Origin of the sequence: Nonomuraea sp. NPDC050691 (assembly GCF_040654455.1) — a bacterium.
Taxonomy (GTDB): domain Bacteria; phylum Actinomycetota; class Actinomycetes; order Streptosporangiales; family Streptosporangiaceae; genus Nonomuraea.
In genome coordinates this window covers 54662-105542 of sequence record NZ_JBFAIA010000014.1, presented here as the reverse complement: position 1 = coordinate 105542, position 50881 = coordinate 54662, and the positions used below count along the sequence as shown (strand labels likewise).

Annotated in this window: 57 protein-coding genes, 1 tRNA gene and 1 pseudogene (1 of these 59 only partly in view); 24 read left to right on the top strand and 35 right to left on the bottom strand. The window is 70.0% G+C overall.

Features of this window, described 5'->3' with window-relative positions; translation table 11 throughout:
• A pseudogene (locus tag AB0H81_RS09150) lies at positions 1–827 on the bottom strand (ATP-binding protein); the annotation flags it as partial.
• A gap of 70 nt (positions 828–897) precedes the next feature.
• Complete coding sequence (locus tag AB0H81_RS09145; protein WP_358371390.1) at positions 898–2874, bottom strand: hypothetical protein; 1977 nt, start codon at positions 2872–2874, stop codon at positions 898–900.
• A 178-nt stretch (positions 2875–3052) separates the two neighbouring features.
• Between AB0H81_RS09145 and AB0H81_RS09140 the strand changes: the two genes are divergently transcribed.
• The 3 genes from AB0H81_RS09140 to AB0H81_RS09130 all read left to right on the top strand — a co-directional run bounded on the left by AB0H81_RS09140 (position 3053) and on the right by AB0H81_RS09130 (position 5365).
• Positions 3053–3709, top strand: a complete 657-nt coding sequence (locus AB0H81_RS09140; protein ID WP_358371388.1) for a hypothetical protein — start codon at positions 3053–3055, stop codon at positions 3707–3709.
• Positions 3706–4353 carry a hypothetical protein gene (locus AB0H81_RS09135; protein WP_358371385.1) on the top strand — a complete coding sequence of 216 codons (648 nt, stop codon included), beginning with the start codon at positions 3706–3708 and terminating at the stop codon, positions 4351–4353. The genes AB0H81_RS09140 and AB0H81_RS09135 overlap by 4 nt, the downstream gene beginning before the upstream one ends.
• 202 nt (positions 4354–4555) lie before the next feature.
• The gene (locus AB0H81_RS09130) at positions 4556–5365 is read left to right on the top strand and encodes a hypothetical protein (protein ID WP_358371382.1); all 810 of its coding nucleotides are present in this window, start codon (positions 4556–4558) and stop codon (positions 5363–5365) included.
• Between the two features lie 49 nt (positions 5366–5414).
• Here the strand turns inward: AB0H81_RS09130 and AB0H81_RS09125 are convergent, their stop codons facing one another.
• The 12 genes from AB0H81_RS09125 to AB0H81_RS09070 all read right to left on the bottom strand — a co-directional run bounded on the left by AB0H81_RS09125 (position 5415) and on the right by AB0H81_RS09070 (position 13119).
• The gene (locus AB0H81_RS09125; RefSeq protein ID WP_358371379.1) at positions 5415–6716 is read right to left on the bottom strand and encodes a hypothetical protein; all 1302 of its coding nucleotides are present in this window, start codon (positions 6714–6716) and stop codon (positions 5415–5417) included.
• An 84-nt stretch (positions 6717–6800) separates the two neighbouring features.
• Entirely contained in the window at positions 6801–7544 is a 744-nt protein-coding gene (locus tag AB0H81_RS09120; RefSeq protein WP_358371376.1) for a methylated-DNA--[protein]-cysteine S-methyltransferase, read from the bottom strand.
• Positions 7541–8092, bottom strand: a complete 552-nt coding sequence (locus tag AB0H81_RS09115; protein WP_358371397.1) for a sigma-70 family RNA polymerase sigma factor — start codon at positions 8090–8092, stop codon at positions 7541–7543. The genes AB0H81_RS09120 and AB0H81_RS09115 overlap by 4 nt, the downstream gene beginning before the upstream one ends.
• A gap of 150 nt (positions 8093–8242) precedes the next feature.
• The gene (locus tag AB0H81_RS09110) at positions 8243–8545 is read right to left on the bottom strand and encodes a DUF1416 domain-containing protein (RefSeq protein ID WP_358371373.1); all 303 of its coding nucleotides are present in this window, start codon (positions 8543–8545) and stop codon (positions 8243–8245) included.
• On the bottom strand, positions 8542–9381 hold the full coding sequence (locus AB0H81_RS09105; protein ID WP_358371371.1) for a sulfurtransferase: 840 nt from the start codon (positions 9379–9381) through the stop codon (positions 8542–8544). Before AB0H81_RS09105 ends, AB0H81_RS09110 begins: the two co-directional genes overlap by 4 nt.
• On the bottom strand, positions 9378–9791 hold the full coding sequence (locus tag AB0H81_RS09100) for a DUF4395 domain-containing protein (RefSeq protein WP_358371368.1): 414 nt from the start codon (positions 9789–9791) through the stop codon (positions 9378–9380). The genes AB0H81_RS09105 and AB0H81_RS09100 overlap by 4 nt, the downstream gene beginning before the upstream one ends.
• Before the next feature lie 61 nt (positions 9792–9852).
• Positions 9853–9936, bottom strand: a complete 84-nt coding sequence (locus tag AB0H81_RS09095) for a putative leader peptide (RefSeq protein ID WP_358371395.1) — start codon at positions 9934–9936, stop codon at positions 9853–9855.
• A 32-nt stretch (positions 9937–9968) separates the two neighbouring features.
• Complete coding sequence (locus AB0H81_RS09090; protein WP_358371366.1) at positions 9969–10520, bottom strand: thioredoxin family protein; 552 nt, start codon at positions 10518–10520, stop codon at positions 9969–9971.
• A gap of 90 nt (positions 10521–10610) precedes the next feature.
• A complete protein-coding gene (locus tag AB0H81_RS09085; protein WP_358371363.1) occupies positions 10611–11465 on the bottom strand; it encodes a zf-HC2 domain-containing protein in 855 nt (284 codons plus the stop codon).
• A complete protein-coding gene (locus AB0H81_RS09080; RefSeq protein WP_358371361.1) occupies positions 11462–11974 on the bottom strand; it encodes a sigma-70 family RNA polymerase sigma factor in 513 nt (170 codons plus the stop codon). Before AB0H81_RS09080 ends, AB0H81_RS09085 begins: the two co-directional genes overlap by 4 nt.
• Positions 11975–12090: 116 nt before the next feature.
• Positions 12091–12765 carry a DUF2993 domain-containing protein gene (locus AB0H81_RS09075; RefSeq protein WP_358371358.1) on the bottom strand — a complete coding sequence of 225 codons (675 nt, stop codon included), beginning with the start codon at positions 12763–12765 and terminating at the stop codon, positions 12091–12093.
• 102 nt (positions 12766–12867) lie between these two features.
• Positions 12868–13119 (bottom strand): MoaD/ThiS family protein, encoded by a 252-nt coding sequence (locus AB0H81_RS09070; RefSeq protein ID WP_358371356.1) that lies wholly within the window; start codon positions 13117–13119, stop codon positions 12868–12870.
• A 175-nt stretch (positions 13120–13294) separates the two neighbouring features.
• Between AB0H81_RS09070 and AB0H81_RS09065 the strand changes: the two genes are divergently transcribed.
• A complete protein-coding gene (locus tag AB0H81_RS09065; RefSeq protein ID WP_358371353.1) occupies positions 13295–13987 on the top strand; it encodes a response regulator transcription factor in 693 nt (230 codons plus the stop codon).
• Positions 13988–14050: 63 nt separating this feature from the next.
• Here the strand turns inward: AB0H81_RS09065 and AB0H81_RS09060 are convergent, their stop codons facing one another.
• Complete coding sequence (locus tag AB0H81_RS09060; protein WP_358371350.1) at positions 14051–15832, bottom strand: bifunctional metallophosphatase/5'-nucleotidase; 1782 nt, start codon at positions 15830–15832, stop codon at positions 14051–14053.
• A gap of 108 nt (positions 15833–15940) precedes the next feature.
• On the opposite strand from AB0H81_RS09060, the gene mshD reads away from it, so the two are divergent.
• Positions 15941–16852 carry a mycothiol synthase gene (gene mshD, locus AB0H81_RS09055; protein WP_358371347.1) on the top strand — a complete coding sequence of 304 codons (912 nt, stop codon included), beginning with the start codon at positions 15941–15943 and terminating at the stop codon, positions 16850–16852.
• A 9-nt stretch (positions 16853–16861) separates the two neighbouring features.
• Here the strand turns inward: mshD and AB0H81_RS09050 are convergent, their stop codons facing one another.
• From AB0H81_RS09050 to dcd, 3 genes are all read right to left on the bottom strand, one after another.
• Positions 16862–17866 carry an inorganic phosphate transporter gene (locus AB0H81_RS09050; RefSeq protein ID WP_358371344.1) on the bottom strand — a complete coding sequence of 335 codons (1005 nt, stop codon included), beginning with the start codon at positions 17864–17866 and terminating at the stop codon, positions 16862–16864.
• Between the two features lie 5 nt (positions 17867–17871).
• Positions 17872–18489, bottom strand: a complete 618-nt coding sequence (locus tag AB0H81_RS09045; RefSeq protein WP_175595614.1) for a DUF47 family protein — start codon at positions 18487–18489, stop codon at positions 17872–17874.
• A 416-nt stretch (positions 18490–18905) separates the two neighbouring features.
• Positions 18906–19481 carry a dCTP deaminase gene (gene dcd / locus AB0H81_RS09040; protein WP_358371341.1) on the bottom strand — a complete coding sequence of 192 codons (576 nt, stop codon included), beginning with the start codon at positions 19479–19481 and terminating at the stop codon, positions 18906–18908.
• Between the two features lie 77 nt (positions 19482–19558).
• Here dcd and AB0H81_RS09035 point away from each other — a divergent pair.
• The 3 genes from AB0H81_RS09035 (at position 19559) to AB0H81_RS09025 (ending at position 22335) form a co-directional block, all read left to right on the top strand.
• Positions 19559–19632, top strand: a tRNA-Gly gene (locus AB0H81_RS09035).
• Positions 19633–20458: 826 nt separating this feature from the next.
• Complete coding sequence (locus AB0H81_RS09030) at positions 20459–20848, top strand: hypothetical protein (protein WP_358371338.1); 390 nt, start codon at positions 20459–20461, stop codon at positions 20846–20848.
• A gap of 650 nt (positions 20849–21498) precedes the next feature.
• Positions 21499–22335, top strand: a complete 837-nt coding sequence (locus tag AB0H81_RS09025) for a hypothetical protein (protein ID WP_358371335.1) — start codon at positions 21499–21501, stop codon at positions 22333–22335.
• A 7-nt stretch (positions 22336–22342) separates the two neighbouring features.
• On the opposite strand, the gene AB0H81_RS09020 is transcribed toward AB0H81_RS09025, so the two are convergent.
• Together AB0H81_RS09020 and AB0H81_RS09015 are read right to left on the bottom strand one after the other, a co-directional pair.
• Entirely contained in the window at positions 22343–23455 is a 1113-nt protein-coding gene (locus AB0H81_RS09020; protein WP_358371332.1) for an ABC transporter substrate-binding protein, read from the bottom strand.
• 190 nt (positions 23456–23645) lie between these two features.
• Complete coding sequence (locus AB0H81_RS09015; protein ID WP_358371330.1) at positions 23646–24860, bottom strand: MFS transporter; 1215 nt, start codon at positions 24858–24860, stop codon at positions 23646–23648.
• 86 nt (positions 24861–24946) lie between these two features.
• Between AB0H81_RS09015 and AB0H81_RS09010 the strand changes: the two genes are divergently transcribed.
• From AB0H81_RS09010 to AB0H81_RS08985, 6 genes are all read left to right on the top strand, one after another.
• Positions 24947–25399 (top strand): helix-turn-helix domain-containing protein, encoded by a 453-nt coding sequence (locus tag AB0H81_RS09010; RefSeq protein ID WP_358371327.1) that lies wholly within the window; start codon positions 24947–24949, stop codon positions 25397–25399.
• A gap of 85 nt (positions 25400–25484) precedes the next feature.
• Entirely contained in the window at positions 25485–26054 is a 570-nt protein-coding gene (locus AB0H81_RS09005; RefSeq protein ID WP_358371324.1) for a GNAT family N-acetyltransferase, read from the top strand.
• A 107-nt stretch (positions 26055–26161) separates the two neighbouring features.
• A complete protein-coding gene (locus AB0H81_RS09000) occupies positions 26162–26746 on the top strand; it encodes a hypothetical protein (protein WP_358371321.1) in 585 nt (194 codons plus the stop codon).
• Between the two features lie 59 nt (positions 26747–26805).
• A complete protein-coding gene (locus AB0H81_RS08995; RefSeq protein WP_358371318.1) occupies positions 26806–27552 on the top strand; it encodes a class I SAM-dependent methyltransferase in 747 nt (248 codons plus the stop codon).
• Positions 27553–27755: 203 nt separating this feature from the next.
• Positions 27756–28682 (top strand): zinc-binding dehydrogenase, encoded by a 927-nt coding sequence (locus AB0H81_RS08990; protein WP_358371316.1) that lies wholly within the window; start codon positions 27756–27758, stop codon positions 28680–28682.
• The gene (locus AB0H81_RS08985; protein ID WP_358371314.1) at positions 28679–29740 is read left to right on the top strand and encodes an alpha/beta hydrolase; all 1062 of its coding nucleotides are present in this window, start codon (positions 28679–28681) and stop codon (positions 29738–29740) included. The genes AB0H81_RS08990 and AB0H81_RS08985 overlap by 4 nt, the downstream gene beginning before the upstream one ends.
• 32 nt (positions 29741–29772) lie before the next feature.
• On the opposite strand, the gene nadE is transcribed toward AB0H81_RS08985, so the two are convergent.
• The 5 genes from nadE to AB0H81_RS08960 all read right to left on the bottom strand — a co-directional run bounded on the left by nadE (position 29773) and on the right by AB0H81_RS08960 (position 33805).
• Positions 29773–30615 carry an ammonia-dependent NAD(+) synthetase gene (gene nadE, locus AB0H81_RS08980; protein ID WP_358371311.1) on the bottom strand — a complete coding sequence of 281 codons (843 nt, stop codon included), beginning with the start codon at positions 30613–30615 and terminating at the stop codon, positions 29773–29775.
• Positions 30616–31050: 435 nt separating this feature from the next.
• A complete protein-coding gene (locus AB0H81_RS08975) occupies positions 31051–31608 on the bottom strand; it encodes an NAD(P)H-binding protein (protein WP_358371308.1) in 558 nt (185 codons plus the stop codon).
• Between the two features lie 172 nt (positions 31609–31780).
• Entirely contained in the window at positions 31781–32326 is a 546-nt protein-coding gene (locus tag AB0H81_RS08970) for a dihydrofolate reductase family protein (protein WP_358371306.1), read from the bottom strand.
• Between the two features lie 55 nt (positions 32327–32381).
• A complete protein-coding gene (locus tag AB0H81_RS08965; protein WP_358371303.1) occupies positions 32382–33083 on the bottom strand; it encodes a helix-turn-helix domain-containing protein in 702 nt (233 codons plus the stop codon).
• Positions 33084–33175: 92 nt separating this feature from the next.
• On the bottom strand, positions 33176–33805 hold the full coding sequence (locus AB0H81_RS08960) for an alpha/beta hydrolase (protein WP_358371300.1): 630 nt from the start codon (positions 33803–33805) through the stop codon (positions 33176–33178).
• 557 nt (positions 33806–34362) lie between these two features.
• Between AB0H81_RS08960 and AB0H81_RS08955 the strand changes: the two genes are divergently transcribed.
• A complete protein-coding gene (locus AB0H81_RS08955) occupies positions 34363–35745 on the top strand; it encodes an alpha/beta fold hydrolase (protein WP_358371297.1) in 1383 nt (460 codons plus the stop codon).
• Here AB0H81_RS08955 and AB0H81_RS08950 read toward each other — a convergent pair.
• Both AB0H81_RS08950 and AB0H81_RS08945 read right to left on the bottom strand, forming a co-directional pair.
• On the bottom strand, positions 35652–36092 hold the full coding sequence (locus AB0H81_RS08950) for a hypothetical protein (RefSeq protein ID WP_358371294.1): 441 nt from the start codon (positions 36090–36092) through the stop codon (positions 35652–35654). The two genes, AB0H81_RS08955 and AB0H81_RS08950, sit on opposite strands and share 94 nt — an antisense overlap.
• A gap of 108 nt (positions 36093–36200) precedes the next feature.
• On the bottom strand, positions 36201–37817 hold the full coding sequence (locus AB0H81_RS08945) for an ADP-ribosyltransferase domain-containing protein (protein ID WP_358371292.1): 1617 nt from the start codon (positions 37815–37817) through the stop codon (positions 36201–36203).
• Positions 37818–38355: 538 nt separating this feature from the next.
• Between AB0H81_RS08945 and AB0H81_RS08940 the strand changes: the two genes are divergently transcribed.
• The 3 genes from AB0H81_RS08940 to AB0H81_RS08930 all read left to right on the top strand — a co-directional run bounded on the left by AB0H81_RS08940 (position 38356) and on the right by AB0H81_RS08930 (position 41217).
• Complete coding sequence (locus tag AB0H81_RS08940) at positions 38356–39033, top strand: macro domain-containing protein (protein ID WP_358371289.1); 678 nt, start codon at positions 38356–38358, stop codon at positions 39031–39033.
• Positions 39034–39228: 195 nt separating this feature from the next.
• Entirely contained in the window at positions 39229–39741 is a 513-nt protein-coding gene (locus tag AB0H81_RS08935; protein WP_358371287.1) for a hypothetical protein, read from the top strand.
• Between the two features lie 1074 nt (positions 39742–40815).
• Positions 40816–41217, top strand: a complete 402-nt coding sequence (locus tag AB0H81_RS08930) for a hypothetical protein (protein WP_358371284.1) — start codon at positions 40816–40818, stop codon at positions 41215–41217.
• Positions 41218–41250: 33 nt separating this feature from the next.
• On the opposite strand, the gene AB0H81_RS08925 is transcribed toward AB0H81_RS08930, so the two are convergent.
• The 4 genes from AB0H81_RS08925 to AB0H81_RS08910 form a co-directional block, all read right to left on the bottom strand.
• Positions 41251–41874 (bottom strand): hypothetical protein, encoded by a 624-nt coding sequence (locus AB0H81_RS08925; RefSeq protein ID WP_358371281.1) that lies wholly within the window; start codon positions 41872–41874, stop codon positions 41251–41253.
• Between the two features lie 95 nt (positions 41875–41969).
• Positions 41970–42437, bottom strand: coding sequence for a hypothetical protein (locus AB0H81_RS08920; protein WP_358371278.1), 468 nt, complete (start codon positions 42435–42437; stop codon positions 41970–41972).
• Positions 42438–42557: 120 nt separating this feature from the next.
• A complete protein-coding gene (locus AB0H81_RS08915) occupies positions 42558–43001 on the bottom strand; it encodes a VOC family protein (RefSeq protein WP_358371275.1) in 444 nt (147 codons plus the stop codon).
• 15 nt (positions 43002–43016) lie between these two features.
• A complete protein-coding gene (locus AB0H81_RS08910) occupies positions 43017–43490 on the bottom strand; it encodes a GNAT family N-acetyltransferase (protein WP_358371272.1) in 474 nt (157 codons plus the stop codon).
• A 146-nt stretch (positions 43491–43636) separates the two neighbouring features.
• Between AB0H81_RS08910 and AB0H81_RS08905 the strand changes: the two genes are divergently transcribed.
• On the top strand, positions 43637–44341 hold the full coding sequence (locus AB0H81_RS08905) for a hypothetical protein (RefSeq protein ID WP_358371269.1): 705 nt from the start codon (positions 43637–43639) through the stop codon (positions 44339–44341).
• Between the two features lie 143 nt (positions 44342–44484).
• Here AB0H81_RS08905 and AB0H81_RS08900 read toward each other — a convergent pair whose 3' ends face one another.
• Both AB0H81_RS08900 and AB0H81_RS08895 read right to left on the bottom strand, forming a co-directional pair.
• Positions 44485–45036, bottom strand: a complete 552-nt coding sequence (locus tag AB0H81_RS08900; RefSeq protein WP_358371266.1) for a GNAT family protein — start codon at positions 45034–45036, stop codon at positions 44485–44487.
• 27 nt (positions 45037–45063) lie between these two features.
• Complete coding sequence (locus tag AB0H81_RS08895; RefSeq protein WP_358371263.1) at positions 45064–45603, bottom strand: DinB family protein; 540 nt, start codon at positions 45601–45603, stop codon at positions 45064–45066.
• Positions 45604–45741: 138 nt separating this feature from the next.
• On the opposite strand from AB0H81_RS08895, the gene AB0H81_RS08890 reads away from it, so the two are divergent.
• From AB0H81_RS08890 to AB0H81_RS08870, 5 genes are all read left to right on the top strand, one after another.
• Positions 45742–46263 (top strand): GNAT family N-acetyltransferase, encoded by a 522-nt coding sequence (locus AB0H81_RS08890; RefSeq protein ID WP_358371260.1) that lies wholly within the window; start codon positions 45742–45744, stop codon positions 46261–46263.
• Positions 46264–46471: 208 nt separating this feature from the next.
• Positions 46472–47854 (top strand): APC family permease, encoded by a 1383-nt coding sequence (locus tag AB0H81_RS08885; protein ID WP_358371257.1) that lies wholly within the window; start codon positions 46472–46474, stop codon positions 47852–47854.
• On the top strand, positions 47851–48489 hold the full coding sequence (locus AB0H81_RS08880) for a GPP34 family phosphoprotein (RefSeq protein ID WP_358371254.1): 639 nt from the start codon (positions 47851–47853) through the stop codon (positions 48487–48489). The genes AB0H81_RS08885 and AB0H81_RS08880 overlap by 4 nt, the downstream gene beginning before the upstream one ends.
• Before the next feature lie 276 nt (positions 48490–48765).
• A complete protein-coding gene (locus AB0H81_RS08875) occupies positions 48766–49044 on the top strand; it encodes a hypothetical protein (protein WP_358371251.1) in 279 nt (92 codons plus the stop codon).
• 89 nt (positions 49045–49133) lie between these two features.
• Positions 49134–50126, top strand: a complete 993-nt coding sequence (locus tag AB0H81_RS08870; RefSeq protein WP_358371247.1) for a MerR family transcriptional regulator — start codon at positions 49134–49136, stop codon at positions 50124–50126.
• Positions 50127–50153: 27 nt separating this feature from the next.
• Here the strand turns inward: AB0H81_RS08870 and AB0H81_RS08865 are convergent, their stop codons facing one another.
• Together AB0H81_RS08865 and AB0H81_RS08860 are read right to left on the bottom strand one after the other, a co-directional pair.
• Positions 50154–50648 carry a DUF3592 domain-containing protein gene (locus AB0H81_RS08865; protein WP_358371244.1) on the bottom strand — a complete coding sequence of 165 codons (495 nt, stop codon included), beginning with the start codon at positions 50646–50648 and terminating at the stop codon, positions 50154–50156.
• 80 nt (positions 50649–50728) lie between these two features.
• Positions 50729–50881, bottom strand: partial view of an MFS transporter gene (locus AB0H81_RS08860; protein WP_358371241.1) — the final stretch only. The gene runs 1056 nt beyond the window's last position; the window shows 153 of its 1209 coding nt (coding positions 1057–1209); the start codon falls outside the window, past its right edge; it ends in the stop codon at positions 50729–50731.

The following is a 50881-nucleotide window of genomic DNA, read 5'->3' as shown; positions in this document are numbered from 1 at the left end:
GGCGCGGCGGCCCCGTCGGCGGGGTCCTGGAGCGTGGCGGCCAGCGCTTCGGCCAGCGGATAGACGGCGCCCTGGGCGCTGCGCAGCCGGTAGGGGTGGTGGCTCATCTCGACCGAGCCGACGAGGACGGGCGCGATCTGGCGGAGCTCCTCGGCCGTCGCGCCACCGGCCAGCACCCGGACGTTCCACAGCCCGGCCTCGCGGAACGCGTCGAGCTCCTGCATGCGCCGCTCGGCCCGCTCGGCGTCGAAGCGGGAGCGCTCGGAGGCGTCGCCGTACTGGCGCAGCACGTTGAGCTGGGTGCGCAGGTGGGCCACCTCGGCGTCGAGCAGGCCGGTCGGCTCGGCCACGACGAGCCAGGCGAACGGCCGCGACATGAGGGTGATCAGCGTCGACTCGAACAGCGTGGGCCGCTTCAGCTCGTCGGGGTCGAACTCGCGGCGGTTGCCGAGCGGCGGTGCCTGCCGGCCGGGGCACGGCGTCCACACCAGGTCGGCGAGGTCGTCCAGGTACTCCTCGCCGAGCTGCACCCCGCGGGCCCCGCCGGGGAACAGCAGCGGCTGCGGCCCCGTGGGCGCTCCGGGGGCGCCGGTGGCGCGGCGCGGCTGCCGGGGCGGTGACAGCGGACCGGCGTTCGTGATGAGCTCCAGGGGGGCGCCCGAGCCGCGCGAGAGCCAGCCGATGGCGAACGGCCGGTCGCGCTGGGCGGCGGACAGCACGGCGGGCAGCACGGTGACGAAGTCCCACTCGGCCGACGAGCTTCGCGAGGGTGCGGCGATGGACTGGATCCGGTACCACGGCCCGCTCAGCGAGACACTCGGCTGCATTTCATCCCCCCACAGACGGCTCTAAGTAAAATCCGCCGACCGTCAGCCCGTCACCTTGACATTGACCATCTCATTGCCTTCCCTTGCGCCAGTCGAGGCGTGGCGGGGGCGGGCCGAGGTTCGGCGGCGGGTCGGCCTCGTCGCGTCCCGGCGGGTCGCCGTGCTCGCCCGCCCGGTCGTCGTCCTCCTCGTCGGCCCCGTGCTCGCCGTCGAGGGCGAGGACGGCCTCCCGCACGTCGTCCAGCTCGCCGAGCGTGGTCTTGGGGAAGGTGAGGATGGCCGGGTTGGCGTCGGCGAGGCGGACCCGCCGGCCCTGCGAGGTGGCGTCGGTGACGATGACGGAGGTGGTGGGGAGCTGCTGGAGCTGGTGCGGCTCGACGAGGAACTCGCGGGAACGCTGGAGCACCCGCTCCTTCTCGCCGATCTTGCCCGTGGTGCGGCCCCACTCGGTGGACTCGGTGATGTCCTCGGCCAGGTCGGTGAGGTTGTCGTCGTGGTCCTCGTGCCTGCCCTCGACCTCGGCGATGGTGCTGGTGTAGCCGCCGTCGACGCCGGGGAGCGAGTCGCTGATCGTCTCGGTGAGCTGGGCCAGCTCCAGCCGGTGCTCGGTGCCGACGTGCTCGCTCGCCACCCGGGCGTCCTCGGCGTTGCCGAGCCGCATGAACGCGACCGCGGCGTGGCCGCGGCCCAGCCGCTCGCGCACGGTCGGGGTCAGTGACCGGTAGGTCAGGACGAGTCCCGTACGGGAGGTCTCGCAGGCGTCCATGAGCCGGTCGAGCACGTCGCCGCGGAGCTTGTCGGCCCCCGCCACGATGATCGTGTGGTACCAGGGCCGGTCGGAGGCGGGCGACTGGCGCAGGATGTGGGTGAGGGCGGTCGCCACGTACGTGCCGAGCACCCGGTTGCCGAACACGCCGGCCTGGCGGTCCATGCTGACCACGCGCAGACGGGCGGGCGGCAGGCGCACGGCCTCCGTGCCCAGCGTCTCCAGCTTGCGCAGCTGCGACTCCAGCGCCCACGCCCGCTCGATGACCACGCGGTCGCTCACCCCCCGGCCGAACAGCGTGCCGATGCGCTCCAGCTGGGTGGCGGTGATCAGCCCGTACCTGAGGTCGTCGCGCGGGTCGCCGACCTGGGCGAGGGCGCGCAGCGCGGCGGTGACCTGGCTGATCGTGGCGTTCTCGCCGAGGACCTCCAGCACGCGCTCCAGGATCGCGTTGTCGAAGCTGAGGTCGCGGGTGGTGCGGTGCTCCTCGCTGACGCTGACCACGTGGGCGAGCACGTCGGCGAAGGCCTCGGGCTTGAGCGTGGCGCCGAGGTCGAGGCGGGGCAGGTCGACGGGCAGCACCCAGACCAGCGGGTCGTCGCCGCCGCGGCGGGCCAGCTCGATGAGGTCCTTGGCGATGGCGCCCTCGGACAGGTCGAGCACGGTCAGGTGGCCGCCGCTGTAGAGGCGGGTGGCGCCGAGCAGGGTGATGAGCGCCGACCAGCCGGGCAGGGTGCCGCCGGCCACGTCGATGCGGTCGATCTCGTCGGGCACGGCCACGGCGTACCAGGAGAGCTGGCGGTCGTGGCGCTCCTTGAGCCGCTGCCACTCGCGATAGCGCTGGGCGTGCTCCTCCTGGGCGCGGAACAGCTCCTTGTCACGTTCCTGTCGCCGGCGGTCGTCGCGGGCCCGCTGCTCGCTGATGCGGTAACGGACGGCCCGGTCGCCCTGGACGAGCGCGTAGCTGCAGATGATCGCCACGCCGCAGGCCGCGACGAGGCCGAGCAACGCGAACTTCCACTGAAGCAGGCCGGCCACGGCCAGCACCAGGATGAGCAGCGACAGCACGACCGCGAACAGCCGGAAGACCCGCACCGGCCGGTTGAGCATGTCCTCCTGCATGCGCTCGCGGCGGGCGACGTCGGCGTCGGGGCGCGCGGGCGGCGGCTCCTCCGCCGGCGAGGGTCGTTTCGGTGGCGGACCGGGATCCGGGTGCAGCAGGATGTACTGCCAGCCCAGGTAGATGCGGTCCGCCTGGAGCTGCGCATGCTCAGGATGCACGTCCACCACGTGACCCTCCGGCCGCGATATGTCGTTAGTCGTTGGGGGCTAGTCCCGCTGCTTCCGTGACAGCGTATGAGCTAGAACCCCTTCTACGGCAGGGTTCTCGGCAATTAGACCAGCCCGTTGGGAGGATAGCGGCGGATGGGACAAGCGTGACCTATTACCATCCTTACCCATGACCGAACCCTCCGGCGGCAGCGGCAGGCCCAGACGCCCGGTAGTGGTGCCCGCGGTGGCGCTGGTGCTGGTCACGGCCCTCGGGATCACCGCCCTCATGGGCGGCCTGAACGAGGCCCCGGACGCTCCTCCCCAGCTGGGCAAGGGCTCGGTGCTCGACCAGGGCCTGTACTCGACCCGCTTCGTCGAGTCCCGGGTCCGCACGGAGCGGGCGCAGACGCAGTTCGACGAGGACAAGCGGTTCGTGGAGATGGTCTTCGAGGTCACCAACCGCGGCGACGGCACCACCTCCGTCGGGATCCCCCCGGTCGACGGGAAGACCGGTTTCGCCACCACGTTCGGCGGCTCCCTCGTCAAGATCAGCCCCAAGTTCCCGGACGACTCCGGCCCCTTCGCCTTCGCGCTGGCCAAGGGCGGTGAGAGCCGGCAGCTCCACCCGGGGATCAAGACCACGGTCATCGTCCGCTACCGGCTGCGGGAAGGCCAGAAGCCGCCGGAGAAGATCACGATGGACGTGGGCTCCTTCGAGTACGTGGCCGGCTTCAACGACCCGACCGAGAGGTGGACGATGGTCACCCAGAGCGCGGGCGAGACCATCGTCCCCGAGGTCAAGGCGCAGGTCACCCTGCCCGTCCAGGAAGACGCCACGGCATGACCGCGGTCCAGCCCCGGCCGGCGGCGGTCCCGGGCGGACGCCGCGGGCGGCCCACCGGCTCCGGGCGCGGCGGCTCGCGCGTGCTCAACGCGCTGCTGGGCCTGCTCCTCGCCGGCGGCGCCGTCGGTCTGCAGACGCTCGCACTGTCGGAGAACGACACCGGCGCCCCGCTGACCTACACCGGCGCCAAGGGCCAGGACGTCGACGCCCGGCGCTTCCACGTGCGGCTCGACTCCTTCACCGCCGCCAAGGCGATCCAGGCGAGCAGCGTCAAGACCGTCGAGACGGACAACCTGTTCCTCGTCGTGAACGCCTCCGCCAAGTCCAGCCTCAAGCCGTACCACCTCGGCCAGCCCACGCTGCTGACCGAGGACGGCCACCGCTTCGCCGCCACCGACCGGGTGGAGGCCACGGCCACGCTGGCCGCCACCTGGATGCAGCCGGACATCTGGGTCAGCGGGCGGTTCTTCTTCGAGGTGCCCGCCTCGGCGCTGCCGGGGGCCAAGGTGGTGTTCGGGCTGCCGCCGTCGGCCCTGGTCGAGCCGTACCAGCCGGAGGTGGAGATCGACCTCGGTCTCGACGAGAAGGCCGCCCGCGACCTCGCCGCCAAGCCGCAGGACGTCTACTCCATCGTCAAGAAGTGATCGGGATATGAGCGCAGACGACCGCGACTGGTTCGCCCCTCGCAATCCTCGGCCCGCAGGGGGCGCGCCACGGCCCGCGGCGCCCCCCCAGCCGCCCCCAGCGGCCTCTCAGCCGCCCTCCGCACCCCCGCGTCCCCCGCAGGGACGCCCCCAGCGACCCTCCGCGCCCCCTCAGGCCCGGCCGGGCGGGTCGTGGCCCGGCATGCGGCCGCAGGTCCGGCCCGACCGGCAGGTGTGGCCGCCGGTGCCGCCCGAGCCCGTCGAGGGCGCCACCCAGCCGCTGCCGCCCGTCCCGCGGGACGTGACTCCCCCGCAGCCGCGTCACGTTCCCCAGGCTGCGGCCCAGCAGCAGCCTCCGCCCCTTCCCCAGGCTGTGGCCCCCCGGCAGCCTCCGGCGCCGCAGCGGCACGCTCCCGCGCCTGAGGGTCCTCCCGCGCCCGAGCCGCCGGCCCGTCCGCGGCGGCGGGGCAGAGCCCTGCTGGTGGCCGCCGGCGCGCTGGTGAGCATCGCCGTGGCCGTCGGCGCCACCACGTACGACGGCTACCTGTTCTACGAGAAGGTCTCGGCCAAGGAGACGCGCCTCGTGCCCGTGGCGCCCGGCCAGGCCGGCACCGTGTACGGCATCGAGTGGAAGGCCGCGCTCACCCCCACCGAGGCCCCGCCGAACAGCAAGCACGGCGACACCGTCGCCTGGCTCAAGGTGGACATCACGGAGAAGGTCGTGGACCCGGCCAGCGCCACCATGACGGCAAAGCCGGACGAGATCCGGCTGGAGGACCGCGCGGGCCGCAGCTGGGTCGTGGAGCTCGCCGCCGGCGACCGGCCGACCGAGCGGCTGGAGGTCGGCAAGGAGTACAGGCTGGCGGGTCTCGCCATCGTGCCGAAGGCGGTGGCCGGCGAGGTGGAGCTGTCCTTCCGGCCCAGCGGCTACCGCGCCGACACGCCGACCGCGGACCTGTTCAAGCGGGGGACGTCCAAGCCGGACGTGGACGTGCTGCGGTTCCGCCGCTAGCCGGCGGGCGGGACGTGCCGCGGCTCCGCGGCGGAGCGCGGGCGCCGGGTCAGCTCGTCGAGAACGCCTCGCCGCGCAGGCGGGCCCGGGTGGCGGCGAGGTCGAACGTGGCCGCCAGCAGCGCCATGGTGACCACGGTCACCAGCAGGTCGCGGCCGAACATGAGCGGCGGCTCCAGGTAGACCCACGCCCACTCCACCTGCGACCCGACGAGCGTGCGGACCGCGCGGTCGGCGTACTGCGAGCCCACCGTGACGGCCACGTAGCACAGGCACATCATGCCGAACAGCGGCGCACCACCCTTGATCACCAGCCGCAGCGAGTTGACCAGCGGCACCCAGCGCTCCTGGAACCCGCCGGTCACCCGCTCGAAGGACCGCTTCGTCAGGTCGTGGCTGCCTTCCAGGCGGTCGATGCCGCGCTCGAACCGGGTGCCCTTGACCATGGTGCGGGTGTCGTCGGCGTACGCGCCGAACACGAGCATCGCCACGGTCAGCCAGGCCAGCGGGATGGCGACGGACTCGAGGAACAGCGGCCAGACGTCCTTCACCACGTCGGTGAGGGTCTTGAGGACGGGCACGGCGTCCTGCGCCTTCGTCCACATGCTCTCGGTGCCGACGACCACGGTGCGGTGCTCCACCCACTCCGAGCGCGCGTCGGCGACCGCGACCGTGGCGTTGAGGCCGTAGAAGACGAAGGCGAACTCCGAGAACGCGGCGGCGAAGCCGTAGAAGCGGCCCGTGCCCCGCTCCACCAGCTTGGCGAACAGCGTCTTCAGCCCGAACGCGACGACCATCGTGGCCACCGACACCCGCCAGTCGAGGTCGATGAGGCTGCGGCCGACCGTCGACTTCTCGCCGAAGAGCGCGGCCTCGGTCATGTCGAAGAAGTGGTGGAAGAGGTCCAGTTGCTGGAGGTCGCGGGCGTCCTCGGTCTGGAAGCCCCAGGCCATGTAGAGGACGGCGAAGGCGGGGGCGACCCGGTCGAGGGCCGTGAAGAACGGCTCGTCCTCAGCGCCCTCGGCCGCCCGGGCCCGCATCTCCCACAGGGCGCCGCGCAGGGTGTGCAGCATGCCCGTGACCACGGTCAGCGCGGCCAGGACGACCAGGGTGAGCAGCGTGATGGTGGCCACCAGCCGGGCCTGCCGGAAGTCGCCGTAGGCCACCTCGGTCGCGCCGTACAGCAGCCCGAAGCGGACGGCCTCCCCCGCGGCGAACCACAGGACGAGGGGCAGCACACAGTGCCCGAGCAGGCGAAGGGTGTGCACGGGCAGCGAGAACGGCGACGGCGGCTTCCGGGCCGGTGAAGGCGCAGGTCGGGGCGGCGCCGCCACACCAGACGAACCTGACATCTGGTGCATCGTAGCGGCCCCGTCACCCCACCGCAGCCCCGCCATCCCTCCAGCCCCACTCCGGCCGCCCGCCGGCCGTCCCCGTCAGGCCGCCAGGGGGTCGGGGCGGCAGGTGCGGCAGGGCCGGTAGCCGGCCGTGCGGGCCGCGGCGAGCGTGCGGAAGCCGTGCCGGTGCGCGGGCGTGATCCGCCGGGCGTTGTGGCAGGTCGGGAAGCACACCACGCCCGTGGTGTCGCTGGCCAGATAGAAGACCCGCTCCTTGGCCAGCCCGTCCAGCCGGCCCAGGTCCACGCCCTCCGCCAGCAGCAGCCGTTCCTTGGCCGCCGGCCCGAACACGTACTCCCCCAGGGCCCCGTCGGAGCGGGTCACCCGGTGGCAGGGGACGAGCAGCGGCACGGGGTTGCGGGCCAGCGCCGAGCCGACCGCGCGCACCGCCCCGGGCCTCCCTGCGCGGGCCGCTATCCACGCGTACGGCCTGATCTCGCCGCGCGGGATGGCCTGGACGGCGCTCAGCACGTCCCGTTGGAAGCCGCCCAGCTCGTCGAGGTCCAGTGTCAGCCCCGACAGCCTCCCGGTGCGCAGCGCGGGCACGAGGCCCGGCAGCGGCCGCGTGGCCGGCGTCAGCGGCCGGGCGAAGCGCGACCGGAACGCGCCGGTGAAGCCGTCTCCGAGGTGGACGTAGGCCACGCCCCGGGCGGTCCAGGCCACGGACAGCTCGCCGATCGGGCTCGGCACCACGCTCCAGCGCGCCGAGATCCGGTCCAGCAGCCCGGCGGGCGCCTCAACGGCCAGGCCGGCGAGCCTGGCGAGCAGGGAGTCGTCGTTCATCGGGCACCTCCTAGCGTGCGCAGCCGCTTCAGCCCGCGCGACACGTGTGACTTGACCGTGCCCTGCGGGATCCGCAGCACCGTGGCGACCTCGTCGACCGGCAGGTCGGCGACGTGCCGGAGCACCACCGCGAGGCGCTGCTCCTCCGGCAGCAGGGAGAGCAGTTCCGCCAGCTCGTCGCCGGTCTCCCTCCGCAGCGCGGCCTCCTCGACGCCCTCGCGCGGATCGACGGTGTCCACGGGTTCCTCCCGCAGGTCGGGTGGCGGCTTGCGGGACTTGGCGCGGGCACAGTTGCGCCAGATGTTCATGAGGATGGTCAGCAGCCACGGCCGCGTCCTCAGCTCCGCGATGCGCTCGGCGTCGTAGCCGGCCACCGCCCGGTAGGCGCGCAGGAACGTCTCGGCCGCGAGGTCCTCCGCGTCGGCCCAGCGCCCGGACAGCCGCAGCGCGGTCGAGAAGACGACGTCGCGGTGAGCGCCGTACAGCTCGGTGAACCCTCCGTCGAGGTCGTCGAGCAGCGCCTTGCGCACCGGGTCGAGGCAGTCCATCTCACTCACATATCCAGGAACACCGGCGGACGGCGATCGGTGGCACCTGGCCGGAAATCTGGCGAAAACCGCCAGGAAGACAAATCATCGTGAAACGCGGAAGGCCCGCGCCGTGGCGGCGCGGGCCTGTCGCGAAGGAGGACGTCAGGGTCAGACGGCCACGGCGAGCTGGGACACCTCGCCCAGCTTGGCCGCCACCTGGACGTCCCGGGTGACGCCGCCGCCCGCGATGATGCGGACGGTCCAGTCGCCCGGCGCGGCGAAGAACCGGAACACACCGTCGTCGGACACCACGACCTCACCGGTGAACTCACCGGAGTGGTCGAGCAGCCGCGCGTAGGCGGTGCCGGCGCCCGTGACCACACCCTGGATCACGGCCTGGTTGGACAGATCGATCCCGGCGGGCAGAGCGATCGTCTGCTCCGGGGCTCCGCATCCCTGCGCGGCGCTCATCGGGCCTCCCCCAGCTCGATCGGCACGCCGACGAGCGAGCCGTACTCGGTCCACGAACCGTCGTAGTTCTTCACGTTGGACTGGCCGAGCAGCTCGTGCAGCACGAACCAGGTGTGCGCCGAGCGCTCGCCGATGCGGCAGTAGGCGATGGTGTCCTTGCCGAAGTCGACGCCGGCCTGCTGGTAGAGCGCGCGCAGGTCGTCGTCGGTCTTGAACGTGCCGTCGTCGTTGGCCGCCTTGGACCACGGGATGTTGCGGGCGGTGGGCACGTGGCCCGCGCGCTGCGCCTGCTCCTGCGGCAGGTGGGCCGGGGCGAGCAGCTTGCCGGTGAACTCGTCGGGCGAGCGGACGTCGACCAGGTTGAGCTTGCCGATGGCGGAGACCACGTCGTCGCGGAAGGCGCGGATCGCGGTGTCCTGGTCCTGGGCGACGTACTGCGTCTTGGCCCGCTGCGGGACGTCCTTGACCAGCTCGCGCGAGTCGAGCTCCCACTTCTTGCGACCGCCGTCGAGCAGCTTGACGTTGTCGTGGCCGTACAGCTTGAAGTACCAGTAGGCGTAGGACGCGAACCAGTTGTTGTTGCCGCCGTAGAGCACGACGGTGTCGTCGTTGGAGATGCCGCGCTCGGACAGCAGCGTCTCGAAACCGGTCTTGTCGACGAAGTCACGGCGGACGGGATCCTGGAGGTCCTGCCTCCAGTCGATCTTGACGGCGCCACGGATGTGGCCCTTGTCGTAGGCGCTGGTGTCCTCGTCGACCTCGACGAGCACGACGCCTGGCGTGTCGAGGTTGGCCTCGACCCAGTCGGCATCCACCAGGACGGCGGCGCGGCTCATTGGTGAACCTCCCATGTGGCGGCGGGCAGTAGACGGCGAATCAGCAGGTACGTCTCGCAGCCGAGACAGAGTCCGAAGGCTGCGTTGAGGAAGGCGGCGAGGAGAGCCGCGGCCGTGGCCCCGAGGGCCAGCGGCGTGATCCCGGCGACGAATCCGACCAGCCCCATGACCGCGAAGGCCAACCCCACACCCTGCGCGAACCGCGGCGGGCGGGCGTCCTCCGTCACCTTCGGCGCGCTCTTGACGAGCGTCCGGAAGACCATCCCGTACGGTGAGCGGCCCGCCGCCCCCAGCGCGAACACCACGGCCTGGGCGGCGAGCAGCCACGCGCTTCCCGTCACGATGACGAGAGCGAGGACCAGGGTGGTGACGGCCGCGCCGAAGCGCAGCGCTCTAGGGTCGGCACGCATCTAGGGATGCTCCCTGAAGGGGTCGGGTTGAGGCGGATCAGAAGTCCGCGCGAGACCGTCCTCAGGCAGCGCGACAGAGCGCGGTGGCTACGCGGCAGAAATCAACCGCGCGCCGCTTCGTCAGCAGCTCTGTCGAAAGGTTCATGCGGATGACACTACTCGTCGTCTCGCCATCTGTCACATCTCGTCCGGTTCTTGAGACGACGACGTCTCGGGAAGCGGCTCCGCGGGTGGCACGGCGGTCGCGAGGGCGGTCAGCACGTCGGCCTTGCGCGGCTGGCCAGAGCCCCTTTTCACGATATTTCCGGACGGGTCGAGGACGAGAACGGTCGGGGTGCGCAGGATGTCCAGCTCCCGCACCAGGTCCAGCCGCGACTCCGCGTCGATCTCGACGTGCGCGACCCCGGGCACGAGCGCGCTCACGTCGGCCAGGACGCGCCGCGTCGCCCGGCACGGCTGGCAGAACGCGGTGGAGAACTGCACGAGCGTCGCCCTCGGCCCGAGGGGCGCGCCCAGCACGTCGGCGCTGAGGCGGTCACCGGCCCGGTCACCGGTCGGGTCGCCGGCCGTGTCACCGGTACCGGCACTGGCCCGGCCGGCGGACCCGTCGCGCATGCGTCCGTCGCGGCGCAGCCGTACCACCCCGATTCCCGTCCCCAGCGCCAGCGTCGCCAGCACCACCCACACGCCCGTCATCGCCAGGTGCAACCACGCCCGCGGCGACGGCATTCCGGCCCGGTCAGCTCCGGGGCCGGAGACCTTCCCTCAGCTTCGCGGGCCGGAGACCTCCCCTCAGCTCCGCGGGCCGGAGACCTTCCCTCAGCTCCGCGGGCCGGAGACCTTGACCAGCACCTGCCGCGAGGCGGCGTCCACCACCTCGAACCTGGCGATGTCCTTCACCGGGATCCACGTCCGGCTGGCGTAGACGGGCTTGTCCTCGTAGTTCCTCCGGCCGACCGTCCAGGTGTCCGTGACGTCGCGCCGCCCGTCGCGGCCGACCACCACCAGCCGGCACGTCTTGCCGGCCGGCATCCCCGACACCTTCACCGAAAGCCCCGTCCCGCGTGAGCCGGGGAACACCGCCACGCTGGCGTAGTAGCCGGACGACCGGTCCCGGCCCGCGAACTCCTGCCCGCTCGCCTTGGCCGACGGCGTCGGCGTCGCGCTCGCCTCCGGCTGGGGCTCGGCCATGATCCGCGGCTGCTCGTCCTGCGCCTTCGCCCGCGGCTCCTGGGTCGCCTTGGGGCGCGCCGCCTCGCCCGACGCGCGGGCGGAGTCCTCGGCGCTGGAGGCGTCCCCGCCGGGCCGGGACGCCGCCGGGGCGGAGGCGGTCGACGCGTTCTGCTCCGGGGTTCCGACGGCCGTCCACACGGCGCCGCCCGCGACGATCGCCGCCGCGGAGGCGGCCACCACCATGAGCATCCGGCCCCTGCGGTGACGCTTGGCGCGCGCGTTCAGCAGCCGGTCGAGCACCTGACGCGGCGGGCTGGTCACCAGCTGCACGTCACGCTCGGACACCTTGCCGAGGAACGCCGACACGCCCTCCAGCTCCATCAGCTCGGCGCCGCACGCCTCGCAGGTCGCCAGGTGGGCGTCGATCTCCAGCGCCTCGTCGGGCTCCAGCGCCCCCAGCGCGTGGGCGCCCAGCGAGATCCGCACCTCCTCGCACGTCATGGCGCCAGCCCCCGCTCCTCCAGGGCGAGCTTCAGCGCCCGCAGCGCGTAATAGGTGCGCGACTTGACCGTGCCGGGCGGTATGCCCAGCGTGGCCGACGCCTCCTTCACCGATCGCCCCCGGTAGTAGACCTCCAACAGCACCTCGCGGTGCTCGGGTCGCAGCACGGCCAGCGCCTCCGCCACGGCCCACGACTCGACCGCCCGCTCCAGCTCGTCGTCCGCGGGGACGACGGCCAGCGCCTCGTCGCCGGTCTCCTGCGGACGCGACTTGCGCGCGCGGTGCTGGTCGACCACGAGATTGCGGGCGACGGTGAACAGCCAGGCACGAATGGGGCGGCCGGAGAGGGCCTCGGGGTGTCGCCACGCCCTCAGCAACGTCTCCTGCACCACATCCTCCGCCCGTCCGGCATCGCCGGTCAGTCGCAGCACGTAACCGTAGAGCGGCCCCGCGTGCTCGTCGAAAAGGGTCCGCACGAGCTCCTCGTCGGCGGTGCCTGCTGGACTCACGCCCTCATCACGTACGGCGGGGCGGGAAGGTTCAGCACCGCGCGGGAATCCCTGACGCGCGGCGCCGTCATCCCGCGAGGAGCCGTCCACCGGGCACCGTCGATTCTCCTGTGAGGTCAGAGCCGCTGACCGCTGAGCGGCACGTTCTCCGCCTCGGCGGAGAACTCCAGTCCGGCCGCCACATTGCGCACCCCCGTCACCTTCACGTCGAACGGCAGGTCGCCCTTGAACGGGATCGTGTAGCTGACCAGCCCGGCGATCGCGTCGGGCACCCCGTCGATCTTCTGCGCCCGCAGCCGGATGCCGCCGTCGGCCACCTCGATCTTCATCTCGGCGTCGAACTTCACCTTGTTCACCCCGACCGCCACCTCACCCGACGCGACGAGCCGCGACCCGTTCCCGCTGATCTTGACGCCCTTCGGGGCGTACTTGTCGATCGTCTCGCTCGTCAGCGTGCCGCGGACCGTCAGCCGCCCGGCCCGGACGTCGGCGCGGTTCTGGAGCACGTCGGCGAGCGGCGCCGTCACGTCGTAGGCGGTGCCCTGGAGGTTCTCCACCGGCACGCCGCCGTAGGTGAGCGTGCCCAGGTCGAAGCGCACCTCCGGGTAGTGGCCCGAGACGGCCTGGGTGAGGAACGGGATGCCCTCGATCGTCACCTTGGGCTGCCGGTCGAGGTCGGCGGAGGCCGCGATCCGGGTGGACAGGTCCCGCTCCACGCCCGCGACCGCCACACGGTCCACGACGGCGAGGATGACTCCCAGCAGGATCAGGAAAACGAGCAGTTTGCGCATCGGGCTCCCTGTCTCAGGCCATGGATCATGAGCTTATCGAGTGGAATGCCCCTTCCCCGCAGAGCCGCCCGCTCACCGGCTCCGGCGGCCCGGCTGGAGCCGTCAGCCGCCCGCGAAGGGGGGCAGGATCTCGACCGTCGCCCCCTCGGCGAGCACCACGGTGTCATGGGCTCGCTTCCCGACCGGGGAGCCGTCGACGAGGAATGACGAACGGCTCACCACCCGCGCGAGCTCGGCGCGATTCCGTGTGATTTTTGTCATGAGTTCGGCAAGGGTCGCCGCCTCGAACGACTCCTCGGCGACACCGGCCGCTTCCCGCGCCGCGGCCCAATACCGCACTTTTCCAGTAGACATGGCAACCTCATACTCGCAAACGTGCCGTCGTGCGACATCCTTAACATTGTTGTCGCAGGTAAAACGCTGTTCATCTGTTGGACGCCCCATGGACGCGACATTCGCGTGGGTTATCCTCCCCTACAGGACCTGGGCGATGTAGCCCCCGGGTCCTTGCGTGTTTGAGGAGGCCGAAATGAGCAACCTGCTCCTGCTGACCAACGCCCTCGAGCCGTCCTCCGAGGTGCTGCCGGCGCTGGGGCTGCTGCTCCACTCGGTCCGAGTCTCCCCCGCCGAGGCGTCCGCCCTCATCGACGCGCCGCCGGTCGACGCCGTGCTGGTGGACGCCCGCAAGGAGCTCGCCCACGCCAAGAGCCTCTGCCGGCTGATCCGCACCACCGGCATCGACTGCCCGCTCCTCGTCATCGTGACCGAGGGCGGGCTCGCCGCGATGACCGCCGAGTGGGGCGTGGACGACGTGCTGCTCGACAGCGCCGGCCCGGCCGAGGTCGAGGCGCGGCTGCGCATGGCGACCGGCCGCATCTCGCAGGCCGGCGGCGAGGACGTGCCCGACGAGATCCGCAGCGGCGACCTGTCCATCGACGAGGCCACCTACACGGCCCGGCTGCGCGGGCGGGTGCTCGACCTCACGTTCAAGGAGTTCGAGCTGCTCAAGTACCTCGCCCAGCACCCCGGCCGGGTGTTCACGCGGGCGCAGCTCCTGCAGGAGGTGTGGGGGTACGACTACTTCGGCGGCACCCGCACGGTGGACGTCCACGTGCGGCGGCTGCGGGCCAAGCTCGGCACGGAGTACGAGTCGCTGATCGGCACGGTGCGCAACGTCGGCTACCGCTTCGTCCCGGACCGCGCCGACACGGCCGACGTCTGATCTCGTACGCGCCGGAGGCCCGCTCCCCGAGCTCGGGGAACGGGCCTCTTCGGTCGGTGCGGGTCAGCTCGTCACGGTGATGCGGTTCGTGGCGGGCGGGGCGATCGGGCTGTTCTCGCCCAGGTGGTCGACGAACGCGTCGATGTCCAGCGGGCCGCTCCAGATGTCGGTGCCGTCCCTGAAGGCGAGGAACGCGTCCCCGCCGCCGACCAGGAAGTTGTTGGCCGCGACACGGATCTGCTGGGTGTCCGTGACCGGAGTGCCGTCGATGCGGATGTCCGACACCTTCGAGCCCCACGGGGCCGAGGTGCTGTAGGTGTAGGTCAGGTTCGCCGACGGCTGCAGGATCTTGGTGAACGCCTGGTTGTTGGGCCCGCCGGTGAACTGCTGCTCCAGCACCGTCTTGAGCTGCGCGCCCGTCAGCGTGACCACCTGCATGAGGTTGTTGAACGGCTGCACGGTGAACGCCTCGCCGTAGGTGACGACGCCGTCGCCCTCGCCGGCCGAGGAGCCGGCGTAGGTCAGGGACGCGCGGACGCCACCCGGGTTCATGAGCGCGATCTGCGCGTTCCCGCCGGTCCTGGTGGCGGCGAGCTGCGCGTCCGCGATGAGGTCGCCCAGCGGCGTCTCCCCGCTCGGCGTGGCCGCGTTCGGGATGTCGGCCGTGATCCGGCCCACGGGCTTGTTGGCGACCGGCGCGACCCGGTCCTTCCAGGTCTGCACGAACGCGGAGATCTCCGGGTCCGCGGCGACCGTACGCGTCACGACGTGGTTGTCCGCCACGACCGAGGAGCGCACGACGTCACGCGTGCGGACGTCCACGTTCAGGTCCACCTGCGTGATGACGCGGCCGAACGAGCCGCCCTGCGAGTAGAGGCGGTCCTGGCCGGCCGGGTCCTTGACCTTGCACAGGTACGCCTGGTGCGAGTGGCCGCTGAGCACCACGTCGATCTCGGGGTCCACCTGGGTGGCGATGCGGTTGCCCGCCCCCGGGACGGCGCTGCACGCGTCGGGCGACTGCCCCGGAGTGACCTGGTCGCCCTCGTGCACGAGCACGACCTGGGCCTTCACGCCGAGGAGCTTGAGCACCTTGGAGGCCACGTTCGCGGCCTTGACCTCGTCGACGAACTTGAGGTCCTTGATGCCCTCCGCCGTGACGATGCCCGGGGTGGTCTGCGTGACCAGGCCGATGAAGCCGACCGGCACGCCGTTCATCCACTTGACGCTGACGGGCGGCAGCGCAGGGACGCCCCAGTCGGACAGCAGCTTCTCGACCGCGGGCCGGCTCCCCAGCGCCGCCAGCGCGTCGGACTTCTCGCTCGGGTTCTTGAACAGCACGTTCGCGCCCACGTAGTCGTACTGGGCGCCCTTCCACTCCCCGGCGGGCGAGCAGCCGTCGACCGGGTGGCAGCCGCCCTTCATGATCCGGCGCAGCTCGGCGTAGCCCTCGTCGAACTCGTGGTTGCCGACCGCGGCGACCTTCAGCCCGAGCTTGCCGAGGAACTCGACGGACGGCTCGTCGTGGTAGGCCGCCGAGATCAGCGGGGTGGCGCCGATGAGGTCGCCCTGGGCCACCGCGATGGTGTTCTTGTCGGCGTGGGCCTTCATGTGGGTGGCGATGTAGGCGGCTCCACCCGCCTCCACGGTGGCGCCGTTCTCGTCGACCATGCGGCCGGACGAGCCCGTGGGCGGTTCGAGGTTGCCGTGGAAGTCGTTGAGGGCGAGCAGGCGGACGGGAACCGTCCGGGGGGCCTGCTGCGCGTCCGCCGGTGCCACGGCCAGCAGGGCCGTGGTGGTGGCGACGGCTCCGGCGACCGCGAGCCGGAGGAGGGAACGAGACGTCATGGCCCAAGACGTTACGGTGCGAAGCTTTGCAGCCAATGTCGCAAAGGTAACGATTCGCCAGCCGATGCCATGGCGTGATTTGCCAGTCTTACGCCTAGAGTTCGAGCTGTGACGGCACGCGTGGAAGTCAGACAAGGGCTCGATGACCAGGAAATCAACGACGTGCTCGCGCTCGTCGAGGCGGCGACGGAGGCCGACGGCGTCCGGCCGCTGAACGAGCACGTCATGCTCCACCTGCGCTACGGCGGCGACCCCCGCGCCCGCTCGCTGCTGCTGCACGCCGGCGACGCGCTCGTGGGCTACGCGCACGTGGACCCCACCGACGAGGTCGAGGGCCCGAGCGGGGAGCTCGTCGTCCACCCGGCGTACCGGCGCCAGGGGCACGGCCGGCGGCTGCTGCGGGCCGTGCTCGACGAGGCAGGGGGCCGGCTGCGGCTGTGGGCGCACGGCGACCACGAGGGGGCCGGGGCGCTGGCCGCCTCCCTGGGACTCCAGCGGGTCCGGTCACTGTGGCAGATGCGCCGGTCGCTGTTCGCGCCGCTGGCGCCGTACACGCTGCCCGACGGGGTGCGGCTGCGGACCTTCGAGCCCGGGCAGGACGAGGAGGACTGGCTCAAGGTCAACGCCGCCGCCTTCGCCCACCACCCCGAGCAGGGCGCGTGGAGCCTCGACGACCTGCTCAGGCGGGAGCGGGAGCCGTGGTTCGACCCGGCGGGCTTCTTCCTGGCCGTCCGCGGCGAGCGGCTCGTGGGGTTCCACTGGACGAAGATCCACGGATCCTCCGACCACGGGCACGAGCCGCTCGGCGAGGTGTACGTCGTGGGCGTCGACCCCTCCCAGCAGGGCACCGGCCTGGGCAAGGCGCTGACGCTGGCCGGGCTGAGCCACCTGCGCTCGCGCGGGCTCGCGCAGGCGATGCTCTACGTGGACGGGACGAACACGGCGGCGATCCGGCTGTACGAGTCGCTCGGCTTCGCCCGGTGGGACGCCGACGTCATGTACGCCGCCACTGTGTCCTGACGGCCGGACCTATTCCACCATCCAGTGCAGGGCGAAGTAGGTCACGGCGGCCACCAGCGCCGCCGCCGGGATCGTGAGGATCCAGGCGGTCACGATGTTGCCCGCCACGCCCCAGCGCACGGCCGAGAGCCGCTTGGTGGAGCCGACGCCCATGATGGCGCTGGTGATGGTGTGGGTGGTGGAGATGGGCGCGCCGAACCCGATCGCCGCGGCGTACAGGACCGTCGCCGCCGCGGACTCGGCCGCGAAACCCTGCGGCGGGTCCAGGGCGATGATGCGCCGGCCGAGCGTCCGCATGATGCGCCAGCCTCCGGCGTACGTGCCGAGCGAGATGGCGCCCGCGGCGGAGATGATGACCCACTGCGGAATCGGGTCCGACTGATCGGCGTAGCCGCCGACGACGAGGGCCAGGAAGATCACACCCATCGTCTTCTGCGCGTCCTGCAGGCCGTGGCCGAGGGCCATGGCGGCGGCCGAGACCGTCTGGGCGTACCGGAAGCCGCGGTTGGTCTTGCCCGGCTGCGCGCGGCGGAAGATCCAGTAGATGGCGATCATGATCGCGGCGGCGAGCGTGAAGCCGAGGAGCGGGGAAAGGATCATGGGGATGACGACCTTCTCCACCACGCCGTCCCAGTGCACGATGCTGGCCGAGGCCAGCGCCGAGCCCACGAGGCCGCCGATCAGAGCGTGGCTGGAGGAGGAGGGCAGTCCGAAGTACCAGGTGATGAGGTTCCAGGCGATCGCGCCGACCAGTGCGGAGGCCACGATGACCAGGCCGTGCGAGCCCTGTGGGGCGTCGATGATGCCCTTGCCGACGGTCTGCGCCACCTGGGTGCCGAGGTGGGCGCCGATGAAGTTCATCGCCGCGGCCATGAACAGCGCGGCCCTGGGGGTGAGGGCGCGTGTGGAGACCGAGGTCGCGATGGCGTTCGCCGCGTCGTGGAAGCCATTGGTGTAGTCGAAGGCCAGCGCCACGACGACCACGCCGATGACGAGGGCGAGCGTGAGATCCACGGGGCTTAGCTTTCCTTGACCGCGATCGACTCGACGGTGTTGGCCACGTGCTCGAAGGCGTCGGCCGCCTCCTCGAGGGCGTCGATGACCTCCTTCATCTTCATGACCGTCAACGCGTCGTACTCGCCGCTGAACAGCTTGGCCAGCAACCGGCGATAGACCTGGTCACCCTGGTTCTCCAGGCGGTTGACCTCGATCCAGTACTCGTTGAGGTTCTTCATCGAGCGCAGCCGCGGCATCGCCTCCGCGGTCAGCTCGGCCGCCCGCTCCAGCACCTCGACCTGGCGCACGACGTCCTTGGGCAGGTGGTCGAGCTGGTAGAGGACGATGAGGTCGGAGGCCGCCTCCATGGCGTCCATCACGTCGTCGAGGTTCGAGGCGAGGCGGTAGATGTCCTCGCGGTCGAACGGCGTGATGAAGCTCTCATTGAGCCGGTTCATGATCGCGTGGGTGCGGTCGTCGCCCGCGTGCTCGCACGCGCGCATCTTCTCGGCCAGGGCTTCCCTGTCCGACCCGTCGCTGATGATCTCTACCAGCAGGCGGGAAGCAGTGACCAGGTTGTTCGCCGAGTCGGCGAACAGGTCGTAGTAGCTGTCCTCACGTGGCGTGAGACGCAGGCGCACGTCGTTCTCCAGATGTGCGGGGATGGTCCGTGGAAGAGGGTACGGCTTACCAGGCGAAATGCGAACTTCATGTCCCCTTCTCCTAGTCGTTACCCTCCGTATGTTCTGCGACACCGGGGCACCTGACGGTCCGGGGGCACACTCGCTGGGGACTTGTTCTGCCTTACGGTCACCATCTTCGTGAGTTTCCTTCCAGACCGCCAGCCTGGTCAGATGTCGTAACTGGAGCTTCACCTTCCCCGGAACGGGGGGAGGATCACGGCGACGGGCGAGAGGGCGCGGTTTTGCGCTCTCAGGGGATTGTCGGTCGTGTCGTCCGGCGCCTTGCCGGGCGTTCCGGACGTGTCACCCGGGGTGGCATCCCCAAAGCGTTGGAGCGACATGCGGCAGGTGGGTTCGGCGGGGGTGGCTGGACGTCAGATGGGGGTGCGGTGGAAGTCACGGAAGGACCGGGACGGCGTCGGACCCCGCTGGCCCTGGTACCGCGACCCGTACTTCTCGGACCCGTACGGATGCTCCGCCGGCGAACTCAGCCGGAACACGCACAGTTGCCCGATCTTCATCCCCGGCCACAGCTTGATGGGCAGGGTTGCCACGTTCGACAGCTCCAGCGTCACGTGCCCGCTGAACCCCGGGTCGATGAACCCCGCCGTCGAATGCGTCAGCAGCCCCAGCCGCCCCAGCGAACTTTTTCCCTCCAACCTGGACGCCAGGTCGCCGGGAAGCGTGATCACCTCGTACGTCGAAGCCAGCACGAACTCGCCGGGGTGGAGGATGAACGGTTCATCCCCGTCCGGCTCCACCATGCGCGTCAGATCGGGTTGCTCGATGGACGGGTCGATGTGCGGGTACTTGTGGTTCTCGAAGACCCGGAAGTACCGATCGAGCCGCACGTCGATGCTGGAAGGCTGGAGCATGTCCTGATCGAACGGATCTAGCGCCAGCCGTCCCGAGTCGATCTCGCTCAGGATGTCACGGTCAGAGAGCAGCACGTGGAGCAACCTACCGTGTGCGGGCTTGCTGAAGTGGGCTGGGTTTCCGCTACAGTGGGACCGCGGCTCCGGCCGATGCGGGTGTAGTTCAATGGCAGAACATCAGCTTCCCAAGCTGACAGCGCGGGTTCGATTCCCGTCACCCGCTCCACCTCGCGCCTTTTCGAGCTCAACGGCATGGCCTTCTCGTATGGAGCGCTACGCGCCACAGGGAATCAGACTGCGTCCAAGTGGGGGCGCGACCCCCACACCCCAGCCTCACTTCATCGCCTTCCCGATGGGGCGCTTCGCGCCAAAGGGCTCAGACAGCGCCTGATTGGGGCTCCGCCCCAAACCCCCCGTCGAGGGGCTCCCGCCCCTCGAGCTCCCCGGCTCGTTGCCCACCTCGTCAGGCGAAAGCCTCGTGCGGATGAGACGAAAGATCAGCACAACGCGGCCCGCGGCGAAGAAGAACTGGAGCGGTGAGAGCTGTCCACCTGCGCCACAGCAGCTCTCACCGCTCCAGAGGCACAACGGCGAGGAGCCTCCCGGTATCAGCCGCCACCGTGCCGCCTATCGCGCTTCGCCCCGCAACAGCGCGGTCCAGACCGTCTCCGCTTCCTTGACCAACCACCGGCAGGTCTCTCGGACCTCCGGCGCGCCGTGGAGCCGATCGATTCCCGTCACCCGCTCTCAGAGCGAAAAGCCAGGTCAGGAATGATGTCCCGCCCCGGCTTCGGTCGTTTCCAGGGCTCTTTTCAATCTCCCGTACAGTTGGCTCACCGAAGCGAGTACGCCCGCCGAGCCGCGGCCTCCCTCATCGTCAGTCCTGTTGATGTGGCGGTCGAACGCATCCATGATCGCTTTGTCGGCACCTCTTCACGGCGTGCCACGACCACCCAGCGCGTATGCGTGTTGAACCCCCTGCGCCCGCAACGGTCCGCCGTTCGCACCGGGAAGAGCGGCGCCCCCGGCTCGTTGCTGACGTAGGTGCTCACGTGCTCCGGAAGCGCGGGATGATCGCCTGCGCGATGCCGTCACCCGCTCCCAGCTTGAAGGCCCAAGTCAGGAGTCGAATCCTCGCCCGCGCCTTGATCGTTTCGGCAAACTTGTCGGACCCGCGTCGTGAGCGTTCTCAGAAGCAGCACATACTGGAGGGGATGAAGCCAGCAAGCGGCGAGTCCCGCCGTCACCTGTCCACAAGCCCCTTCAAACCCCCGCCACCCAGCCCGCCTGTCGAGCAGTTCAGTGTGGGCGACCAGGTGACCCACGACCGGTATGGCCTTGGTGTCGTCACCGGTGTAGAAGACGAGGTCGCCGTGGTCGTCGATTTCGGATCACGGCAGGAACGAATCACCACGCCATTCAACAAGCTGTACAAACTCTGAGATCACTGCACCGCGGGGAAGCACACAGCGTGGCGCTTCCCAAGCGGACGATCATGAACCGACCCGGACGGCTCTGAACAGCCAGGATGAGAGGCTGCCCAAGCTGACAGCGCAGGTTCGACTGCCGTCATCCGCTCCACCTCGTGTCCGAGCTCAGCGGCATGGCCTTCCCCCACAGGGGCGCTACGCGCCTCGGGGGACTCAGACAGCGACTGAGGGCTCTGAAGGCGTCAGCCGGTAAGGAGCCGTCGACGCTCTCGGCTCCGGTGAGAGGTCAGTCTCGGCGACGGAGGTAAACGCGTGCTCACGTGAACGGGCCTCAGGCCACCTGCGGTGCGTTCGGTTCCGGTGCGAACGCTGACGCGGTACGGATCGGGCAAGCCTTGTCAGCCGGTCAGGCATCCGGCCATGCTCTTGGCATGTCGCCGGACTCCTCCGAACGAGCAGGGCTGCTTCGAGAGACGATCCGCGCGGAGGCCGGGCGGATGGACCGGCAGCACGCGCGGTGCGGCGCTGATGTCAGCGATGTACGGCGTGGGCAACTTCACCGGCCCGGCGCTCGGTGGCCTGTTCGCCAGCTGGGCGTGCGGCGCCTGGCGTTCGCGGCAATGGCGGTGCTCGCGGCCTTGTGCGCAGCGATGGTGCCCCGCGTGATGCCGCCCGGCGAACGCAGCGACGTGCGCCCGCCGATCCCCGCCGTGTCGCTGTCGCTGGTCATGGCGGCCGCGGGTGCCGTGAGTGTGGCGGGGGTGCTGCCGGGCACGCTCGCGAAGGCCGCGGGCATCGCAGGGGCGTTACTGCTGATGACCGGGTTCGTCGTCCATGAGCGGCGGAGCGAACTGCGGGTCTTCCCGCAGGCGACGTACCGGAAGGGATCGTCGCTGAAGTGGGTCTACCTGACGCTGGGGCTGCTGTCCTTCGGCGTCGCGGTCGAGTCGTTCCTGCCGTTGTTCGGTCAGCGGCTGGCAGGGTTGCCACCGCTGGTGGCGGGGTTCTTCGCCGCGGCGATCTCGCTGGGGTGGTCACTCACTCAGATCGGCAGTTCTTCGGTGAGCGGGGACCGCGGGGTGCGGCGGTTGTGCGTGCTCGGCCCCGGACTGCTGGCTCTCGGTCTGCTCGTCCAGGGGCTTCTGCAGCGCGAGGACACGCCGATCTGGCTGGTGGCCGTCTGGGTGCCGGTGCTGCTGGTCGCGGGTTCGGGCATCGGCCTGGCCTACCCGCACCTGTCGGTGGCCGCGATCTCCAGCACCCGCGACCCGGAAGAAGGACAGCGGGCGGCCGCGGCGATCGCCACGGTGACGAGCCTGTCAATCGCGTTCGGGACGGCGGTCGCGGGGGTTCTGCTCAACCTTGGCGGTGAGTCGATACTCGACTCGGCACGGTACGTGCTGTTCGGGCTGCCGATCATCGGCGTCCTGACCGCACGGGCGGCGAATCGCACGAGCCGGATGGAGCAGGCTGACCAGGCCCCGCTCCACCAGGGTTGAGGAAGGCTCAGCCGGTGTGGAGGGTCCGGAAGCGATCGGGTTCCGCCGGGTCTCGATCCACGACTTGGACCGGCGTCCAAGCCCATTGCCAGACGCTGATGCCTGGCGCGCGGGAGAACGAGATCTGCCCGCGGGTGCCTTCGACTGCGACGCGCGGCCAGGCTGCGGCGATGCGCGCCCGGTCCGCGCCGTGAGAACGCAGCACGTCGGCGAGGACGGCGATCGTGTCGTAGCCCTCGAAAGCGACGAAGGAGGGCGCTTCGGCCAGCCGTTCACGAAGGGCCGTCTCGACTCGTGCACCGAGTGGGCTGAGGCGCTCCGGCAGGTAGCGCAAGAACGGGACCGCGGCGCTGTCGTCGCCCAGCGACGTCGCCCATTCGGCGAACTCCGGTTGCCCGGCCGGAGCACCGATCATGATCCCGGCGAGGCGCTGGTCGTGGCGGACGGACTTGACGATCGACACGGCCGGCTCCGGGTGGCCGACCAGAAGAAGGAGGGCTGTCGCGCGATCGCCGACGAGTTCGTCGCACACGGCCGCGGGGGCGAGCGCGCGCATGTCGAGTTCGGTGACGGTGCCGCCGCGTGGGGCGAGGTAGTCCCGCAGAATGCGGGCCCCGGACGCCCAGTAGACGCTCGCATCGGCCGCTACGGCGATTCGGCTGTGCCCCGCGGTGAGGAGGAAGTCCGCGTAGATCTGCCAGCCGTGGGACTGCGCCGGGGCGAGGCGCGCGACCCATTCCGTTGGCTGTTCGGTGAGCGCGTCGAGAACCGCTGACGAGCAGAGGAACGGCAGGCCGAGGGCGTCGGCCCTGGCGGCGGCGGCGCGAGCGACGACGCTGTGATACTCCCCCGCCAAGGCGGCCACGCCCAGGCGAGCCAATTCATCCACGGCCGCCGCGCCCTTCTGTGGATCAGCCGCGGTATCTCGGACGACCAGCTCGAGTGGTCGTCCGACGATCCCGCCGGCGTCATTGACGTCGCGGACGGCCAGTTCGAGTCCGGCGAGCAGATGCCGGCCCGCCTCGGCCCAGCCAGGCCGGGTCAGCGGAACGAGAGCGCCGATCTGGACGGTTGATTCGTCAGCCCGCTCCGCTCCAGGTGGCGATGGTCGCGTATTCATGCGTTGACGTCTCCCGTGTGACGGTCGGTTGCAGTTCGCCCGGATCGCAGGGCGAACGTCCCGGTCAGCCGGCGGAGGGCGTTGACGTGGGGGGCAAGGGCAGGCATCTGGTCATCCGGACGTGCAGGTTACCTACGGACAAGCCCGCGATCTAGTCGCCCGCGCGCGTATGCGCTCGCGTCACCGACTGTCAGCCGCACGTAGCCGATGCGGACGCACGTGGTTGTCGCGCCCGCGGCAGGGCGGTGAAACGTCGGGTCGAGACGGAGACGAGAAGTCCTAGTGCGGCGTAGGCCGCGCCGAGCAGGCCGGCGGCCGGCCATCCCGCGGTGCTGTAGGCCCAGGTGGTGGTGATCGCGCCGAGCGCGGAGCCGAGGGAGTAGAAGGCCATGTAGGCCCCGATGACGCTGCTGCTCTGGTCGGGACGGGCGGTGGTGAGCAGGTGCTGGCTGCTGACGTGAACGGCTTGCACCGCGAAGTCCAGGACGACGACGCCGACGATCAACAGCCACAGCGATGACCCCGCCTGTGCGATCAGCAGCCATGAGGCTGTGAGCAGGGCCAGCGACCAGCCGGTGACCGAGGGCGCCAGGCCCCGGTCGGCCCATCGGCCGGCCCGGGCCGCGCCGAGCGCCCCGGTGAGACCGGCGAGTCCGAACAGTCCGATCTCGGTCGTGCCGAAGTGCCACGGCGCGTCGCCGAGCGGGAGCGCCAGCCCACTCCACAACGTGCCGAAGGAGGCGAACAGGAAGAACGCCACCATTCCCCGGCTGAGGAAGAGCCGATCGCCGACGACCAGACGACCCAGTGATGACAGCAGTTGCCCGTACCGGGCTCGGGGGCGGCGGATGTCGGCCGCGAGGGTGAGTCGGGCGGCGAGTGCGAGCGTCACGCAAAGCCCGGCGATGACGAGGTAGACCGTGCGCCAGTCGGTCAGCTCGCCCAGTGTGCCCGCGACCACCCGCACACCGAGGATCCCGATGACCACGCCCGAGGTGACCGCTCCGATGTTGCGGCCGCGCTCGCCGGCCGGTGAGACGGCGGCGACGTAGGCCACCGTGATCTGGACGACCACGGCGAACAGTCCGGCCACGGCCAGGCCCGCGATCGCGATGCCACCACTGGGCGCGGCGGCGGCCACCCCCGCACCTACTGCCGTGAGCAGCAGGTGCACCGTGATGAGCCCGCGGCGGTCGAACAGGTCGCCGAGCGGGACCAGTAGCACCAGCCCCGCGAGGTAGCCGATCTGGCCGGCGGCGACCAGCCACCCCAGTGCTCCGCCCCTCAGGCCGAGGTCCTCGCCGGCGGCCTCGAGGACCGGCTGGATGCCGTAGATGGCCGACACCGCCACCGCGCACACCAATGCGAGAACGGCCCGCTGTCTCCCGGTCGATCCTGACGACATATCACCCTCCAATGAGTTGCAAAATGCAACCTATTCGAGGCTAGGGCATACTGGTTTCAGAACGCAACTGATCGCGGAGGGGGCCGGTGGACGTCACACTCGCCGCAGGAAGCGCTTGGACCGACCCGACCTGCCCGGTCGCACGGACCGTCGACCTCATAGGCGACCGGTGGAGCCTGCTGATCATCCGCGACGCGATGGACGGGGCGACGACCTTCACCGAGTTCCTTCAGCGGCTGGGGATCGCCCGCAACATCCTCACCGACCGGCTCCGCAAGCTCGTCGAGCACGGCATCCTTGACAAGAGCGCCGCCGCCGACGGCAGACGCCACACGTACCGGCTCACCGAGGCCGGGCAGGACCTCTTCACGGCCGTCGTCGCCCTCCGCCAATGGGGCGAGCGCCACGCCTTCGCCCCAGACGAGCCGCACTCCGTCCTCGTCGACGACCAAGGGCGGGAGCTTCGCGAACTCCACCCGCTCGGCCAAGACGGCGCGCCGCTCTCCGCCGAGGCGTCGCACGTTCGGAGAACCGCCTGAGCCCAGCCGCGACAGACCCGTCCCCGGCTCCGAAGGACAGCACTCCGGGCGATTAACGGCTCTATCGGCAACTATGCCAACCTTTATGCCCATGCACATCCGATCGGGTACCAGCGCCGACGCCGAGCACATCGCGGAGCTCCACACGCACAGCTGGCTGACTGCCTATGCCGAGATCATGCCCGCCAGCTACTTGAATGGGCCGCTCCTCGACGAGCGCAAGGCCATGTGGAGCACCCGGCTCGCCACCATCGCCTCGGAACCGGATCACGCCCGCTGCGCGCTCGTTGCCGTCGACGGCGACGTCCTCCTGGGATTCGCCTATCTCGTCGCCGGAACCGACGGGCGCGTCTTGCTCGACAACCTGCATGTCCAGCCGGAGCGCAAGAAGTCCGGCATCGGCCGCCAACTCGTGCACCACGCTTTCGGCTGGGCCGCTGATCAGCACCCCGACAAGGCGGTCTACCTGGAGGTGTTGCGCGACAACGTCGCCGCGATCAGCTTTTACCGGCGTCTCGGCGGCCATCCCACCAAAGAGTTCATGGAGCGCTTCCCCGCCGGCTTCGAACTACCCGTCGTCGAGTACACCTGGAGTCCGGACATCGTCCGGGAACTTGCCGACGACCGTTCCGCTGACGATCGGCTTGTGTCCTAGACGTTGCGGACGACCAGGAGGTGCGCCCCGTAGGGCGGGCATAGTCTTCTCCGGTGAACACCCCAAGGGCCTCCTGGCGTAACACGACGCACGACTGGGCGAGCAGCGTGGACGTCGAGCACCTCTCCCATATCCGGCAGAACCCGGCCGTGTTCGCTCCGGGTGGCGTCCGGCATCTGATCCTGGAAGTCCTCGCCTACGCGGCTGACGAAGCGGAGAGCAACGGCGGGGGGCGTTGCACCGTCACCCTCCACCCCGACGGCTCGGTGTCCGTGGCGGATGACGGACGCGGCACCGACACCCGCATCGACGATCAAGGGCAAGCCGTGAAGAAGCCCGTCATGGCATCGAAAGACCTGCGCTTCTTCGACACCCCTGACGTCCAGTCGCTTCCGGATGGTCATCCGCGCCGGGGCATGTCGGTCGTCGCGGCGTCCAGCGTCTGGCTCGTCCACACCAACCGTCGCCGAGGCGGCGCCTGGACCCAGCGCTACGAGCACGGGATTCCCGTGACCGGTCTGACGCCGATCAGCGACGACGACACGACCGGGACAGTCGTCCACTTCCTCCCCGAGGAGCACTTCGGCAAGGCAAGCGAGGGCTTGGCCGGCGAGCTGATCATGCTCTCCGGCCAGTGGGGGACGTTGTCGGTCGAGGTGGACGACTGGCGCTCACGTAGACAGACAGGTTGATCTGCCGCCCAACCAGTAATCCGGTCGCCACCCACCACAATCCTCATTAGCGTGACCGAGTGCCCAGCTACCACGATCTTGTAGACCAAGCCGTCCAAGCATCTCTTCGCGGATGGGACTTCAGCTGGTTGCGCGGCAGAACAACCGGCGGGAAACCCTCCTGGGCCTACACCGAGCGAGCCTCGATGCTGCTTCCGGAAACGCGGCGACTACTCGACGTGGACACCGGCGGTGGAGAGGTGCTGGCTTCCCTGGCCCCGCTGCCCCGCCACACCGTCGCCGTCGAGGGATGGCAGCCCAACATCCCCATCGCCGCCAGGCGGCTCAGACCGTTGAACGTCACTCTGCTGGGCGCTACGGCCGACCGTATCCCCGCACGCGAAGCCGCCTTCGATCTGGTGCTCAACAGGCACGGCGCACTTGACGCAGCCGAAGTGGCGCGAGTCCTCACCGCAGGTGGCCGGCTGCTCACCCAGCAGGTAGGCAGCCGCAACGACCTGGAGCTGAACCTTGCCCTGGGCGCACCGCCCTCCGCCGATCCGGAGAGCTGGACCTTGGCCGGCGCGGTCGAGCGACTCCACGCTTGCGGGATGCGCGTGCTGGACGCCCGCGAGGAGATGATCGAGTACACCTTTCACGACATCGGCGCCATGGTCTTCCAGTTACGCGCCGTCCCGTGGCAGGTGCCCGGCTTCGATCACAACCGCTACGAGAAACCGCTACGCGTTCTCCATGAGCGCATCCGGTCCGAGGGCGGCTTCACCGTCCATGGCCACCGCTTTCTCATCGAAGCCGAACTGACATGACCACGAACGCCTGGCATCAACCTCTGGCACGCGAGCGGCGAAACCGCCTGGCAGAGCGTCTTCCATGGAGATACGCGGTCAGGCTTGAGCACAGCCCGCGCCAGGTCGAGATCCACTCCGTCACCATGGTCGACAACCGATGGTTGTCAGCCTGTCGCTTCTGTTGTTGGATCACGCGATCCGGACGCCGGTTTCATGGCTGCATGCGTAGATTGATCCCTACGGGAGACGCGGCGCGGCCGGTGGAGTTCGTCCATGACGACGCCCAGCCCGTGCCCGCCCCGGACGAGCTGTTGGTCAAGGTCGAGGCGTTCTCGCCGAATCGCGGGGAGACGTTCCTGCTGGAGAAGCCGGACCCCGGCCTGATGCCGGGCAAGGACGTCGCCGGTCTGGTCGTGCAGGCCGCCGCCGACGGCTCGGGGCCGCCGGCCGGGACCCGGGTGGTGGGCCATCCGCCGAAGGGCGGCTGGGCCGAGTACGCGGCCGTGCCCACCCACTCGATCGCCGTCCTGCCCGACGAGATCAGCACCGTCCAGGCGGCCGCCCTGCCGCTGGCCGGGATCACCGCGCTCCGGCTGCTGCGCGCGGCCGGCGCCGTGACGGGCAGGCGGGTGCTGCTGACCGGCGCCTCCGGCGGAGTGGGGCACTACCTGACCGAACTCGCCGCGGCAGCCGGGGCGGAGGTGACCGCGGTGACCGCCACGGCGGAGCGCGGTGCGCGACTGCGTGAGCTGGGCGCCGCGGCGGTCGTGCACGACGTGCGTGAGGCGGACGGGCCGTTCGACGTGGTGCTGGAGTCCACCGGCGGCGGCGCGCTGACGGCCGCGCTGGCCAGGCTGGTCCCGGGCGGCACACTGGTGTGGTTCGGCCAGGCCAGCCGTACCCCGGCGACGGTGAACTTCTTCGACCTGCTCGCCGGGCCGGAGAACGCGGTGATCCGGCACTTCCACTACGCGGGCGCGCCGTACCGTCACGACCTGGCCACCCTGGTACGCCTGATGGCCGGCGGGCGGCTGCACCCGGAGATCGGCCGTACCGCTGACTGGAGCCGGACCGCCGACGTCCTGGTCGATCTTCGGGAACGCCGTATCCGCGGCAAGGCCGTGCTGACGATCGGAGCGTCGCGATGAGCGTCGCGGAGTTCGCCGCCGCGAACCTGTCGCGCGCCACCGGAGCCGGGCTGGACCCGCACGAGTACCTGCGCGTCACCGGCGAGCTGGCCGGCCTGGAGGAATGGGGGGCGGCCTTCATGCGCGCCGCGCGCGGGCACCTGGCGCGCGCCGGGCAGGCGGCCACAGCGATCTCGGCAGGCGAGCACTACCAGGTGGCGGCGCGCTGGTTCCACTTCGCCACTCTGGGCCCGAACCCCGAGCACGCGCTCGCGGCCGCCGAGGCGGACACCGCCATGGGCCGTGCTCTCGACCTGCTGGAGCCGGGGGCGCGCCGGATCGAGGGACCGGGCTTCGCCGGGTGGCTGCGCGGCCCCGCCGATGCCACGGCCACCGCGATCGTGGTCCCCGGGCTGGACTCCGGCAAGGAGGAGTTCCACGACGTGATCGCCGCCTTGTCGCGCCGGGGGATGGCCGTGTTCGCCATGGACGGGCCGGGACAGGGGGTGCTCGCGGCCGGCACCACCGTCCGCGCCGACTACCATCGCGTGATCGGCAGGGTCATCGACGCGCTCGGCGCCGAGAGCGCGGAGCGCGTCGACCACGTCGGGCTCGTGGGGCTCAGTCTCGGCGGCTATTACGTCGCGCAGAGCGCCGCCCTTGAACCGCGTGTCGCGGCCGCGGTCACCGTCAGCGGTCCCTTCCAGCTGGACTGGGACCTCCTGCCACCTCCCGTACGGCAGCTCCTCATCCAACGCGCCGGCGGGAAAGAAGCCGACGCGGAAGAAGCGGGAGGAGAAGAAGCGGGCGGGGAAGAGGCGGCCCGCCGCTTCGCCGGCCAGGTGGACCTGTCCGGCCTCGCCCCGCGGATCACCTGCCCGCTGCTGGTGGTGGACGGCGGCCAGGACGTCATTCCAGGCGTGACCAACGGCGAGCCGCTGGCCCGGCTGGCACCACGCGGACGGTATCTGGCCGTCGCCCACGGCGACCACCTGCTCGGCAACGCCCGCCCCGACTGGCTGGCGGCGGCCGCCGACTGGTTGTCCGGAGCACTCGGGGCGCCGGCCGACGGCTCCTGAGCTGATGGCGCCAGGGTCGGCTCACCGCGGGGTCAGCGCCGCCACCATTCGTCGAGCGGGGTGACGGGGACGGCCCGCTTGTGCCGGGTGGCGAGGTACAGCGACTCCACCTTCGCCGCCAGGCCCGGCGCGACGTCGGCGCCTTCCAGATAGTCGTCGATCTGGGTGTACGTCAGGCCGAGTGCCACCTCGTCGGGCAGCGCGGGCCGGTCGTCCTCGAGGTCGGCGGTCGGCACCTTCTCCCAGACGCTCGGTGGTGCGCCCAGCTCCTGCAGCAGGGCGGCGCCCTGGCGCTTGGTCAGTCCGGTCAGCGGGGTGATGTCGACGCCGCCGTCGCCGTACTTGGTGAAGAAGCCGGTCACCGCCTCGGCCGCGTGGTCGGTACCCACGACGAGCAGGCTCAGCTGCCCGGCGATCGAGTACTGGATCACCATGCGTTCGCGGGCCTTGATGTTGCCGCGCACGAAGTCCCGCAGCTTGGGCTCGTCGCCCAGCAGTTCCCGCAGGCCGAGCGCCGTCTCGGCGGCGGCGGCGTCGGCGCTCGGCTTGACGTTCACCGTGATCGACCGGTCGGGCCGGATGAACTCCAGCGCGACCTGCGCGTCGTGCTCGTCGGCCTGCACACCGTAGGGCAGCCGCACCGCGACGAAGGTGGCCTCATGCCCCTCGGCCCGTAGTTCCTCGCTGGCCAGCTGACACAATCTGCCGGTCAGCGTGCTGTCCTGGCCGCCACTGATGCCGAGCACGTAGCCCTTGGCCGGGGTCGACCGCAGGAAGTCCTTGAGGAAGTCGACTCGTTGCCGGATCTCGACCTTGGGGACAATGGTCGCCTTGACGCCAAGTTCGGCGAGAATCTGCTGCCGTAGGTTCGCCATCCACGTACTGTACTGGCCGTAATCGGACGGTTTTGAGCGGGGCCCGGGGCGCGATGTCCTTGCCCGGCGTGCCCGCACCGGAGAAGCACAGGAACTGATTGCCGTCGGTCCACCCCCAGCCGATCACTGGCTTGACGAAGTCGTTCACCCCCGGCGCGCCCCTCTGGGGCGGGTGCGTCTCCTCCTGTACCGGCCGTCATCGGCGGGCGTTCCTCCGTTGCCGGTACCTGGACTTCATCCACGACAGCCGCTCCAGACGATGGCCTCGGTCTCCACGTCCTTGGTCACATCGCTCCTCAAGGGCGCGGAACACGCGGAAGGCCCACCGCCTCGATCACCGTACCGGTGTGGTCATCACTGACCAGCGCAGCGGTGGCCACGGCGGCGAGATCCTCCTCATGGATGAACGGGTAGTGGCCCTTGTCGACGAACGCCTCACGGACGATCCCGGCGGCGCGGACGGTGTCGGGCCAGTCCGATCCCGTCGCCGGGTACGTGCCCTCGATGACGGCGCCCATCACCGCCGACGGCCGGATGGGCGTCCAGGCGATGCCCGAGCGCTCCACCGCCTTCTCGATCGCCAGCCAGAACCAGGTCTCCGGCGGGGTTCGCCTCCTCGTACTCCGGCCCGTGGGACGACAGCAGGACGATCTTCCTCGTGGCGGCGTCACGCGCCAGACTCAGAGCCTCCTGGACCGTCGCCGGATGAGCACCGGCGAGGAACACGGCCTCGGCGCCGTCGAAAGCCCGGGCGCACTCCAGCGGCCGGGTGATGGAGCCCTCGACGACTTCGACCATGTCGGGCCAGCCACCGCACTGGTCCGGCTCGGCGATCACCCGCACACGCCGCCCCAGGGACAGCAGTTGCCGCGCCATGCGGCGGCCCACGATCCCGGTCGGGCTGTTCCCCTCATCCTTACGCGGGCTGACGACGGTCAGCAGGCAGACGCCTCCGGCTTCCGGCGACCTGTCGTTCGGCTCGTACCTGTCCACGGCAAGACCTTTCAACGCGTCAGCGGAGATCTTGCACCTGTCCCGGGCACCGTACGGCCTCTGCCGTATCCCACGGCGCGGGAACAAGGCTGCGGATCGACGTCCGGGAGCCTATCAGGGCGTCCACGGTCACCGGGTGTGACGCCGCCGCTCTGCCGGGCTTGCCGATCGGTCAGCCGGCGTCCGGGACGTAGGTCAGGTTGAGCACCCCCGTCTGGAACGTCTCCGACTTGACCAGCTTCAGCGGGTGGGTCGGGGTGTCCTCGAACAGTCGCCGGCCGCGCCCGACGGCGATCGGGTGGACGAACAGTCTCAGCTCGTCGAGCAGCCCGTTGGCCAGCAGCCACCGCACGGTCGTCGCGGACCCGGACATCTGGATGTCACCGTCGGTCTGCTTCTTGAGGTCGCGCAGCTTGGCCGCGACGTCACCGTTGATGACGGTGGTGTTGGCCCAGTCCGCCTTCTCCAAGGTGTTCGACACGACGTACTTGCGCACGTTGTTGAAGGACTGGGCGATGTCCTGGTCGGCCTCCGTCGAGGTCCAGTACGCGGACCACTCGTCGTACAGCTTGCGGCCCATGAGCATCGCCGCCGCGCTCCGCATGCCCGCCTCGACCACGGCGCCCATCTCGTCGTTCCAGTACGGGAAGTGCCACTTGTCCGGCGACTCGACCACGCCGTCCACGGAGATGAAGAAGCTCGAAATGATCTTAGCCATCGGTCTGTTCCTTGGTAGTCGGGGTGATGGTGAGAGGTTAGGCGCGAACGGACGCTCAGGTCTTGTACAGAAGCGACAGCGGCTCCGCCGGATCCCGATCCCTCAACCGTGTGGCGGTCCGGCCGATGTAACGGGTCAGCGACCTCGCCAGATGCGGCTGGTCGAAGTATCCGAGCCGGTGGATCACGTCCTGGATCGGCACGCCCTCCTGGATCAGAACCGCCGCCCGCCTGGCACGGTCGATCTGCCGGATGGCGCCGCGGGTGAGTCCGGTCGCGGCCACGAAACGCCGCTGGAGGGTGCGTTCGGACACGTCCGGCGACGCGTCATCAAGCGCGGCGGCGACGAGCGGATCACGTTCCACGACCCCCTCACGCACCATTCGCCGTACGAATGCCTCGGCATTGTCGTAGTCGGGGAGGCGCCAGGATGAGCCCTTCAACCAGAACGATTCGCGCGTCGCATCCGGAATCTCCGCGGAACCGTCGACGAGGCCACTGATCGGAAGATGCGGCATCGAGGTGCCGAGCGAGAAAAGAATCCCGAAGAACGTGGCGTCCTCGGGAACGAGGGCCTGACTCGCCTTGGACTCAGGCCCCAGAACGGCCACGTTGACCTGGCCGCGGTGCTGCCAGAAGACCAGATCCCAATGCGCTGCCGCGATCGACGTCATCCGGCTCACGTCGTGGCTGGTGCTCCGCCACACCCGCTCGATGTACGGTGAATCGGACGGTCGGCTCTCGACCTCCAGGCCCATCCGCGTCGTTCCCCTTTGCGCTGTCGGCCTTTTGGGCGCCCTCCCGCGAAATGCAAGTAACCTAACATCAAAAGAGAAGCCGCAGCAGAGTCTCAGGGTTTTCGAGATGCGGATCGTGTCCCGTCGGCAGGCACACTTCCCGTTACCAGCCGCGACTCTCGCGTGACCTCCTCCAACTGCCGGCGCACCCAGGCGCAATAGGCGTTCCAGGCAGGGACGAGACGGTCGGGGAACACACCCGCGAACGCCGCCGCGTCACCGCTGACGACAAGGACCGGGCAACGCGCGGCACGATAGGCGGCGAACAGGTCCAGGGCGTCTGTCTCACGCATGACCTGGAGAAAGAACTCAGGAAGTCCTTGGCCCATCCGCTCCAGGAACGCGGTCATCTCCCGGCACGCCCGCGCAGCGGAGACGTCGTCCATGCCGAAGAACTGGCCGGGACGCGTCGGATTTCCGTGGCCGTCGAGATTGACCGTGAGCGGACACTCCGGATGTTCTCCGGCCCACAATGTGGCGACCATTCCGCCGAGGGAATGCCCCACGACCACAGGGCGGTGGAGTCCGTATTCCCCGGCGACCGCGGCGACGTCGTCGAGCACCTCCCGCCACGACCATGGCGCCTCGCCTGATTCCCCATGGCCGCTTCTCCATGGCCGCGAAGATCCATCGACACCGGCCGGAACCCGTTGCTCGCGAGAAGCCCCGCCATGACGTCCCAATCAGCGCGCGTCCGCCCGCCGCCGTGCAGAAGGAGAACGTCCTTACCCTGCCCGCCGTGGTCTTCCGTGGGGATCGGCACGTCACCGATCACAAGTCTCCTCACCACGTCCACGTTCGCCCCACCACTCCCGCCTTTGCTCTTCGCCCTCCGCTCCTCGCTCTTCGTAGAAGCATGCGCTCTTCGTAGGAGCGTGCGGCCTTCGTAGAACATGCGCTCTTTGTAGGAGCGCGGCCTTCCTAGGAGCGTGCGCCCTCGTAGCGGCGCACGGCCTTCATAGCGGCGCACGGCCTTCATAGCGGCGCACGGCCTTCATAGCGGCGCACGGCCTTCATAGCGGCGCACGGCCTTCATAGCGGCGCGGTGCGACGACCGCCACGCCTTTCCCCCGATCCCCTTCCGGGAGCCCGGTGGACCTCGGCGGAAGCCGCATCGCGGCCGACGTGGGCGAGTGCGGCGAAGCGATCGGGATGACAACCCCAGGTCTGACTTCGCGCCCCGAGATATCAAACCGTGGTCCGACGCGCCACGCCGACCCCTTCCAGCATCGTGAACGGCATGTTGAAGTCACTCGCGATGGCCTTGGTCCTGGTGAGCGCCGGAGGCGGGGCGCACGCCCAGCGCGCTGCCGACGCCCTCGACTGGAGCACCTGTCCCGCCGACAAGATCGGCATGAAGTGCGCCGACCTCCAGGTCCCCGTCGACTGGCAGGACCCCGGCGGCCGGAAGATCACCCTCAAGCTGGGCCGCCTGGCCGCCACCGGCACCTCGGAGGGCGTCGCCCTGATCGCCTACGGCGGCCCGGGCGGGCCCGGCGTCGCCCTCACCCAGTCTCTGTCGAGCTGGTGGACGGACCTGCGCAAGCGCATGGACATCGTCACCTGGGACACCCGCGGCTACGGCGAGCAGTTCCGCGGCCTCAGCACCGGCCTCCCATGCCTGTGGACTCGCATCCCGATCCCCGAGTTCCCACGCGACGACGCCGACCTCGGCCGGTTGTCCGACACCAACCGCGGTCAGGCCGAGGTCTGTCGCCAGGCCGACCCCACGCTCTTCGCCAACATGAGCTCAGCCGACCACGCGCGCGACATGGAGGCCATCAGGAAGGCCCTCGGTGGCGCCAAGCTCAACTACTACGGCGCCTCCTACGCCGGCTTCTACGGCCAGGCCTACGCCCGCCTCTTTCCGGACCAGGTGCGCACCATGGTCCTCGACGGCACCTGGAACCACAGCCCTGCCGACTGGGACCGCGAGCTGGAGGAGATGGCCAAGGGCAACGAACAATTCCTGGCCCGCTTCTTCGACTGGTGCACCGCCAACGGCTGCAAGGACATTCCTGGCACCTGGCGAACCCTGGTGGCCAGAGCCGATCGCACCCCCGTGCCCGCCGCGAAGAACGTCGCCTACACGGGCCGTGACCTGCAGGCCCTCGCCATCGCGTCGGCCAGACAGGGCAAGACCGCCTGGCCGGGCCTGGCCCAGGCCATCCGCAAGGCCCACGCCGGCGACGCCTCCGCCTTCGTCCCCGCCAGGGGCGCGCGCTACCCCGACCAGGCCACCGGCGTGACCGAGTGCACCGACTGGCCCCGCCCGGCCGACCGGAAGGAGCTCAACGCGACCATCACGCGGCTGCGGAAGGTCGCCCCCAACGCGGGCACGGCCGGCACCATAGCGACCGGCACGCTGCAGTGCATCGGCTGGCCGGCTCCTGTCACCAACCCGCCCGCCCCGCTTCCCAAGACACTTCCGCCCCTGCTCGGCGCCGGCGCCTGGGGCGAATCGGACGCCGTCGCCAGAGCGATCGGCCAGGTCCCTGGCAGCGTCACGATCGCCCATGACGGCCCCGGTCACACCCTGTACGGCGTGAACCCCTGCGCACGCGACCACATCAACCGGTACTTCACCGACAAGGTCCTGCCTCCCAAGGACACGACGTGCTGATCCTCGCCCCCACCTCCCGCCTCGAAGCTGACCACCTCGCCGGGCAACCCACCGTGCGCGGGATCGATCGACCTCCGCCTGGGGTCGTCCAGCCACACCAGCCTGGCCGGACGACCGAGCAGTCCGGTGAACCAGACGTGCGCCGAGTCGTCGGCCAGCACCGCCCGGTCCAGGCCGGAGAAGCCGACCGGCGTGGTCGCACCCGTGGGGGGTGGCACGGTGAGTTGCTCCATCCCTGTGGCCGCGAGAGGCAGACCGCCCTCGGGGATGGGGTGCGCGGCGACGGAAACCAGCCGGGGGAACTCGCCCAGCCACAAGTTGTCGCCCGCTCGTCGACGACCGCCCATCGACGGTCCCCGTCCAATCCCCAGGGGTGAATGACTACGTCAGACAAGCTTCATCCATCCTCACCTGCGACAAATAGTGCGCGCCCACAAGTACGCCCTGCGACGCGCTCACGCCACCAGGTGCTGCTCGTCCAGTTCGGCCAGCTTCACGGTGCACAGGCCGCCACGCTCGACGTTCACCTCGGTCACCTTGAGCTGCGTACCGGGGGCGAGGATGAACTCCTCCTCTCCGGTGAACGCCGAGAACCTGCGGATGCCCACGGCCCTGGCGGGAAGCACCTCGAAGAGGGTCCGCTTGCCGCGGCGGCCGAGGAACGCCTGGGCCACGCTGAGCTTCGACGTACACGAGGACACACCCCACCACGTCACGGTCCGCCCGAGCGGGTACTGCGCCCGTAGGTCCAGTGACACCCCGCGCCACAGCGGCTCCTTGCGGGCAGGCAGCCGCGACACGGCCGAGAACAGGAGCCGCAGGTAAGGGAGGTACGGAACGACCTGGCTGCGGTCCGGGTTGCGAAGGGTCGCGTTGATCTGCCGGTAGAAGGCCGACTCGCAGGTGTAGAGGTAGAGCGCAGCGATCTCGTCGGCGGTCAGCTCGTCGGGCGCGCCGGCCGTCTGCTTGATACCGAACTGGTGCGACTGTTCCGCGTGCCAGTCGAGACCCGACAGCAGCTTGGCCACCGGACCGATGGCCTCGCGGAAGTCCATGAGCGGGGTGTCGAACACTCCGGTGATCGCGGGAAGGACCAGTCCCTCGTCTTTGACGCTGGCGAGTCGTTCGAGGTAGAGCTTGTGCAACTCCATCGTGGAGGCGATGAACGCTCCCATCCGGTCGGCGGTGTCCGCGTCCGGTCCCCCGTCCTGCGCGGTGGGCTTGTTCCATCCCTTGCTGGGCAGCCAGTCGATCTCGTCGGCCCCGAGTTCCCTGAGCGCCTCGTTGACCGTGCCGAAGTGGTCACCGTCGCAGAAGAGATCGCCCTGCGCGGCGGGGTTGGGGTGGTCGATGTGCCGTACCTCCACCTCGGGGTACTTCTTCTGCAGCCGGAGGACGACCTCCTTCAGGCTGCGGGCGTGCACCCCCCACCACGCGAAGACCACGCCGCGGTCCTTCTCCTCGGCGTTCTGCTTGGCCCTGAGGATCTCCTCGACGAGCTTCTCGACGACCGGCCGCCAGAACGCGGTGTGCTGGTCGGTGTCCATCGCACCGTCGCTGCTGGCGGTGAGTGCCGCGTTCAGCAGCAGGACGCCCTGGGTGAGCATCGCCTGGAACCACTCCGGCGGCTGCACGGTGTCGTGCTGCTTCAGGAGGGCGCGGATGTCGGCGATCGGCGTCTTCTTGGGGATGCTGTGCTTCCACATCGCCGCCGCCTTGATGATGCAGCGGATGCTGATCACCCTGCCGAATTGGCTGTCCTTCCAGTCGTGGAAGGTGTTGTCGAACATGGCGATGCCGGTGGCGCTCTCGGCCCGCGGGTAGGGGTTCTGGCCGAAGACGACGACCTTCCACTTGTGCGGCGGGTTGGGCTTGAGCGCCTGGAAGGTCAGCTCGCGAACGGGAACGACCATCGGACTGCGTCCTGGGCCGATGAACGTGGCCGCGGCCGGCTGCGCCTCGATGACCGGCTTCAACAGCGGCAGCCACGGCTCGCCGCCGCCGTTGAAGAGTTCGGCGAGGGCCAGCGGGTCGTTGGGGCCGGGCGGGGTGGAGGCGCTGCTGTCTCTCATCGTGGGCTCCCGTAGGGGCGAGCCGTGCCGAGGCCGGCACGGGTGAATGGGGGTGGGGGAATTGTGCCGCCTGAAGATCCCGTACGCGATCTCGACGCCCCCATCTCGTTGCCGTGGAGGCGTCGGTACGCCGTATGGCCTGATCGCGGGAGACGTACGGGTTCACGCGAACTGGGCATGATCCGCACGGGACGCTCGCGTCCGCACGGGACGCTCGGGTCCGCACGGGATGTGCGGGTCCGGCGCGGGATGTGCGGGTCCGGCGCGGGATGTGCGGGTCCGGCGCGGGATGCCCGGGTCCGCGCGAGCTGACCTAGTTCAGACGAGCCGACCTAGTTGGGGCGAGCCGACCTAGCTCGGGCGAGCCGGCCTGGTCCGGGTGAGCTGAACTGGCCGGGTCTGGGCGAGGTCCGTCGGGAGCCGGGACGCACACGAGTGCGGGGACCGCTCCCCCACCCCAGCCAAGATCTGTTTTGTCGGAGGACGGCGATATCTTCATCGACGTCGGAAACACCCCTCCCCGCCACCGGAGTGAACCATGATCGTCGACCGTGTGAAGCCGCAGCTCAAGGTAGTGCTGGCGGATGTCAACGCGGAGGTGGTGCAGTCATGGCGGGCGGCGTTCGCCGACACCCCCGAGATCGAGATCCACCAGGGCTCGATCCTCGACCAGCACGTCGACGCCTGGGTGAACCCGACCAACTCCCGCGGCCGGATGGACGGCGGCGTCGATGCCGTGATCAAGCGGCACCTTGGGGCGGGGATCCAGTTGCGCGTCCAGCGGGCGATCCGTGACCAGTTCGGGGGAACGCTGCCAGTGGGCAGCGCCGTGTGCGTACCGTCCGGGGCGGTGAACCCGAAGTTCCTGATCTCGACCCCGACGATGGTGCAGTCGGCGCAGAACGTCAGCGAGACGCTGAACGTGGCGCTGGCGTGCGCCGCCGCGTTCCAGGCCATCCACATGCAGAACGAGAAGGAGCCGGGCAGCATCACGTCGGTGGCGCTCGTCGGCATGGGCGCGGCGACGGGCCGGGTGCCGGCGCGGGTGTGCGCCAACCTGATGTGGACGGGCTACACCCTGTTCAACGACTACTCGTTCCAGGACTACGACGACCTGCGGAAGACGATCCGCGAGCAGCTCGACGACCTTGAGAGCCACCCCGAGGAGACGCGGGTGCGGATCACGCCTCCGGAGTCCGCCCGTTCCCGCGGCTGAACAGCTCGACGTCATCGGAGCGGTGGGCGTCGTCCCTCATGCGCATCGGGCGAGCGACGCGTGGGGGCCTTGTTCAAGCGGACGAGGCCCGCAGGCCAGGCCCGCGGACGGGGCTCTCTTCTCTGACACGGCGGCTCTGACATTGCCGCTCCGACATGGCCGCTCTGAATTGCCGCCCCGACATGGCGGCTCTGCATGACAGCGATCCGGATCAACATCGAGGAGGCGATGGTGCGCGCGAAGTCACATCAGGAACCACCACCGAGTGACGCCGATACGGCCGCATACATGCGCGAGCTGGCCGAAGTCTTCGTGGAGCATTCGCGCGCGGAGGGATACTCCTTCGACTGGGACCCGGCATTCATTCACCACCTCGACAACTACTGCACCGAATTCACCGCTTCCAAGCCGTCGCCCGAGGTCACGCACAGCGTGATCATGAGCGCGGGCGCGTACCTGGGTGAGATGATCGTCCGTAATTGCGGCTGGGCGTGGGTGTACTGCACCGACCAGAAGGCCGCCGCCGTGGAGAGCCCTGTCGGAGTGCGCGGCTATCCGCACAACAAGGTCGCCAAGCGGATCCACGAGGGGACCGTGCATGACCTCGAGGCGTTCTTCCAGTACGCCGCCACGGGGGAAGCACCTCGCGGGAGCACCGCTCGCGTCATCAAGCCTTCGTGGTGGCAACGACTGCGAGCACGAGCTTGATAGTCACGCCCTGGGCGCAAGGCACCGGGGATCGGCCACGGCCTGTTGCAGGATCTGATCCAGCACCCCCAAAAACGCCCGGACGCGGCGGCCCATGCGGTCGTCGAGCCTGAGCATGCGGTCCCGGAAGATGGCGTCCCTTGTTGCGGTCACCGGACTATCTTCGACCGCCGCTTCCAGAACGCCTACCGCCTAGTGGTCACCGCGCGTGTGTCAGCGTTCCAGCGCCGGGCGTGGCGCGTCGGACACGGGGCTCTGGGCGAGAAGCCCCTGGCTGAACAGGCGTAGTTCGGCACGCAAGTCGGCGAGAACGGTCGGCGGCGACGCCTATGCAGAGCGATCGTCAGGACAGCGCTCGGGTCCATGGTGACTCTCAGGTCTGGAGCGGCTTTCTCGGGCCTTGGGGTGCTCTCGGGTCTCCGGTGGGTTTCGGATCTGGCGTGGCCTTTCGGAGTCTGCGGTGGCTCCGGGGTTGGGGCAGCGCTCAGGCTCGGGGTGGCGCTCAGGCTCGGGATGGCGCTCGTTCCAGGCCGGCGCTCGGGTGCTCAGCCGCCAGCCACTGCGCGTCCAGGCGCTGCCCGGTGACGCCCCCCAACGTCAGCCCACACTCCGGAGATCGTCCTCCTCCGCCAGGCCCCCAAGCCGACAGAGCGTCGGGAAGATCCTCGACGATCTACAGGGGCGAGCAGGTCCGTCATGGTCAGCACGTGGCCGTGCTCGGCGTAGGAGAGTTGCCCGGCGCCGTTGGCGTTCCACAACGCGCTCAGCGCCCTCCCGTGATGGAGAGCCGGAACAGGCCTCCTGCCCGCAACCCCTGGAAGCCGTTGGGCCCGACAGGCACGGTCCAGCGTCACCCGTTCCCGGCCATCGCCACTCCGGTGTGAAGGGGAGCGCGTCCTACGCGGCCTGCACCGTCTGCGCGTACGTGCGCCTGGCCATCCCGTCCTCCCGCCGCCCGGCGGCGAAGAATGTCCACGTGGCCATTCCCTCTCCTTTTCTGCGATATCGGTTGAACCGCTGATGCGGATCACGAATCCAATCCTGGAGAAACACTCGCGTGCTACGGTCAGGAGTGTGATGGAGTCGACGCTTTCCATCTCGGATACCGCTCGTCATCGCCGGACGATTCTATGGGCCGACGCCGCCACCGTGGCCTTGCTCGCCACGACCGGCGCGTTATTGCTGGTGACCCGACAGACGATACCGGGAGGTCTCCTGTCGTTATTGGCGGGCCTGTTCTCGCAGGCTTGTGCAGTTGGTGCCGCGGTCGTCCTGGTCGCGGGTCTCTGGCGACGGCCCGGTCCGGGATCGTCATTGTTAAGCCCGGTTCCGGCCGACCGCGAGCCTCGTGAGCAATGGGCCGCCCAGCGGGTTCTGCGGGCGCTTCTCTGGAAACTGATGGCGCTCCGCACCGCCGTCAGCATCATGGTTCTCCAGGCAGCTCTGTTGGGTGTTTCCGCGGTTCTTCCCTGGTGATCGTGCACCGCGCCGCCCCTTCGGCATCGACTGTCACCGCAGGCTCGCCGGAACGTGAACGGCATGAGGGAGGCCGTCAATGAGCCCATCGTCGACCCGTACGCCTGTCTCCAGTTCCAGGACCGTCAACATGACGGCCTGGAGGTAGACCACCGGATCGACGTCATCGTCCTCGCCGGCATCGAACATCTCGACAGCGCGCGCGAAAAGGCCGGCGTATGGCGCCAGAGGCCCGGCCCGCAATGCCGCCACGGGATCCGGCATCTCTTCCAGATCACGTGATTCCCCGTCCCAGCCTCCTCCGCTGCCGTCGCGGCAACGGTAGGCGAACGTCAGGTTGTAGAAGTCCCAGTGCGCCATTCCGTGGTCGCAGCCCTTCGTGAGGGCCTCGGCGTTGCGCAGGAAACGGCCGGTACCGTTCTGGTCGAAGGTCACGACGGCAGGGCCGACCTGGCCAATGAGCAGGCACCCCTCTTCGGCCGATGTGTCGTGGCCCGCGGCGGGAAGAAGGTCGTTCTCCCTCATGCCGATACGCCGGATGGCTTCGCCGGGGGTGAGTGGTGTGATGACCCGACAGCAGAAGAACTCGCGATATTCGATGAACGCGTAATGGCGACGAAGGATGTCGCGACAGCGTAAAGGAATGTCTTCGTCCATCACTCCAGGGCCTTTCATCGCCGGCGACCGTTCAGAGGAAGTCGCGACCGTTCAGAGAAAGCAGGGCGGCGACCGGAAGCCACCGGCGTGCGCTCTCAGCACATGAGGCCGCCGTCCGCCGGTACGTCGCCCCGGGAAGCCGAGATGTCGATGCCGTACCCCCGTACGCCTTCAACGCTGTGTTCCGTCACCGAGAGGAAGGCGACGGCGTCGCCGATCTTCTTGGTGTAGCAGACGTCTTCGGACAGTTGCGCCGTCACGATCGGCCGCCATCCGTCCGCCCTGACCGCGCGTCCGTAGAAGGTGGTGTACTGCTCCCGAGGGCCCGCGAACTCGTAGAACGTGCCGGCGTAGGGGAACGGGTCGTCCGGGAAGCATCCGCTGTGGTCGTTCCGTGGGAGGGCGCCGTCCGGGTGGACGGCGAGGACCTTCTGAGACCTCAGCACCGGGACGAGGTCTTCCTCCGCGGGAGTGCAGCCCGAGCCTGGGCCGGTCATCAGGCTGGTGTACGCGAGCCCGCTCGCCAGGAGAGCCGCCAGGGCCAGGCCCGCGGCGATTTTCACGAACCGGGAGCGGACCGAAGGTGACCGGCGAGACATGGGCAGAGCGTACCGAAAAGGACCCCACCGGCCCAGGATCCGCCGGACTCTCGCCCGGTCAAGATCCGCCGGACTCTCGCCCGGTCACGCTCCGCCGGCAGCGACCAGCTCGATCTCGAAGCCGTCCTGGTCCTCCAGGTAGGCGGCATAGTGCTGCTCCCCGCCGGCGAAGGGATGGCGATCGGCGAACATCAGGGTCCAGCCGTGCGCGGGCGCCTGCTCGACCAGGGCATCGAGCCGGGCGCGGCTTTCCACGTGGAAGGCCAGGTGGTTCAGTCCCGGGCGGCGGCGGTCGTGCTGATGGGCGCTCAGCGCGGGCGACTGCTCCAGGACCAGATAGGTGTCGCCCAGACGCCAGCTGCGTCCGTTGCTCCAGTGCTGGAACTCGGTGTAGCCGAGGGCCCGCAGCAACCATTGCCAGCCGTTGATGGCCCGGGGCAGGTCGGGGACCCAGATCTCGACGTGGTGCAGCGTTCCGGTGGTGACCCCGCCGTTCAAGCCTCGCTCCTTCTTCGGGCTGTTCTTCATGAGGGGCTCACCTCTTCATGAGGGGCTCGTCAGGTCCAGTACGCCGACCGTCTGGCCGCCGCTCGTCTCCCCGGTGAGCTGGAACCCAAGTTTCCGGTAGAACCCCTCCGGCCCGTCCGCGCCCGGCTCCCACGTGACGTACATCTGCGTGCCGCCACGGCGCCTGACCTCGGCGGCGACCGATGCGACGGCGAAGCGGCCGACTCCGCGCCCCTGCGCGTCGGGTGTCACGTTGAGGCGCCACAGGCCGGACCGGAAGTCGACTCCCTTGCCGTTCCAGTCGATGTCGAGGAATGCCATGAGGAAGCCCACGGCACTTTCACCGTCGAGGATGAGGCGCGGCCAGGCCACCTGCGGGTGCACGTACGCCTCGGCCAGCGACTTCGCCACTGATGAGACGAAACGCTCCTGGTCCGGACGGACTTTCACCGCGAGGGCCGCCTCGATGTTGGCGGGGGTGATGGGCACGAGCCGGAGGCTTCTCGTCATGCGAGAACGATAGGGGGCGGGCACGCATGGCCGGCCTCGTTGGTCTTCGTAAGTCCTGCGGGGAAGGCGGACCTGACTTTCGGCAGGGGAGTCGGTTGACGATCGGCGGATGATTCACCCTGGCCGCCGGTGACATGTTCGCCACCATGAACACACACTTTCCCGGACGCTGGATCGGCGGCGTGACGCTCGCACTGGGGCCGGTCGTCATGTGCGCCGGATACCTACTGCGCTACGTGAGCTCGGTCGTCGCCCTCACCCCTCAGCAGCAGGCGTGGGCCGAGACGCAGCCCTTCGCCGCGTACGGCCAGCTCCTCGCCTACACCTCGGAGCCCGCGCTGCTCACCCTCTCGTATGCGGTGTTCGCGCTGGGGGCGTTGCTGCTCTTCCCCGCCTTCGTCGCCCTGGCGCAGGAGGTGGGCGGCCGCCTCGCCTTCTGGGGCGCCACGCTGCTGGTCGCGGGGCTGTTTGCGCGTCTGTACTTCGCCGGCGCCGACCAGACCGCCTTCCAGCTCACCGAGGTCGTCGGGCTGGACCAGGCGACGAACGCGATCATGAAGGAGTACGTCGACATCTCGTACGGGCCGTGGCGGATACCGGTCTGGGCCTCGGTCGGCCAGTACGCGGGGTCTCTCCTGCTGGCCGTCGCCGCCTGGCGTTCGCGCCTGTTCGGTGTCGGCCGTGCCGTGATGCTGCTGCTCGCCGGGGGCACCTGGATGGGGGTGCTGAAGGGCGCCTCGATCCCGGACGTGCTGGTGACCGCCCTGCTCTGCGTGGCCCTGGTGCCGCTGGGGGTGCGCATGCTGCGCGGCCGGCCACTCGTCCGTGTCGCGACGTCCAGGTGGTGGTGAACCCTGGTCGTGACGTAGCGCGAACTCAGGGATCGGTTGGTCAGGCGGCCGAGGCGAAGGCTCGCGATTCTGGTGTCCGACAGCACGTGGTGGACCGTGGAGACGAGTCGGCGGGAGGTCCTGGAGAGGGTTCGCCGCCTGGTCTAGGCGGCGTCTCCAGAGGCGACGGAGGACGGCGCCGGGTCGCTGCGCAGCCTGCTGTAGACCCAGCCGTCGCGCCACTGCCCGTCGCGGAATTCGATGTGGCGCAGCACGCCCTCCAGCCGGAACCCCGCCTTCTCCAGCGACTTCTGCTCGGCGATGTTCTCCGGGTGCGTGCGCGCCTCGATCCGCTCGACCGGCGTATGCGTGAACAGGTACTCGCACAGCATCGCCTGCGCGCGCCAGCCGATGCCGCGGCCGCGCCAGTCGGGCAGCAGCGCGATGCCGATCTCCCAGTACGTCGCGACGCCCACCACGATCTCGTGCCAGTCGACGAAGCCGGCCGCCGTCTCGTTCCCGTCCACGGCCACCATGAGGCGACCGTGTTCCTTGTCGAGGTAGCCGTTGGTGGCGAAGCGCCGCGCGGGCGCCTGGGCGTCGCGGAAACCCGCCCAGTCGAGCCCGATGAGTCCCGGTTCCGTGGCGAAGCGCCGGAACATGTCGAGGTCGTCCTCGGTCACCGGCCGCAGCCGCACCATCGCGTCGCTCGTCATCGAAGCCTCCCAAGAGATTTCACGCGGTCACTCCCCGGTCAGGCCGTCCACCGACTCGCGGATGAGGTCGGCGTGCCCGTTGTGCCGGGAGTACTCCTCCACCAGGTGCACCAGGATCCAGCGCAGGCTCGGCGCCCGGCCGTCGCGCCGGGTGCGCCGGGCGAGCCGGTCCAGACCGCCGTCGGCCAGCGCCTCCGCCACCAGGGAGCGTGAGCGGTCCACCGCCTCCCGCCAGATGGCGTGGAGCTGTTCGGGGGTGTCGTCGGCGGCCGAGTGCCAGTCCCAGTCGGGGTCGGCCTTCCAGTCCACCGCGTCCCACGGGGGCTGCCGGTCTCGTCCGTGCAGCCAGTACGAGGACCATTCGTCCTCGACGTACGCGAGGTGCTTGAGCATCCCGCCCAGGGTCATCGACGAGGCTCCGGCGGTCGCCCTGAGCCCGTCCGCGTCCAGTCCCGCGCACTTCCACGCCAGGGTCGCCCGGTGGAACTCCAGGAAGCCCAGGACGGTGGCGGTCTCGTCGGCCGCGAGAGGGGGCTCGGGGCGGCCCTGATCGTCGAGGGTGGACATGGGCGGTGATCATACCGGCGTTCCGGAGCGTCACCGGGGCAGGGCCCCACCCCGCCCGTCCCTCGGGGAGACCCCGGTCAGGGACCTGTGAAGCGCCCGGCTGCGGAGGGGGGCGGTCGCACGACTAGGGTCGGGTTCGTGGTGGATTGGGTGCGCCTGCGGCTGGACGTGGACGGGTTCGACGACGCGGCCTTCGAGCCGTATCTGCGGCGGGCGCAGGAGGCGGGCGTCGGGTTGACGACCATGGCGGAGCTCGGGGGCGACACCGACGATCACCGGCGCGCCCTCTACGAGCTCAACAGGACGTGCTCGGCCGACATCCCCGAGCGGGGCGAGTTCTTCACGTACGAGGAGTTCGTCGCGAGGCGCTGCGACGTGCCGGGCTTTCATCCCGGAGGGGTCGTCCTGGCGGTCCACGACGGCGCCTGGGTCGGGATGTCCGCGACCTCCCTGCACCCGGCCGAGGGGTACGCGTTCAGCGAGATGACCGGCGTGCTCGCGCCGTACCGCGGCAAGGGGCTGTCGCTGGCGCTGAAGCTGCTGGCGATCCGTTTCGTCCGGTCGTCCGGGTACGGGCTGCTCAGGACGTTCCACCACCCGCGCAACGCGTCCGCGATCGCCATGAACCGGCGCCTCGGCTTCACCGACGATCCCGCCTGAGGCGAGCCGCCCGGCCGGGCCTTTGGTCACCTAACGATCACCTTGCGGCCACAACAGGCACTCAATGCCCGTTTGCCCCTTCCGCCCCTTGCGACGCGACCCTCCGCTACGGGAGGATCACCCGTTGAAACACCGCGATGTCCGTGCCCCGTCCGGACCGGCGGCCCGCCCCCCGCACATCGGTGCATGACGACATGGGGAGACTGTCGTGCAGCCACAAGAGCAGATCGAGCAGTTCGGCTACCGGCAGGAGCTGCGCCGCGGCGTCGGCGCGGCCGACCTCGTGTTCTACGGCCTCAACTTCATGGTGCCGATCGCCCCCTTCGCGATCTTCGGCCTTGTCTACTTCCGCTCGGGCGGCATGCCGGTCCTGGCGTACCTGGTCGGGATGATCGCCCTGCTGTTCACGGCGGCCTCGTACGCGCAGATGGTCAAGGCGTTCCCGCTGTCCGGATCGGTCTACAACTACGCCGGCCGTGGCATCAGCGCGCCGGTCGGGTTCATGACGGGGTGGGCGATCCTCCTCGACTACCTGCTTGTCCCGAGCCTGCTCTACCTGGTCGCGTCCCTGGCCATGAACGCGACCGTGCCGCAGGTGCCGGTGTGGGCGTGGCTGCTCATCTTCGTGGCCGTCAACACGGTGATCAACCTGCGCGGCGTCCGCATGACGCTCAAATTCGCGCGGGTGATGATCGCCGCCGAGCTGGTCGTGCTGGCGCTGTTCCTCGGAATCGGCATCTGGGCCCTGCTCCAGGGCGCGGGCCACGGGTTCAGCCTGTCGCCGCTGTTCAACCCGGACACCTTCTCGTGGCCGGTGATCTTCGCCGCGGTGTCGGTCGCGGTTCTGTCGTTCCTCGGGTTCGACGGGATCAGCATGCTGGTCGAGGAGTCCACCGGCGGGTCGGCGCAGGTGAGCAAGGCCATGCGGTTCGCGTTGATCCTGGCCGGCGTGCTGTTCATGGTCCAGGTCTGGGTCGCCGCCCTGCTCGTGCCCGACCCCGCCACGCTGCTGAACCACGACACCGGCACCGCGTTCCAGGACGCGGCGGCCGTCGCGGGCGGCGAGTGGCTGCGGTGGCTCACGTCGAACGCCACCGCGATCTCCTGGGGTGTGGCGAACACGCTGGTCGCCCAGGTGGCCGTGTCGCGCCTGCTGTACGCGATGGCGCGCGACCGCCAGCTCCCGACGTTCCTGGCCAAGGTGTCGGTCAAGAACTCGGTGCCGACCAACGCCATCCTGCTCGTCTCCGCGCTGTCCGTCGGGCTCGGGCTGTGGATGTCCTCCCTCGAGGACGGCGTCGACCTGCTCAGCAGCATGATCAACATGGGTGCGCTGGTCGCCTTCATCATGCTGCACGTGTCCGTGATCGTGCATTACGTGATCCGGCAGCGCTCGGAGAACCTGTGGGCGCATCTGATCTCGCCGCTGATCGGGATGGCGATCCTCATCCTCGTCGTCATCAACGCCCAGGTCCTGGCGCAGGTGGCCGGCTTCGTCTGGCTCGTCGTCGGCGCGATATTCCTGGCCGGCATGTACGCCATGGGACGCCGGCCCGTCCTGCGAGGTCTCGACGCGAAGGAACCGGTGTGAACCGGCTGCCCCTGCACCAGGACCTCTACCTCATCGCCCACAGCGAGGCGGGCAAGCTCCTGACCCACCCGTCGTCGCTGGCGCTGGCGCTGGCGGGGGCGGTGCTGGCCGAGCTGATCCTGGACGACCGCGTCGCCGTCGTCCAGGGCCGGGTCACGGTCCTCGAGCGGGGGCGTACCGGTGACGCGATCGCCGACGCCATGGTCGACCTGATCCCCCGGGACCGGGACCACGAGGACGTCAAGTTCTGGATCAAGACGGCGGCGAAGGACCTCTACGAGCGCACCCGCGACGACCTGGTCGCCAAGGGCGTGCTCGCCCCGGTGACCAAGCGCCGCATGGGCATGCTGCCGTACCTCCGCTACCAGCTCACCGACATCACCTGGGCCGTACGCGCGGCGTCGGGGGTGCGGTCGGCCGCGGAGGGCTTCAAGGAGCCGGACACGCGGTGCGCCGTGCTGTGCGGCCTGGTGTCGGTGCTGCGGGTGGAGGCGGAGCTCTACCTCAACCAGTCGTCGGGCCGGCTCATCGAGCGGCTGCGGGCCATCGCCGACGAGGACTCCTTCGAGGCGAAGCAGGTCGTGGACCTCGTCGACACGCTGATCGCCGAGGCCGCCGTCGCCATCTACCGGTAGGCGGCCCCGCCTCCCGGACGGCCTCCAGCAGCGCGGTGGCCACCCCGTGCCGCTTCGCCCGGGCACGACGACGATCTGGTCGAGGGCGATGAACGAGTCCGCGTTCAGGAGGACGTTCGCGGCGCCGTGGATCCTGCCCGAGTCGCTCGGCTAAACGCGCCGCCAGGTCCTCGGCCGGGGGTTCGGCCTGGAAGTCGTCCACAGGCTGTGGACTGGGCGGCCGCGACCGGCCGTGCGACCATGAGCACGCCGGGCGACAGACGGGACGGACGCGATATGACGGACAAGCAGCCGACGACGATAGGCCGCTGCTACGGCTGTGGCCGCACGTTCGCCTACGACCCCGCGACCGTCACGATGTTCTCCGTCGACCCCGAGACCGGCTTTCCGCCCGGGATGACAGTCCTCGGATCGGTCCGCGAGCCGACCCCGGAGGCGGTGGCCCGCGCGGTCGACAAGCCGGTCTGCCCGGAGTGCGTGGACAAGGCGAAGCGGTTCCTCGACAACGCCGACGCGCCGGCCCGGTGGAAGCCGTGGCCGGGTCCGCGCCCCTGACCGGGCTCCAGGGCTCGGGACCCCTCCCGGCGGGACGGACGCGGGCGGGCGCTTGAGTCTCCCGTGAGGGGAGACGGCAGGGTGGGGGCATGGAAGGCGACGCGCTCTACTCGATCGGTGACCTGGCGCGGCGGACCGGGCTGACGGTCAAGGCCATCAGGTTCTACTCCGATCAGGGCATCGTGCCGCCGATCGGCCGTACCCCGGCCGGTTACCGCCTGTACGGCGTGGACGCCGTCGCGCGGCTGGATCTCGTACGGACGTTGCGCGAGCTGGGGCTGGACCTGCCCACGGTGCGCCGGGTCGTGGACCGGGAGGTCGCGCTGCCCGAGGTGGCGGCCGCGCACGCCGAGGCGCTGGCCGTGCAGATCCGGACGTTGCGGCTGCGGCGCGCGGTGCTGACGGCGGTCGCCAGGCGCGGGTCCACCCCTGAGGAGATGGAGCTCATGAACACACTGGCCAGGCTCTCCGAGGACGAACGGCGGCGGTTGGTCGGGGACTTCCTCGACGCCGCGTTCGGCGGCCTCGACGAGACGGACGGAACCGGGACTCCCATGGGGACGTTCGCCGGGATCAGGCGTTCGATGACGCCCGAGCTGCCCGACGACCCCGAGCCGGAGCAGGTGGAGGCGTGGGTGGAGCTGGCGCAGCTCTCCCGCGACCCCGGCTTCCGCGCCGTGCTGCGCCGTGTCGCCGACGAGCACGCGGCCGGGACCGTGCCCGGCGCCGTGCCCAGGCCGGACGCGGTGGCGGTGGTCCGGCAGGAGGTGGGACCGGCGGTGGCGGCCGGCGTGGATCCGGCGTCCGACGAGGCCGAGGCGGTGGTCGCCGCAGTCATGGCCCGGTACGCCCAGGTGGTCGGGCCATCGAGTGAGGCCGGGTCGCCCCCGGTCGGGAATGCCGGGCTACGGCGGCGGCTGCTCGGCCATCTGGAGGCGGTGAACGACCCGCGCCGGGAGCGCTACCTGCGGCTGCTCGCCGTCGTCAACGGCTGGCCGCCGCCCGAGAGCCTGACGCCGGTGCTCGACTGGACCGTGCGCGCCCTGCGCGCCCGCCTGCCGGAGGCCGCCCCGGATGCCTGACGGCGGTGTGTGCTCCTGACATCGGCGTCACGAGACCAGGCCGGGGGCCGGCGGTGCCGACGAAGTCGCCGGCATGCCGGTTCTCTCCCATCCGGTCTCGTGGACATTCGATCGGAAGCCGGCGAAGAAGACCAGGCCGACGACGATCGCGATGAGCCCGACGACGATACCGCCGTAGCCGCCGCCGACGTTCTCCGCGGGCACGGCCGTGGTCGGGTCCTCCGAGTCGTAGAGCACCTCGGTCTCGTCACCGACACCGAGGCCGGAGGGAGTCGCCGCCTCGGTGGTGATCTCCCGTCCGTCCACGGTCGTGAAGGTCAGCACCGGCCACTCGCTCGCACGCATGTGCTCCCCTCGCCCCGTGAACCTGGTCCGGACGTCGCTGACCACGCCCGGCACCCGCTTGCCGTGGCGGGCGAACTGCCTGCCGCGGAGGATCCTCCTGACCGTCATCAGAATGATCAGCATTCCGAACGCCACGAACGACAGCGGTAAGTAGCTGAACAGAGGAAATGGTTGCACCGGAGATCTCCTTTTGGTCGCCCCGCAAGTGAGAACGTTCCGGCATGACAGGAGTTCCCGCTCCCGCGTGAGGCACGTCCTCAGGTGAGGCGGTGCGGTGGGAAGGCGTGGTGGCGGGCCAGGAGGACGGCGGCCAGGGTGGGGGCCAGCAGCGCGAGGGTGCTCCACGCGAACGCGCCCGTCCCGAAGAGGCCCAGCAGGACGCCGCCCACCGCGCCCCCGGCCGCCATGGC

What these genes read in the sequence shown, in the direction of transcription:
- AB0H81_RS08905 (WP_358371269.1), top strand. Translation starts at nt 43,637, where the DNA reads ATGAACACACACTTTCCCGGACGCTGGATCGGCGGCGTGACGCTCGCA.
- AB0H81_RS08955 (WP_358371297.1), top strand. Translation starts at nt 34,363, where the DNA reads ATGTTGAAGTCACTCGCGATGGCCTTGGTCCTGGTGAGCGCCGGAGGC.
- AB0H81_RS09100 (WP_358371368.1), bottom strand. Translation starts at nt 9,791, where the DNA reads ATGCGTGCCGACCCTAGAGCGCTGCGCTTCGGCGCGGCCGTCACCACC.
- AB0H81_RS09105 (WP_358371371.1), bottom strand. Translation starts at nt 9,381, where the DNA reads ATGAGCCGCGCCGCCGTCCTGGTGGATGCCGACTGGGTCGAGGCCAAC.
- AB0H81_RS09075 (WP_358371358.1), bottom strand. Translation starts at nt 12,765, where the DNA reads ATGCGCAAACTGCTCGTTTTCCTGATCCTGCTGGGAGTCATCCTCGCC.
- AB0H81_RS09070 (WP_358371356.1), bottom strand. Translation starts at nt 13,119, where the DNA reads ATGTCTACTGGAAAAGTGCGGTATTGGGCCGCGGCGCGGGAAGCGGCC.
- AB0H81_RS08940 (WP_358371289.1), top strand. Translation starts at nt 38,356, where the DNA reads ATGATCGTCGACCGTGTGAAGCCGCAGCTCAAGGTAGTGCTGGCGGAT.
- AB0H81_RS08895 (WP_358371263.1), bottom strand. Translation starts at nt 45,603, where the DNA reads ATGTCCACCCTCGACGATCAGGGCCGCCCCGAGCCCCCTCTCGCGGCC.
- AB0H81_RS08935 (WP_358371287.1), top strand. Translation starts at nt 39,229, where the DNA reads ATGACAGCGATCCGGATCAACATCGAGGAGGCGATGGTGCGCGCGAAG.
- AB0H81_RS08985 (WP_358371314.1), top strand. Translation starts at nt 28,679, where the DNA reads ATGAGCGTCGCGGAGTTCGCCGCCGCGAACCTGTCGCGCGCCACCGGA.
- AB0H81_RS09135 (WP_358371385.1), top strand. Translation starts at nt 3,706, where the DNA reads ATGACCGCGGTCCAGCCCCGGCCGGCGGCGGTCCCGGGCGGACGCCGC.
- AB0H81_RS08950 (WP_358371294.1), bottom strand. Translation starts at nt 36,092, where the DNA reads ATGGGCGGTCGTCGACGAGCGGGCGACAACTTGTGGCTGGGCGAGTTC.
- AB0H81_RS09015 (WP_358371330.1), bottom strand. Translation starts at nt 24,860, where the DNA reads ATGTCGTCAGGATCGACCGGGAGACAGCGGGCCGTTCTCGCATTGGTG.
- AB0H81_RS08965 (WP_358371303.1), bottom strand. Translation starts at nt 33,083, where the DNA reads ATGGGCCTGGAGGTCGAGAGCCGACCGTCCGATTCACCGTACATCGAG.
- AB0H81_RS09020 (WP_358371332.1), bottom strand. Translation starts at nt 23,455, where the DNA reads ATGAATACGCGACCATCGCCACCTGGAGCGGAGCGGGCTGACGAATCA.
- AB0H81_RS09005 (WP_358371324.1), top strand. Translation starts at nt 25,485, where the DNA reads ATGCCCATGCACATCCGATCGGGTACCAGCGCCGACGCCGAGCACATC.
- AB0H81_RS08970 (WP_358371306.1), bottom strand. Translation starts at nt 32,326, where the DNA reads ATGGCTAAGATCATTTCGAGCTTCTTCATCTCCGTGGACGGCGTGGTC.
- AB0H81_RS09115 (WP_358371397.1), bottom strand. Translation starts at nt 8,092, where the DNA reads ATGGACTGCCTCGACCCGGTGCGCAAGGCGCTGCTCGACGACCTCGAC.
- AB0H81_RS09125 (WP_358371379.1), bottom strand. Translation starts at nt 6,716, where the DNA reads ATGTCAGGTTCGTCTGGTGTGGCGGCGCCGCCCCGACCTGCGCCTTCA.
- AB0H81_RS08990 (WP_358371316.1), top strand. Translation starts at nt 27,756, where the DNA reads ATGCGTAGATTGATCCCTACGGGAGACGCGGCGCGGCCGGTGGAGTTC.
- AB0H81_RS08875 (WP_358371251.1), top strand. Translation starts at nt 48,766, where the DNA reads ATGACGGACAAGCAGCCGACGACGATAGGCCGCTGCTACGGCTGTGGC.
- AB0H81_RS09065 (WP_358371353.1), top strand. Translation starts at nt 13,295, where the DNA reads ATGAGCAACCTGCTCCTGCTGACCAACGCCCTCGAGCCGTCCTCCGAG.
- AB0H81_RS09095 (WP_358371395.1), bottom strand. Translation starts at nt 9,936, where the DNA reads ATGAACCTTTCGACAGAGCTGCTGACGAAGCGGCGCGCGGTTGATTTC.
- AB0H81_RS08945 (WP_358371292.1), bottom strand. Translation starts at nt 37,817, where the DNA reads ATGAGAGACAGCAGCGCCTCCACCCCGCCCGGCCCCAACGACCCGCTG.
- AB0H81_RS09130 (WP_358371382.1), top strand. Translation starts at nt 4,556, where the DNA reads ATGCGGCCGCAGGTCCGGCCCGACCGGCAGGTGTGGCCGCCGGTGCCG.
- AB0H81_RS08910 (WP_358371272.1), bottom strand. Translation starts at nt 43,490, where the DNA reads ATGACGAGAAGCCTCCGGCTCGTGCCCATCACCCCCGCCAACATCGAG.
- nadE (WP_358371311.1), bottom strand. Translation starts at nt 30,615, where the DNA reads ATGGCGAACCTACGGCAGCAGATTCTCGCCGAACTTGGCGTCAAGGCG.
- AB0H81_RS09140 (WP_358371388.1), top strand. Translation starts at nt 3,053, where the DNA reads ATGACCGAACCCTCCGGCGGCAGCGGCAGGCCCAGACGCCCGGTAGTG.
- AB0H81_RS09120 (WP_358371376.1), bottom strand. Translation starts at nt 7,544, where the DNA reads ATGAACGACGACTCCCTGCTCGCCAGGCTCGCCGGCCTGGCCGTTGAG.
- AB0H81_RS09110 (WP_358371373.1), bottom strand. Translation starts at nt 8,545, where the DNA reads ATGAGCGCCGCGCAGGGATGCGGAGCCCCGGAGCAGACGATCGCTCTG.
- AB0H81_RS09060 (WP_358371350.1), bottom strand. Translation starts at nt 15,832, where the DNA reads ATGACGTCTCGTTCCCTCCTCCGGCTCGCGGTCGCCGGAGCCGTCGCC.
- AB0H81_RS08915 (WP_358371275.1), bottom strand. Translation starts at nt 43,001, where the DNA reads ATGAAGAACAGCCCGAAGAAGGAGCGAGGCTTGAACGGCGGGGTCACC.
- AB0H81_RS09085 (WP_358371363.1), bottom strand. Translation starts at nt 11,465, where the DNA reads ATGACGTGCGAGGAGGTGCGGATCTCGCTGGGCGCCCACGCGCTGGGG.
- AB0H81_RS08925 (WP_358371281.1), bottom strand. Translation starts at nt 41,874, where the DNA reads ATGGACGAAGACATTCCTTTACGCTGTCGCGACATCCTTCGTCGCCAT.
- AB0H81_RS08900 (WP_358371266.1), bottom strand. Translation starts at nt 45,036, where the DNA reads ATGACGAGCGACGCGATGGTGCGGCTGCGGCCGGTGACCGAGGACGAC.
- AB0H81_RS09090 (WP_358371366.1), bottom strand. Translation starts at nt 10,520, where the DNA reads ATGCCGTCGCCGCGGGCGTGGTTGCACCTGGCGATGACGGGCGTGTGG.
- AB0H81_RS08870 (WP_358371247.1), top strand. Translation starts at nt 49,134, where the DNA reads ATGGAAGGCGACGCGCTCTACTCGATCGGTGACCTGGCGCGGCGGACC.